50 protein-coding genes, 9 tRNA genes, 2 pseudogenes and 2 riboswitches (2 of these 63 only partly in view) are annotated in these 57,671 nt (G+C 31.9%); of the genes and pseudogenes, 50 read left to right on the forward strand and 11 right to left on the reverse strand.

The genetic code is table 11. From position 1 onward, the window contains the following. From DW1_RS02370 to DW1_RS02455, 19 genes and pseudogenes are all read left to right on the forward strand, one after another. On the forward strand, nt 1–276 hold the 3' portion of the coding sequence (locus DW1_RS02370; RefSeq protein WP_074349030.1) for a metallophosphoesterase family protein. 201 nt of this gene lie to the left of the window's left edge; only the last 276 of its 477 coding nucleotides appear in the window; its start codon lies beyond the left edge, outside the window; its stop codon occupies nt 274–276. A gap of 138 nt (nt 277–414) precedes the next feature. Beyond that, a tRNA-Gly gene (locus tag DW1_RS02375) sits at nt 415–488 on the forward strand. Nucleotides 489–553: 65 nt separating this feature from the next. Next, nucleotides 554–630 (forward strand) — tRNA-Arg (locus tag DW1_RS02380). Nucleotides 631–645: 15 nt separating this feature from the next. Further along, nucleotides 646–722, forward strand: a tRNA-His gene (locus DW1_RS02385). Between the two features lie 3 nt (nt 723–725). Next, nucleotides 726–801: transfer RNA gene (locus DW1_RS02390), tRNA-Lys, on the forward strand. A gap of 5 nt (nt 802–806) precedes the next feature. Further along, nucleotides 807–890, forward strand: a tRNA-Leu gene (locus DW1_RS02395). A gap of 77 nt (nt 891–967) precedes the next feature. Beyond that, a tRNA-Gly gene (locus DW1_RS02400) sits at nt 968–1,042 on the forward strand. Between the two features lie 23 nt (nt 1,043–1,065). Next, nucleotides 1,066–1,142 (forward strand) — tRNA-Arg (locus DW1_RS02405). 124 nt (nt 1,143–1,266) lie between these two features. Next, nucleotides 1,267–1,896, forward strand: coding sequence for a tyrosine-type recombinase/integrase (locus DW1_RS02410; protein ID WP_074349031.1), 630 nt, complete (start codon nt 1,267–1,269; stop codon nt 1,894–1,896). Nucleotides 1,897–2,014: 118 nt separating this feature from the next. Next, nucleotides 2,015–2,686 (forward strand): methionine ABC transporter permease, encoded by a 672-nt coding sequence (locus DW1_RS02420; RefSeq protein WP_074349032.1) that lies wholly within the window; start codon nt 2,015–2,017, stop codon nt 2,684–2,686. Between the two features lie 526 nt (nt 2,687–3,212). After that, the gene (locus DW1_RS02425; RefSeq protein ID WP_074349033.1) at nt 3,213–4,334 is read left to right on the forward strand and encodes a uroporphyrinogen decarboxylase family protein; all 1,122 of its coding nucleotides are present in this window, start codon (nt 3,213–3,215) and stop codon (nt 4,332–4,334) included. Between the two features lie 519 nt (nt 4,335–4,853). Beyond that, a pseudogene (locus DW1_RS15245) lies at nt 4,854–4,997 on the forward strand (uroporphyrinogen decarboxylase); the annotation flags it as partial. Nucleotides 4,998–5,018: 21 nt separating this feature from the next. After that, nucleotides 5,019–5,153, forward strand: a complete 135-nt coding sequence (locus DW1_RS15740; protein WP_242942420.1) for a uroporphyrinogen decarboxylase family protein — start codon at nt 5,019–5,021, stop codon at nt 5,151–5,153. A gap of 45 nt (nt 5,154–5,198) precedes the next feature. Continuing rightward, the gene (locus tag DW1_RS02430; protein WP_074349034.1) at nt 5,199–5,867 is read left to right on the forward strand and encodes a corrinoid protein; all 669 of its coding nucleotides are present in this window, start codon (nt 5,199–5,201) and stop codon (nt 5,865–5,867) included. 16 nt (nt 5,868–5,883) lie between these two features. Next, nucleotides 5,884–6,906: an MtaA/CmuA family methyltransferase gene (locus tag DW1_RS02435; RefSeq protein WP_074349121.1), complete on the forward strand. Its 1,023-nt coding sequence runs from the start codon at nt 5,884–5,886 to the stop codon at nt 6,904–6,906. A gap of 15 nt (nt 6,907–6,921) precedes the next feature. Continuing rightward, entirely contained in the window at nt 6,922–7,890 is a 969-nt protein-coding gene (locus DW1_RS02440) for a CobW family GTP-binding protein (protein ID WP_074349035.1), read from the forward strand. A gap of 50 nt (nt 7,891–7,940) precedes the next feature. Beyond that, nucleotides 7,941–9,665: an ASKHA domain-containing protein gene (locus DW1_RS02445; protein ID WP_074349036.1), complete on the forward strand. Its 1,725-nt coding sequence runs from the start codon at nt 7,941–7,943 to the stop codon at nt 9,663–9,665. Between the two features lie 13 nt (nt 9,666–9,678). Next, a complete protein-coding gene (locus DW1_RS02450; protein WP_074349037.1) occupies nt 9,679–10,542 on the forward strand; it encodes a uroporphyrinogen decarboxylase family protein in 864 nt (287 codons plus the stop codon). A 395-nt stretch (nt 10,543–10,937) separates the two neighbouring features. Next, nucleotides 10,938–12,281, forward strand: coding sequence for an MATE family efflux transporter (locus tag DW1_RS02455; RefSeq protein WP_074349038.1), 1,344 nt, complete (start codon nt 10,938–10,940; stop codon nt 12,279–12,281). Between the two features lie 60 nt (nt 12,282–12,341). Here DW1_RS02455 and DW1_RS02460 read toward each other — a convergent pair whose 3' ends face one another. Next, nucleotides 12,342–12,782, reverse strand: coding sequence for a GreA/GreB family elongation factor (locus DW1_RS02460; RefSeq protein WP_074349039.1), 441 nt, complete (start codon nt 12,780–12,782; stop codon nt 12,342–12,344). 238 nt (nt 12,783–13,020) lie between these two features. Here DW1_RS02460 and DW1_RS02465 point away from each other — a divergent pair, with 238 nt between their 5' ends. The 6 genes from DW1_RS02465 (at nt 13,021) to clpX (ending at nt 19,420) form a co-directional block, all read left to right on the forward strand. Next, nucleotides 13,021–15,366, forward strand: a complete 2,346-nt coding sequence (locus DW1_RS02465; RefSeq protein WP_074349040.1) for an ATP-dependent DNA helicase — start codon at nt 13,021–13,023, stop codon at nt 15,364–15,366. Between the two features lie 224 nt (nt 15,367–15,590). Beyond that, a tRNA-Leu gene (locus DW1_RS02470) sits at nt 15,591–15,674 on the forward strand. 151 nt (nt 15,675–15,825) lie between these two features. Then, nucleotides 15,826–15,909: transfer RNA gene (locus DW1_RS02475), tRNA-Leu, on the forward strand. A gap of 317 nt (nt 15,910–16,226) precedes the next feature. Next, a complete protein-coding gene (gene tig / locus DW1_RS02480; RefSeq protein WP_074349041.1) occupies nt 16,227–17,513 on the forward strand; it encodes a trigger factor in 1,287 nt (428 codons plus the stop codon). 25 nt (nt 17,514–17,538) lie between these two features. Further along, nucleotides 17,539–18,123, forward strand: coding sequence for an ATP-dependent Clp endopeptidase proteolytic subunit ClpP (gene clpP, locus DW1_RS02485; protein WP_074349042.1), 585 nt, complete (start codon nt 17,539–17,541; stop codon nt 18,121–18,123). Between the two features lie 22 nt (nt 18,124–18,145). Then, entirely contained in the window at nt 18,146–19,420 is a 1,275-nt protein-coding gene (gene clpX / locus DW1_RS02490; protein WP_074349043.1) for an ATP-dependent Clp protease ATP-binding subunit ClpX, read from the forward strand. Nucleotides 19,421–19,494: 74 nt separating this feature from the next. Here clpX and speB read toward each other — a convergent pair whose 3' ends face one another. Genes speB through speD form a run of 4 tightly spaced genes read right to left on the reverse strand, consistent with a single transcriptional unit; the run spans nt 19,495 to nt 23,501 of the window. Then, complete coding sequence (gene speB / locus DW1_RS02495; protein WP_074349044.1) at nt 19,495–20,352, reverse strand: agmatinase; 858 nt, start codon at nt 20,350–20,352, stop codon at nt 19,495–19,497. Then, nucleotides 20,339–21,193, reverse strand: coding sequence for a polyamine aminopropyltransferase (gene speE / locus DW1_RS02500; RefSeq protein ID WP_074349045.1), 855 nt, complete (start codon nt 21,191–21,193; stop codon nt 20,339–20,341). Before speE ends, speB begins: the two co-directional genes overlap by 14 nt. 13 nt (nt 21,194–21,206) lie before the next feature. After that, complete coding sequence (locus DW1_RS02505) at nt 21,207–22,661, reverse strand: aminotransferase class I/II-fold pyridoxal phosphate-dependent enzyme (protein WP_074349046.1); 1,455 nt, start codon at nt 22,659–22,661, stop codon at nt 21,207–21,209. A gap of 18 nt (nt 22,662–22,679) precedes the next feature. After that, complete coding sequence (gene speD / locus DW1_RS02510) at nt 22,680–23,501, reverse strand: adenosylmethionine decarboxylase (protein ID WP_074349047.1); 822 nt, start codon at nt 23,499–23,501, stop codon at nt 22,680–22,682. Nucleotides 23,502–23,895: 394 nt separating this feature from the next. Here speD and rbsK point away from each other — a divergent pair, with 394 nt between their 5' ends. From rbsK to yihA, 3 genes are all read left to right on the forward strand, one after another. Beyond that, nucleotides 23,896–24,792, forward strand: coding sequence for a ribokinase (gene rbsK, locus DW1_RS02515; RefSeq protein WP_074349048.1), 897 nt, complete (start codon nt 23,896–23,898; stop codon nt 24,790–24,792). A gap of 175 nt (nt 24,793–24,967) precedes the next feature. After that, on the forward strand, nt 24,968–27,322 hold the full coding sequence (lon, locus tag DW1_RS02520) for an endopeptidase La (protein WP_074349049.1): 2,355 nt from the start codon (nt 24,968–24,970) through the stop codon (nt 27,320–27,322). Next, nucleotides 27,312–27,944, forward strand: coding sequence for a ribosome biogenesis GTP-binding protein YihA/YsxC (gene yihA, locus DW1_RS02525; RefSeq protein WP_074349050.1), 633 nt, complete (start codon nt 27,312–27,314; stop codon nt 27,942–27,944). The genes lon and yihA overlap by 11 nt, the downstream gene beginning before the upstream one ends. Nucleotides 27,945–27,988: 44 nt before the next feature. Here yihA and DW1_RS02530 read toward each other — a convergent pair whose 3' ends face one another. The 3 genes from DW1_RS02530 to rd all read right to left on the reverse strand — a co-directional run bounded on the left by DW1_RS02530 (nt 27,989) and on the right by rd (nt 30,932). Beyond that, nucleotides 27,989–29,419: a hypothetical protein gene (locus DW1_RS02530; RefSeq protein ID WP_074349051.1), complete on the reverse strand. Its 1,431-nt coding sequence runs from the start codon at nt 29,417–29,419 to the stop codon at nt 27,989–27,991. 21 nt (nt 29,420–29,440) lie between these two features. Beyond that, a complete protein-coding gene (locus DW1_RS02535; RefSeq protein WP_074349052.1) occupies nt 29,441–30,610 on the reverse strand; it encodes an AAA family ATPase in 1,170 nt (389 codons plus the stop codon). Nucleotides 30,611–30,770: 160 nt separating this feature from the next. After that, complete coding sequence (gene rd, locus DW1_RS02540; protein WP_074349053.1) at nt 30,771–30,932, reverse strand: rubredoxin; 162 nt, start codon at nt 30,930–30,932, stop codon at nt 30,771–30,773. Between the two features lie 279 nt (nt 30,933–31,211). On the opposite strand from rd, the gene DW1_RS02545 reads away from it, so the two are divergent. The 4 genes from DW1_RS02545 to DW1_RS02560 all read left to right on the forward strand — a co-directional run bounded on the left by DW1_RS02545 (nt 31,212) and on the right by DW1_RS02560 (nt 36,973). Then, entirely contained in the window at nt 31,212–31,598 is a 387-nt protein-coding gene (locus tag DW1_RS02545; protein ID WP_074349054.1) for an ATP-binding protein, read from the forward strand. Nucleotides 31,599–31,807: 209 nt separating this feature from the next. Then, nucleotides 31,808–34,267 carry an ABC transporter substrate-binding protein gene (locus DW1_RS15875; protein WP_083605482.1) on the forward strand — a complete coding sequence of 820 codons (2,460 nt, stop codon included), beginning with the start codon at nt 31,808–31,810 and terminating at the stop codon, nt 34,265–34,267. Between the two features lie 193 nt (nt 34,268–34,460). After that, on the forward strand, nt 34,461–35,135 hold the full coding sequence (locus DW1_RS02555) for a CPBP family intramembrane glutamic endopeptidase (RefSeq protein ID WP_074349055.1): 675 nt from the start codon (nt 34,461–34,463) through the stop codon (nt 35,133–35,135). A gap of 38 nt (nt 35,136–35,173) precedes the next feature. After that, nucleotides 35,174–36,973 carry a MutS family DNA mismatch repair protein gene (locus DW1_RS02560; RefSeq protein ID WP_074349056.1) on the forward strand — a complete coding sequence of 600 codons (1,800 nt, stop codon included), beginning with the start codon at nt 35,174–35,176 and terminating at the stop codon, nt 36,971–36,973. 29 nt (nt 36,974–37,002) lie between these two features. Here the strand turns inward: DW1_RS02560 and DW1_RS02565 are convergent, their stop codons facing one another. Together DW1_RS02565 and DW1_RS02570 are read right to left on the reverse strand one after the other, a co-directional pair. After that, complete coding sequence (locus tag DW1_RS02565) at nt 37,003–37,548, reverse strand: DUF2087 domain-containing protein (RefSeq protein ID WP_074349057.1); 546 nt, start codon at nt 37,546–37,548, stop codon at nt 37,003–37,005. A 14-nt stretch (nt 37,549–37,562) separates the two neighbouring features. Then, complete coding sequence (locus DW1_RS02570; RefSeq protein ID WP_074349058.1) at nt 37,563–37,937, reverse strand: hypothetical protein; 375 nt, start codon at nt 37,935–37,937, stop codon at nt 37,563–37,565. Nucleotides 37,938–38,126: 189 nt separating this feature from the next. On the opposite strand from DW1_RS02570, the gene DW1_RS02575 reads away from it, so the two are divergent. The 3 genes from DW1_RS02575 to DW1_RS02585 all read left to right on the forward strand — a co-directional run bounded on the left by DW1_RS02575 (nt 38,127) and on the right by DW1_RS02585 (nt 41,947). Next, complete coding sequence (locus DW1_RS02575; protein ID WP_074349059.1) at nt 38,127–39,128, forward strand: aminopeptidase; 1,002 nt, start codon at nt 38,127–38,129, stop codon at nt 39,126–39,128. Between the two features lie 82 nt (nt 39,129–39,210). Further along, a complete protein-coding gene (locus DW1_RS02580) occupies nt 39,211–41,313 on the forward strand; it encodes a YcdB/YcdC domain-containing protein (RefSeq protein WP_074349060.1) in 2,103 nt (700 codons plus the stop codon). 331 nt (nt 41,314–41,644) lie between these two features. After that, nucleotides 41,645–41,947, forward strand: coding sequence for a hypothetical protein (locus DW1_RS02585; protein ID WP_143474341.1), 303 nt, complete (start codon nt 41,645–41,647; stop codon nt 41,945–41,947). A 69-nt stretch (nt 41,948–42,016) separates the two neighbouring features. Here the strand turns inward: DW1_RS02585 and DW1_RS15410 are convergent, their stop codons facing one another. After that, entirely contained in the window at nt 42,017–42,256 is a 240-nt protein-coding gene (locus DW1_RS15410; RefSeq protein ID WP_159433537.1) for a hypothetical protein, read from the reverse strand. Nucleotides 42,257–42,453: 197 nt separating this feature from the next. On the opposite strand from DW1_RS15410, the gene DW1_RS02590 reads away from it, so the two are divergent. The 15 genes and pseudogenes from DW1_RS02590 to cobS form a co-directional block, all read left to right on the forward strand. Then, nucleotides 42,454–44,286, forward strand: a complete 1,833-nt coding sequence (locus DW1_RS02590) for an LTA synthase family protein (RefSeq protein ID WP_074349062.1) — start codon at nt 42,454–42,456, stop codon at nt 44,284–44,286. Between the two features lie 203 nt (nt 44,287–44,489). Beyond that, nucleotides 44,490–44,572: riboswitch (NiCo riboswitch) on the forward strand. Nucleotides 44,573–44,631: 59 nt separating this feature from the next. After that, nucleotides 44,632–45,504, forward strand: coding sequence for a cation diffusion facilitator family transporter (locus DW1_RS02595; protein WP_074349063.1), 873 nt, complete (start codon nt 44,632–44,634; stop codon nt 45,502–45,504). 149 nt (nt 45,505–45,653) lie between these two features. Further along, nucleotides 45,654–46,199: an RNA polymerase sigma factor gene (locus DW1_RS02600; protein WP_074349064.1), complete on the forward strand. Its 546-nt coding sequence runs from the start codon at nt 45,654–45,656 to the stop codon at nt 46,197–46,199. Between the two features lie 2 nt (nt 46,200–46,201). After that, nucleotides 46,202–46,948 carry a hypothetical protein gene (locus DW1_RS02605; RefSeq protein WP_083605483.1) on the forward strand — a complete coding sequence of 249 codons (747 nt, stop codon included), beginning with the start codon at nt 46,202–46,204 and terminating at the stop codon, nt 46,946–46,948. Further along, nucleotides 46,949–47,824 (forward strand): ABC transporter ATP-binding protein, encoded by an 876-nt coding sequence (locus tag DW1_RS02610; protein ID WP_074349065.1) that lies wholly within the window; start codon nt 46,949–46,951, stop codon nt 47,822–47,824. Nucleotides 47,825–47,832: 8 nt separating this feature from the next. Next, complete coding sequence (locus DW1_RS02615; protein WP_074349066.1) at nt 47,833–49,092, forward strand: hypothetical protein; 1,260 nt, start codon at nt 47,833–47,835, stop codon at nt 49,090–49,092. Between the two features lie 13 nt (nt 49,093–49,105). Further along, the gene (locus DW1_RS02620) at nt 49,106–50,245 is read left to right on the forward strand and encodes a hypothetical protein (RefSeq protein WP_074349067.1); all 1,140 of its coding nucleotides are present in this window, start codon (nt 49,106–49,108) and stop codon (nt 50,243–50,245) included. A 54-nt stretch (nt 50,246–50,299) separates the two neighbouring features. Further along, on the forward strand, nt 50,300–50,797 hold the full coding sequence (locus tag DW1_RS02625; protein ID WP_074349068.1) for a hypothetical protein: 498 nt from the start codon (nt 50,300–50,302) through the stop codon (nt 50,795–50,797). Nucleotides 50,798–50,973: 176 nt separating this feature from the next. Next, a riboswitch (cobalamin riboswitch) is annotated at nt 50,974–51,158 on the forward strand. Between the two features lie 174 nt (nt 51,159–51,332). After that, a pseudogene (locus DW1_RS02630) lies at nt 51,333–52,196 on the forward strand (cobyric acid synthase); the annotation flags it as partial. A gap of 19 nt (nt 52,197–52,215) precedes the next feature. Then, nucleotides 52,216–53,175 (forward strand): adenosylcobinamide-phosphate synthase CbiB, encoded by a 960-nt coding sequence (gene cbiB / locus DW1_RS02635; RefSeq protein ID WP_083605484.1) that lies wholly within the window; start codon nt 52,216–52,218, stop codon nt 53,173–53,175. A gap of 25 nt (nt 53,176–53,200) precedes the next feature. After that, nucleotides 53,201–54,247, forward strand: a complete 1,047-nt coding sequence (cobD, locus tag DW1_RS02640; protein WP_074349070.1) for a threonine-phosphate decarboxylase CobD — start codon at nt 53,201–53,203, stop codon at nt 54,245–54,247. Between the two features lie 18 nt (nt 54,248–54,265). Then, complete coding sequence (locus tag DW1_RS02645) at nt 54,266–55,507, forward strand: helical backbone metal receptor (protein ID WP_074349071.1); 1,242 nt, start codon at nt 54,266–54,268, stop codon at nt 55,505–55,507. 24 nt (nt 55,508–55,531) lie between these two features. Next, nucleotides 55,532–56,575 carry a FecCD family ABC transporter permease gene (locus tag DW1_RS02650; RefSeq protein ID WP_074349072.1) on the forward strand — a complete coding sequence of 348 codons (1,044 nt, stop codon included), beginning with the start codon at nt 55,532–55,534 and terminating at the stop codon, nt 56,573–56,575. Between the two features lie 9 nt (nt 56,576–56,584). After that, the gene (gene cobU, locus DW1_RS02655; RefSeq protein ID WP_074349073.1) at nt 56,585–57,145 is read left to right on the forward strand and encodes a bifunctional adenosylcobinamide kinase/adenosylcobinamide-phosphate guanylyltransferase; all 561 of its coding nucleotides are present in this window, start codon (nt 56,585–56,587) and stop codon (nt 57,143–57,145) included. 54 nt (nt 57,146–57,199) lie between these two features. Next, nucleotides 57,200–57,671 carry the 5' portion of an adenosylcobinamide-GDP ribazoletransferase gene (gene cobS / locus DW1_RS02660; RefSeq protein WP_074349074.1) on the forward strand. 263 nt of this gene lie beyond the right edge of the window, so only the first 472 of its 735 coding nucleotides appear in the window; it begins with the start codon at nt 57,200–57,202; its stop codon lies off the right edge, out of view.

The raw sequence follows: 57,671 nt of genomic DNA on the forward strand, positions 1-57,671 counted from the left end.
AATATTATCGAAATAAAAGGTAAGAAAATTTTTGCTACTCATGGTGACTTATATAGAGTTAAGCAAGGATTAAATGATATTTATTATAGAGCTAAAGAGCTAGATGTGGATGTAGCCTTATTTGGTCATAGTCACACCTCGACCTTAGTAGAATACGATGGTGTTCTTTTTCTAAACCCAGGAAGCCCTACCCTACCTAGAGCAGGTACATCAAAGAGTATAGGAATACTATATATAGATGATAATGAAGTCAAGGGTGAAATAATTACAATATAGCTAATAAAATTATATATTAATAATGTTAGCTTAAAGTAATAAATATTCTAATAAAAAATGTCGAAAAAGCCTTGACGAAAGTACTTAAGGCTGGTATAATTTATTATTGTCAGTTGAAAAAATATTTGTACGCCCAACGCGGGTGTTGCTTAGTGGTAGAGCACCGGCTTCCCAAGCCGGTTGTGAGGGTTCGATTCCCTTCACCCGCTCCAACCTCAATATTTGTTCCATAGGACAACAGTTAAGAGTCCCCTGCAGGAGCAAGCTGCTTATAAACGTACCCATAGCTCAGCAGGATAGAGCAACGGCCTTCTAAGCCGTGTGTCCGGGGTTCGAATCCCTGTGGGTACGCCATTTAATAAAAATATGGTGGGTATAGCGCAGTTGGTTAGCGCGCCAGATTGTGGCTCTGGAGGCCATGGGTTCGAATCCCATTATCCACCCCATATGACCCATTAGCTCAGTCGGTAGAGCACCTGACTTTTAATCAGGGTGTCCCGCGTTCGAGTCGCGGATGGGTCACCAATCATGCGGGAGTGGCGGAACTGGCAGACGCGCTAGACTTAGGATCTAGTGTCATAGACGTGGGGGTTCAAGTCCTCTCTCCCGCACCAATAAAAAGGAAATTTGAGAACTGAAGTTTTCGAGCACTACAATCACATTTAATCAAAGATTTACGTAATTAAAGCATGCGGAAGTGGCTCAGTGGTAGAGCATCGCCTTGCCAAGGCGAGGGTCGCGAGTTCGAATCTCGTCTTCCGCTCCATTCTATTTTTTGACCATTTTTATGCGCTCTTAGCTCAGCTGGATAGAGTAGCTGACTTCGAATCAGTTGGTCGGGGGTTCGAATCCCTCAGGGCGCGCCATGAGTTGAAATTTCAACGTTTATAGAGATTAGACATAAGAAAGAAACATAAAATAGGTACTATGATTTTTAAGGAAATTTTCCTTGGTCATAGTACCTATTTTTTTATGCTTAGGAGGTGAAAAATGGTAAAAAAAATTGGTTTTAATAATAAAACTAACAAAGATATTGATAGTGCATTTAAAGATTTCATTAGGTATTGCAGAGTTAAAAATCTATCAGATGCGACATTAACTTACTACGAAAATACGTATAAAACATTTAGAGAATTTTACAAGGGTAAGTTAGAAGAAATAAAAGATAATGTAATAGATGATTATATCTTGTATCTAAGACAAAATACTAAAATGAACGACATATCAATTAATACAAGCATTAGAGGTATTAGAGTAATTTTATATTATTTCATGAAATTAGGTTATATAGACAAATTTAAAATAACTATATCTAAAGCAGAGAAGAAAATAAAAGAAACCTATACAGATGCAGAATTAGAATTACTATTAAAGAAACCTGATATCAAGGAATGTAACTTCGCAGATTATAGAACATGGGTAATAATCAATTTTCTTCTTGCGACAGGTGCTAGGGCTAATACAATATGTAACATTACTATTAAAGACTTAAATCTACAAGATAGCTATGTAGTTTATAGAAGCACTAAAAATAAAAGGCAGCAAATAGTACCACTAACAAATAGCGAAGAACCTCCAAATAGAGTTTTCTATTTTAGAAGGGAAATTAGAAAGATATAGGGATAAACATTTTGGTTATATTACAATTAATGTTAAAGAAGAAGATTTCGAAAAAGTTCAGCAATATTTAAATAACAATAACATTAAATGGAATTCTTATTGATCGTGAGGTGGAAATATGTTTGATTTTCTATCTGATTATCAAAAGAACTTTTGGAAGATGATTATGATACCAGCATTTAGTTCCACTATTCAAATAGTACTAATTACTACTATATTATCTACAATACTAGGTTTTATTATAGCTGTTATATTAGTAATAACAAATAAAGATGGTTTACATCCAAATAAATTTATTTATCAAGTGCTATCTTTTGTTGTAAACGTAGTTCGTTCATTTCCATTTGTTATTTTGATGATATTTTTACTTCCATTTACAAAATCTTTAGTAGGTACTTCTTTTGGGGTAAAAGCTGCTGTAGTACCTTTAACTGTTTCTGCTACAGCGTTTATTGCAAGACTAATAGAAAGTGCTATGCAAGAAGTTGATAAAGATTTAATTGAAGCTATGCAGTCTTTTGGTATTTCAGATAAGCATATTATTTTTGGTGTTATTGTGTCAGAAGCAACACCAGCTATTATTTCTGGGGTTATAATTGCCACTATTGCTATTTTGGGTTCTACGGCTATGGCAGGGACCATGGGTGCTGGTGGTATTGGATCTGTTGCTATTACATACGGATATCAGAGTTTTAATAAAAAGGTAATGTATATGACAGCCTTTATTCTTGTTATAATGGTTCAGGGTATTCAGACAATTGGAAACTGGCTGTATAAGAAAATGAAATAGTCTGTATAAGATTGTAATTCTAACTATATTTGCCGAAGATTTGTATAGCTAGCTTTCTTTTAAAGCTAGTCTTTAAGTCACCGAGTAAGCTCATAAAGAAATTAAGAAGTCATTAGAATTTTTCAAACTGTATATTTGATGCTGTAGATGCTGTTTTAGAAGTAGCTGATAATTATGGATAATATTCTGTTAATACAAGGCTTGTAGGTTTTTCTACTGGCCTCTTTTATTGTGTCTCATTAAAATCCTTGGTTCTACTAGGGATTCTAAAGAACTTTAACATAGAATGGATGCTTTAACAGTAGCCTAAAAATAAAGCAGTTGGTGAGTCATTATCGGCAGAAAGGGAGTTACATGAGCTGAGAAGTTCATATTAGAATTTATAAATTTTATTAATATTGACTATATTTACTATTAACATATTTGATTTGATTAAAAGCACTGTTGTGATAAAATTTTGACGAGAGTAAAGTAAAATGTGTTTGTCTAAAATGTAACAGAAATGAGAGTAGGGGGAGGTCTTAGTATGGACTACAGTGAACTAAAGCTTAGGATGAAGGATGCAAAATCAGAAATGACACCATCAGAGAGGTCAAAAAGATATTTTGCTGGTGAAGAAGTGGATCATATTCCATATGGCTTGATTTCAATTTATGAAGCTTTGTCTGAAATCTATGGATATACGACTAGGAAAATAAATACTGATTTTAATGTTTTCGCTGAGATTATAGAAAGAGCAAGGGATGATTATGGTTTAGAAGGAGTTAATTTAGGTTTGAGACTTAGAGGCATGGGAGCTGCTATGGGTTCAACTCTTTTCCATCCAGAACATGGGATTGATCGTATAGAAGAACATATTTTACAGAGCTATGATGATTGGGATAAACTTGATAAGGCTGATCCATATAATAACAGAATTCTAACACCGATGTTAGAAAAAGCAGCTAAAATAAGAGAGAAATTTCCCGAGATACCAATAAATACGGGTGTTGCAGGTCCGTTATCTACAACTATTGCAATTCGTCCAATTGAAAAAGTTCTTAGAGATACAAGAAAGAACCCAGAGAGACTAAAAGAATTAATTGCCCTAGCTGTAGACAATTCTTTAAGATGGGTAGAGGTCTTTACAAAGGAATTTGGACCAGGTACAGTGTCTATATCAGACCCTGTTACTTGTACAGATATCTTAAGCCTAAGCCAATTTGAAGAGTTTTCTTTTCCAGAATTAAAACGATTAGTTTCAGGTCTTAAAGAGATTACAGGCTTGAAACCTTCTTTGCATATCTGCGGGCATACTAAAGGAATATGGGAAAAACTAAAGGAGTTAGAAATATCTTCTTTTAGTGTAGACAATTGTGAAGATATTGCAGAAGCCTGTGAAGTACTAGGAGGTACCTTTGCCATTGTAGGAAATGTGCCGCCAGTGGATATTTTAAAGAACGGTAGTATAGATGATGTAATAGAAAGCGTGAAGGAATGTATCCAAAAGAGTGCTACTTCACCGAAAGGATATATACTTTCTAGTGGATGTCAAGTAGCAATGGGAACACCAAAGGAAAACTTAGAAGCGTATGTTTATGCAGCTAGGAAATATGGAAAGGGTGCAAAGATAGGTGAAATGCCAAGAGGCATATTAGAAGAAGACTAGATAATAGTAAAATTCCTAAAATGATAGATTAAGAGTTTTACTAATGAATTAGCTATCCTTTATATTAGAGAAGGAATTATATTAGATTTTCTGTTTGATTATCAAAAGAACTTTTGGAAGATGATTATGATACCAGCATTTAGTACCACTAATTGTAATGGCTGTATAAGAAAATGAAATAGTCTATATGTAAGATTATAATTTAAACTAGCTATATAAAGGGAAATTACACCCTAGTAGGTATAGCTAGTTTTTCTATAAAATCTATCTTTATTCTAAACCATTTTTCAATTTGACATCTTCTAATATTAATTTTAGAATTTTTAAATCGTCATCTTAGAATCTCTTAGGATTCCTAGTATTGGAACAACTTGGTGGTAAAAGTAGACAGATATATACTTAATAAAAAATATCTATACCTTAATAATTTTGTATTAATAAAATTAATTAGAAGCCTAGTAGTAACTAATATACAATATATATGCATGTGATATTTTTGTCAATTAAAATGGGGAAATTATGCATAAATTAGACCAGATGATGCCAAATGAGAGATTGCAAGCTTTTATGACAGGTAAGGAAATGGATAGAATACTAGTTATGCCAATATTAGTATCAATTACCCATAGAGTAGTAGGGATGACACATAAAGAGAAGTTCAGCAGAAAATGAGGTAGCTGCAACATGTATATATCCTGTGCTTCGGGCTGTGATATTACACAAAATGTTCCTGTTGAAAACATAGATGCATTTATGGAAGCAGCTCGTAAGTATGGAAAATATCCATTAGATAAAGAGTTGTTAGGAATAGAAAACTAGTATAAAATAATTGGGTTTAAATATATTATACGAGGAGGAATAAGTGTGAGCAAATCAAAAGAAGAACTGTTAAAACAGTTATCAGATTGTGTTTTTGAAATGGAAGATGAAGAGGTTATAAGTGTAGCACAGGAATATCTAGATGCTGGATATGACCCACTAGAGGGTATTACAGAAGGATTAGTCGATGGAATGAATAGAGCTGGAAAAATGTATGAAGAAGAAGAGTATTTTATTACAGACTTATTAATTTGTTCTGATGCTATGTACAATGGATTAGATATATTAAAGCCTCATTTGCCTCAAAAGAAACTTGAGGGAACAAAAACATATAAATGTGTTATTGGAGTTGTTGAAGGTGACACTCATGATATAGGGAAGAACTTAGTAAAAATCATGTTAGAAACTGCTGGTTTTGAAATGTATGATTTAGGACGAGATGTACCTTTAAAAAATTTCATAGATAAAGCAAAAGAAGTAGATGCAGACCTTATTTGTCTATCAACTTTAATGACAACTACTATGCCTGGGATGAAAAGGGTTGTTGAAATGCTAAAAGAAGAGAAAATGTATGAAAAAACAAAAGTAATGATAGGTGGAGGACCTGTTTCCCAGACATACTGTGAAAAAATCGATGCTAGTGGCTATTCACCTAATGCAGTTGAAGCTGTTAAACTAGCAAAACTATTAGTTGGTATGGGTATTCCGGTGTAAATGATAGGAGGTTTTGATATTGAATTCAAGAGAAAGACTTCTTTCTGCATTGAAGGGAAATAAGGTGGATAGAGTTCCTTGTATTTGCCCTGGCGGAATGATGAACATGATTATAACTGAATTAATGGAAAAGACAGGAATCATATGGCCAGATGCTCATACAGATGCTAATAAAATGGCAGAGCTTGCAAGGGCTGTATATGAATATGGGATGTTTGAAAACTATGGCGTCCCATTTTGTATGACTATTGAAGTAGAGAGTATGGGCTCAGGTATTGACATGGGCTCTAAAATTTTTGAACCTCATGTTGTTGATTATGTAATTAATTCAGTGTCAGATTATAAGGAGTTAAAAGCTTTAGATATAAATAGTGGGAGAGCTAAGGTAACAACAGATGCGATTTCAATTTTAAAAAGTAGAGGCGATGGTGTTCCTATAATTGGTAATCTTTCAGGTCCTATTAGTGTAGCCTCATCACTTATGGATCCAGTTCCATACTATAAGGAATTAAGAAGAAAAAGAGAAGATGCTCATGAGTTTATGAAATTTGTAACAAATCAAATTATTGAATTTGGTAAAGCTCAAGTAAAAGCAGGAGCAGATGTAATTGCCATATCTGATCCAAGTGGAACTGGAGAAATATTAGGTCCAAAATATTTTGAAGAGTATGCTGTTAAATATATTAATATGCTAATAGATGGTATTAGGGAAGTTGATGAAAATTTCCCTATAATTGTTCATATATGTGGTCAGATGCGTAGTGTATATTCTGAAATAAGAGAATTAAAAGCAGATGCTTTTAGTTTCGATGCAATTGTTAGCATAAAAGAAATAAGAGAGCATATGAGAGATAAGATTTTAATGGGCAATATAAGTTCTTTTGCTCTTGAATCTACTGATGAAGAAAAGATTAAGAAAATGACTGAAAATGCAATTAATAGTGGTATAAATATTGTTTCACCTGCTTGTGGTCTTGGAACCCAATCATCAATGAAAAATATCCAAGCTATACTGAAAACTGTTAAAGCTGAAAGTTAACAGGAAGGAGGAAATATGACTGTAAAAATAGACATTATCTCTGGCTTTTTAGGAGCTGGGAAAACAACTATGATTAAAAAGTTATTAGATGAAGATGTGTTAGGAGGCAGAATCGCCATAATAGAAAATGAGTTTGGAGAAATTAGTATAGATTCTAATAGGCTGGAAGAATCAGGCGTTGAGATAAAATCTATTTCATCTGGATGTATATGCTGTACACTTTCAGGAGATTTTCAATTGGCAATTAAAGAGCTTATAAAAGAACATAAGCCTAATAGAATCATAATTGAGCCAACAGGTTTAGGAAAGTTATCAGATATAATATCTACAATTAATATGACTAAAAAAACTGAAGATATTGAAGTAGATATGGCTATGACAATCGTAGATGTTTTAGAATTTGAAGATTTTATTGAAGTTTTTGGGGACTTTTTTAAAGATCAAATCCAATATGCAAATGCTATTGCTCTTAGCAAAGCTCAGTTGACTGATGAATCCAGAGTTAATAATGTAATAAATTCTATTAGAGATATAAATACAGATGCTGCCATAATTGCATTCCCATGGAATGAGTTGGAAGCTAAGGATATTCTAGATGCAGCAAAATTAAATAAAAGAAATAAGCATATTTATGCACTAGATAACTGTGATGACGAGCACAATCATGCATATCATGACCATGTTCATGATCATAATCATGAAGAATATTCAGTTAATGCTTCATTTGATTATTGTTCTTTTGAAACTATGAAAACATATAGTGAAGAAGAGCTAGTATCTGTTTTAAATTCCCTAAGCAACTCAAAACATGGTAAAGTTTTGAGAGCTAAAGGCTCTCTTTTAAATGATGATAAGAAGTGGGTTGACTTTGATTTTACACCTAGCAATTATGAAGTGAAAGTAGGAAAGATAAAGACTATAGGTCAAGTCACAGTTATTGGAATTGATTTAAATAAAGATTCCATTAGAAACTTATTTAATTAAATTTCTAGAATAGTAGTGAATTCTATTTTAGAAGCGGAAGGAAGTATGCAATGCCTAAAGTAAATTTTGTAAAAGATAAAATATGTATTGAAGTTAAGGAAAATACACTTTTATTAGATGCTATTAGGAAAGCCAAACTAAGTATTGAAACTCCATGTAATGGTATGGGGTTTTGCGGTAAATGTAAGGTAATCGCTAAAGGACACCTGTCTGAACCAACTGATAGAGAAAGAAGGATTATAGATGAAGAAAAGTGCGAAAGACTATCATGTATGGCAAAGATTTTGGGTGATGTAGAAGTAGAACTAATTGAAAAGCAAAAAGTATTAAAGACAATTAACAAGGGTTTTAGTATTGATGTAGAAGTTGATAGTCCTGTTAAATTAGTAAGACTTCCAAAAGTGAACAAATCAAGTTTTGTCCCTTATGTTGATTATATAGGATATAGAGTTAGCTCAGCAGAACTATATAAAAAGATTGCAGCTATAGAAGAAGGTAATTATGAGGAGATTTGGGGTGTAGCTTTTGAAGATAAGCTACTAGATATAACTACTTACAAGAAGACTGTGTTAGGTTTAGCTGTGGATATTGGAACTACAGGTGTTTCTTATTATTTAGTTGATTTATCCAATGGACAAATAGTTAGAAACCTATCCTCTTTAAATCCTCAGACACAATATGGCGGGGATGTACTAACAAGGATTACATATTGCATGGAAAATCCATCAGGAGCTGCCAAGCTTCAGGAATTAATAGTAGATGAAATAAACCATACAATTAAGAAGATTGTTGAGAATCTATATAGTATAGATGATATTTATCACATTGCCATTGCAGCAAATACTACAATGATGCATTTATTATTAGGGATTAATCCTGAAATATTGGCTAAAGCACCATATAGAGCTGTGTTTTTAAGTTGTGAAGCTACTAAAGCAAGGGATATATGGATTAAGGCTAATAGTGAGGCTTTACTCACTATAATTCCATCTGCTTCATCATATGTAGGTGGGGATATAGTATCAGGCATTATGGCATCAGATTTTCAAGACAATAAAGAGGCTGTGTTCATAGATATAGGCACAAATGGCGAGTTGGCAGCTTTAAAGGATGGAAAGATAATATGCACATCTACAGCAGCAGGCCCAGCATTAGAAGGTATGAATATCGAATGTGGATGCCGTGCAGAAGAAGGAGCTATAGAAAAATTTGATATTGATGAAGACTATAATATTAATTACTCAACAATAGGAAATGCCAAAGCAATAGGAATCTGTGGTAGTGGTCTTATAGACATAGCTGGGGCATTGGTAAAAAGAGATATTGTAATGAAATCTGGCAGGTGGAATAAGAACTTTAATTCTAAATTGGCTGAAAGATTAGTAGATAAAAAGTTTTATATAACTGATGATATATTTATTTCTCAAAAGGACATAAGACAAATTCAGCTAGCTAAAGGGGCTGTAGCTGCTGGTGTAATTATGATGTTAGATGAGATAGGACTGACAATTGAAGACATACCATTAGTTTACATAGCTGGAGCTTTTGGCTATCATATTAATCCAGACAATATAATGGAGATAGGACTGATACCTAAAGGGTTTAATGGAGATATAAAGTTTTTAGGGAATACTTCACTAGAAGGTGCAAGGCTTGTCTTGATTAACAGGGATTGTTATAGAAAAGTATATGATATTAAGAGGGATATGGAAGTGTTGGAACTGTCTCTAAAAGAAAATTTTCAAGATATTTTTATTGGTCAGCTAAATTTCTAGAAAAGGTGATAAAATGACATCTAAAAATTTATTAAAGTGTATTGGTGAGAAGGTAGATTCAATACCTGACAGTATTTTGGAGGATTTAGGTTTGTCTTTTGAAGAGATAAATAATGATGCCTCTAAAATGGCTATCCTGTCAAAATCCCTTAAAAGATATAAGAATTCCTCGCATTGTAAAATACCTTTTTGCCATACTGTAGAAGCTGAAGCCTTTGGTTCTTCAGTGGTCTTTGACCATAAATATGGTAATAGAATTGGAGGATATGCAATTAAGGATATCAATTCAATAGATGATTTAAAAGAATTTGATTTAAGTAGAGGAAGAATTGCTGAGGTTTTAAAAGCTATTAGTTTATTGAAGAAAGATGGAGAAAATGTAGTCCTTGATATAACAGGACCTGTTACACTTGGAACAGGTATTATAGATAGCAATGTATTTTTTAGGGCTACTAGAAAGGATATAGGCAAGGCTAATAAGTTGTTTGAATTAATCGAAAATAGTACTGTGGAGTATATACTAGAATCCATAAAAAATGGAGTTGACATAATTTCCTATTCAGATCCAGCTGGTTCTTTAGATATAGTTGGACCAAAGTTTTTTAAAGACTTTGCAGGTAAAACTATATACAGTATTTTGAAAAGAGTTGAAGGCAAATTAGGAGACTCAGTTATTCATCTTTGTATCAAAACATCCAAATCTCTTGAATTATCTGGTTTTTTAGAGGTTGAAGAGACTAAAGTAGAAGGACAAAGTTATTATGAAATAATTAAAAATGCTAAAAAAGAAAATAAAGATATAGAATTTTTAGGACACTGGTGTTTGAAGTCTAAAGCAAATAAAAATGAGATAATCTGTTGTAAACTCATACCCTAGCCTGATTTGTTTAAGAGTTTATTAGCAATAGTAATGATTAATTACTATATTTTATCTATTTTCAACATATTATATTGATAGATTTCTATAATATACTTAAATAATGATAAAAACTAGAGATATCCTGCATAGATTGAAGAAGTCGATGCAGGATATACTTTGTTTATTAGGCTCTTTATTATTTCTTTTATATATTTTATTGGCTGATCTCTAAGCTAAGGACTGAAATTATATACCATATTAAGAAATATAGTAAAGCAGTTTAGCATAGCAACATCAAGTATATTCTAAGACGATAATTGTTAATTAATTTATACTGTTTTTTAATAAAATAATGAGGTATAATGTTATCTAGTATTTGTATTGTATAACATAAAGGGTTTGGTGAAATGATTATGGAAAGATTAGACAATAGAGATATTAGGAATCAGATTTTTAAGCTAGCTATTCCAGCAATTTTAGAAATGACACTTCATACTCTTGTATGGACAGCTGATACTGCTATGGTAGGAAGACTTAATCCTGCTTCAATATCCGCAGTTAATTTAGGTTCACAGATAATGTTTACTATAAGTAATATTTTTGGTGCTCTTGGAATAGGTGCTACAGCATTGGTATCTAGACAAATAGGGGCTAAAAATAGAGATGAGGCTGAAAATATAGCAGCTCAAGCAATTGGAATAGGACTTATAATCAGTATTATAATAGGATTTAGTGGAATCTTATCAGCAAATGCAGTGTTTAATCTAATAGTAGATGACCCTGAGGTCATAGTACTAGGAAGTAATTATCTTAGGATAGTTTTTGTTGGGGCATTGTTTTTAATACCACAATTTATCGCCAATTCTATATTAAGAGGAGCTGGAAATACAGTTATTCCTTTAGTATCAGCAGCTTTTGCAAATGCATTTAATATTATTGGTGACTATGTGCTAATCTTTGGGAAGTTTGGATTTCCCGAGCTTGGAGTAAATGGAGCAGCTATTGCAACAGGAGTCGCTCAAATATTAGGAGCTTCTATTACATTTTTTTTCTTGATTAGAGGAAAATCTGGTATTAAGCTTCATATCAGTAAGGTATTTAAGTTAAATAGAAATGTAACCAAAAATATTGTAAACCTAAGTGTACCTGCTACGCTTGAAACATTTATGAATGAAGGAAGTAGACTGTTATCTTCATTCTGGATAGCACAATTAGGGACTATTTCTTTTGCTGCACATTCACTTGCCAATGCAGCAGAATCGATTTCGTATATGCCTGGTTATGGCTTTGCTGTAGCTGCCACTACTATGGTTGGACAAAGCTTAGGAGCTAAGAATATAAAGAGGGCTGAGGTCAGTACGAAGAAAATTATAATGTATTCAGTATGGTTAATGGGATTAGTAGCTTTAGCTTTTGCCCTTATACCTTTTGGAATTATGAGACTTTTCAGTAATGACCTTGGAACAGTGGAACTAGCATCTAGATGCTTGCGAGTAGGTGCGGTTGAACAGATTCCTATAGCAATAGGTATGACTGTTTCAGGTGCTTTAAAAGGAGCAGGAGATACAAAGGGACCTTTTAAAATATCTTTAGTTACAAATCTAGCAGTAAGACTGCCTTTAATATTCATTATTGTATTTGTTTTAAAATTGAATGTTGTATTTGTATGGTGGGCAACAGGAATACAGTTTATAGTTGAAGCAACATTAATGGTAATTAGATACAGGCGAGGTAGATGGAAATCTATAAATGTATAAGAAAAAGAAAAAGAGCTTTTTACTTGACATAGGTCAGTTTGCTAAGCTCTTTTTGTTTTTTTAATCTAATTCAATTGACTTTATTTCATACTCAATATTCTCCATAGGAGTTTCTACTAAAACATGATCCCCTACTTTTTTCAGTAAGAGCGCTTTTCCAATTGGTGAAAGATATGAAGCATAATCTCCATCTAATGGATTTGTAGTCAAGAAAGGAGAAACAATTTTAAACCTTTCTACTTCATTACTGTTGATATCCTCCACTTCAACGATGCTATCGATTATTACAAAAGGACAATTGGTGCTCTTTTTATTAGACTTTTTCATTTTTTTCACATACTTATATATCTGTGAAATATAATCTGCTATTAGGGTTTCGAACTCTAACCTCTCGGCAGACATTTCATAGTAGTACTCTTCAATGACTTCGCTTTTTTCTTCTTCAATTTGAACTAAATGCTCTATAAGTTTTTCATATATTGTTTTTACTTCTATGGACATGTAATATCCCCCCTATCCCCATATACATTAAATGGCAAATGTTTCCATATACAACAAGCCATTCCGTAGAAATACGGAATGGCTCATATATAATCATATCATAGCTGTTAATCATTGTCAACAATGACTGACATTACCACTTAATAACAAAGATTTAATAATGATTATAAATATTGCAAAGAAAGCTATTTTCTAATACTATTATAGCTAGAGAATTATAGATAGTAGGTTGGTAACCATGAAATTAAAGCAGAAAATAAAGGTGTCTGTTCGTAATCTAGTAGAATTCATTCTAAGAACTGGAGATATAGACTCAGGATTTGTAGGTAGTAGCAACAACAGGGCATTAGAAGGGACTAGGATACATAAGAAGGTGCAAAGCACCAGTGGAGAAAACTACGATTCTGAGGTTATTCTTAAATATGACATAGAATATGAAGAATACATCTTAAGCCTAGAAGGTAGAGCAGACGGTATTATTATAGAAAATGGACTTGTTACAATAGATGAAATAAAAAGCACTGCAGCACCTATTGAAAAAATAGATGAAGATTACAATCCTCTTCATTGGGCACAGGCAAAATGCTATGCCTTTATTTATGCTGAGGAAAAAGAGCTACAATATATAAATGTCCAGTTAACATATTATCAAATAGACACAGATGAAATTAAGCGTATAGTTAAGGAATTTAGCTTTGAAGAGCTAAAGAGCTTTTTCTTTGACTTGATTCAGAAGTATTTTATATGGACAGAAATGCAGCATAAGTGGAATATTAAAAGAAATGCTTCTATAAAAGAATTATCCTTTCCTCATGAAAAGTATAGAAAGGGACAGAGGGAATTAGCAGTTGCTGCATATAAGACAATAGTAAATGAGAAAAAACTATATGCCCAAGCCCCTACTGGAATAGGTAAGACCATATCTACAGCATTTCCTGCTATTAAGGCTATGGGAGAAGGACACACATCTAAAATATTTTATCTAACAGCTAAAACCATAACCCGAACTGTGGCTGGAGAGGCATTTTCACTAATGAGAGAAAATGGATTAGATGTTAAGACTGTAGTACTTACTGCTAAAGATAAAATATGCTTTAAAGAAAAAGCAACCTGCAGCCCAGAAGCATGTGAATATGCTAAAGGCCATTATGACAGAGTAAATGATGCCATAATGGATATTTTAAAGAATGAGGATGAACTAAATAGAGAAACTATTGAAAAATATGCACTAAGGCACTGTGTATGTCCTTTTGAATTTTCATTAGACTTAACTTTATGGGCGGATGCAGTTATTTGTGACTATAATTATGTATTTGATCCTAGTGTAAGCTTAAAAAGGTTTTTTGCAGAAAAGGGAGGAGACTATGTATTTCTAATTGACGAAGCCCATAATCTAGTAGATAGAGCTAGAGAAATGTATTCAGCAGAGCTTTTTAAGAAGCCCTTTCTGGACTTTAAAAGAGAAGTTAAGACTACTTACCCTAAACTATCTAAAGCTCTAAACAAAATCAATCAATATATGCTTGAGCAAAAAAAGAAGTGCGATTCCAATGGTTATTATATTAAAGAAGAGTTAGATGGGGATATATACTATTACCTTAAAAAATTCATTGCAGAATGTGAAGAATACTTATTAAGACAAAAAAATGCTGAAAGATACGAAGAACATTTAAGCCTATATTTTGATGCTTTGGCTTTTACAAGAATATGCGAGTTGTATGACGATAAATATATTACCTATGTAGAAAACTCTAATAAAGATGTAAGACTAAAGCTCTATTGTCTAGATCCATCACATTTATTAAAGGAAACATTAAAAAAAGGCAAGGCAGCTATATTTTTCTCTGCTACATTGATTCCAATGGATTATCATAAGAACATATTAGGCGGGGAAGAGGATGATTATACTATTTATTTAAATTCTCCTTTTTCTATAGAAAACAGGCAAATTCTTGTGGCAGATAGGATTTCAACCAAGTATAGAGATAGAGAAAGAAGTTATTCAGATATTGTGGAGTATATTAACTCTGTATTAAATGTCAAGAAGGGAAATTATCTAATCTTCTTTCCATCCTATCAATATATGAATAAGGTTTATGAATTATTCAAAGAAAAGTATCCAGAGTATGAAACCTACATTCAAGAGCCTAATATGACTGAAGAAGAGAGAGAAGATTTTTTGGAACTATTTGAAATAGATAATGAGAAAAATGTCTTAGGTTTTTGTGTTCTTGGAGGAATATTCTCAGAAGGAATCGATCTTAAGCATGATAGACTAATAGGGGTTATAATAGTTGGAGTAGGGCTACCACAGATTTGCTTAGAAAGAGATATCATTAAAGATTATTTTAACAAGGTAAATAAGCTAGGCTACGAATACTCATACATGTACCCTGGCATGACTAAGGTCCTTCAGGCAGCAGGGCGATTAATTCGTACAGAAGAGGATAGGGGAGTTATTCTGCTATTAGATGAAAGATTTGTATACTCAAATTATCAAAGATTATTTCCTAAAGAATGGTTTCCTCATGAAAGAGTAAATAAAGATAATATAGAAAAGTATCTCAGTAAGTTCTGGGGGTAGCAGGAAGAGAGCTAGAATTATGAGAGATTCTTTGTTATAAAATTTTTAGAGGTATTTTTTGTGTTTTCCTTTGAGTTTCCTGTACTATATATCTTTGATTGATATGGAAGTGTAAAAATTCCCTTATATTACATCATATTACCTCCAAAAAAAATTTTAAAAACTTATTGACTTTATTTCTGTACGTGATATAATATTCTTTGTCGTTAATAAAAACAATCTATGCGGGAGTGGCGGAACTGGCAGACGCGCTAGACTTAGGATCTAGTGTCATAGACGTGGGGGTTCAAGTCCTCTCTCCCGCACCATAATAGCCAATGTAAATGTCAGTGATTTTTTAGCGAATGCAAATGTAAAAGAACTTTTCTCAATAAGATTCACAATAAATTTCTTAAAAATCTATTGACTTTATTTTTAAATGCATGATATAATAATCAAGTCAGTAAGAAAAATAACTATGCGGGAGTGGCGGAACTGGCAGACGCGCTAGACTTAGGATCTAGTGTCATAGACGTGGGGGTTCAAGTCCTCTCTCCCGCACCATAATAGCCAATGGTATATTCCATTGGTTTTTTCTTATATTTTTTTAAAAAATGTATGGTACAATTGGACATGGGAAGAATTTATGATATAATATAGTGGTTAATCATAAGGAAGTCATACGAATGGTTAAATTACACTGGTTGTAGCCTTATAATTGAAACGACATTAAGATTATTTGCAGTATATAGGAATTCTTCAAATTTATTTATTCACACCATACATAGGCACGGACTTTCGGAAATATCTCATCAGTATGTCAGTGATTTAAATACGTGTGAATTAGAGAGACTAATATAAAGGTTTAAGGAGGAAAGTTAATGAGTTCATCAGTAGTAAAAAAAGAAAATAATGTTGTTACATTAAAAATCGAGGTAGATGCAGAAACATTTGAGAAAGGTGTTCAACAGGCTTATCAAAAAAACAAGCACAGATTTAATATTCCAGGATTTAGAAAAGGAAAAGCTCCTAGAAAGATAATTGAAATGAACTATGGAGAAGGAATTTTCTATGAAGATGCAATAAACATTGTATTTCCAGAAGCATATGATAAAGCTATAGAAGAACACAAACTTGACCCAGTAGATAGACCAACTGTAGACGTTGAAGATATTGAAAAAGGAAAAGCAGTAGTGTTTACAGCTGATGTTACAGTTATGCCAGAAGTTAAGCTTGGTGAGTACAAGGGTATAGAAGTAGAAAAATCAGAGTATAATGTTACAGAAGAAGAAGTAGAAGCAGAGCTAAAAACAATGCGAGAGAGAAATGCTAGAATTGTAGATGCTGGTGACAGACCAGTAAAACAAGGGGATATATTAACTATTGACTATTCAGGATTTGTAGGAGAAGAGCAATTTGAAGGTGGTACAGCACAAAACCAAACTCTTGAAATCGGTTCTGGCAGATTTATCCCTGGATTCGAAGATCAACTTGTGGGAAAAAATAAAGAAGAGGAAGTTGAAGTAAAGGTTACTTTTCCAGAAGAATATCATGCAGAGAATTTAGCAGGTAAAGATGCTATATTCAAAGTTATAATACATGAAATAAAAGAAAAAGAATTACCAGCTTTAGATGATGAATTTGCTAAAGATGTAAGTGAATTTGATACGCTAGATGAATTAAAAGCTGATATAATGAATAGACTAAAAAAACAAGCTGAACAAAGAGAAAAGGCTGAAAATGAAAATAAGGTAGTAGAAAAAGTAGCAGAATTATGTGAAGTAGATATTCCAGAAGTAATGATTGATAGACAAATAGACGATGACATAAATGATTTTGCATACAGACTAAGATACCAAGGTTTAGAGTTTGAAAAATACTTAGAATTAACTGGTACACAAATAGAAGATTTAAGAGAGCAGTTTAAGCCAAATGCTGAGAAATTTGTTAAAGCAGATTTAGTGCTTGCAGCTATTTCAGAGAAAGAGGGAATTGAAGCTACAGAAGAAGAACTAAATAAGGAACTTGAAGATTTTGCTAAGAGCTATAACCAGGATGCTGACAAATTTAAAGCTAGCTTAAAGGCTAACGATTTAGAGTATATTAAAAAGGGTATAATTAAGAGAAAGACAGTTGAATTTTTAGTAAGGGAAGCTAAACTGTCTTAATTAGAGTAATTAGGGAGGAGATAACATGGCTTTAGTTCCAATGGTTGTTGAGCAAACAAACAGAGGGGAAAGATCATACGATATTTATTCAAGGCTTTTAAAAGAAAGAATAATATTCATAAGCGATGAAATTAATGATGTTACAGCAAGCCTTGTAGTAGCACAACTTTTGTTTTTAGAAGCAGAAGATCCAGATAAGGATATTCAGCTTTATATAAATAGCCCTGGTGGTTCCATTACTTCAGGCTTTGCAATATATGATACTATGCAATATATAAAGCCAGATGTTTCTACTATTTGCATTGGAATGGCAGCTAGTATGGGTGCATTTTTATTAGCAGCAGGAGCCAAAGGCAAAAGATATGCACTACCAAATGCGGAGGTTATGATACACCAGCCTTTAGGTGGCACTAGGGGGCAGGCTGAAGATATTAAAATTCATGCTGAGAGAATATTAAAATCAAGGGATCAAATAAATAAGATATTAAGTGATAGGACTGGTCAACCTCTAGAGAAAATTGCAAGGGATACAGACAGAGATAATTTTATGTCTGCTGAGCAAGCTAAAGAATATGGTATAATAGATGAAGTAATAGAATTTAGGAAATAAAGTTAGTTAGGAGAGGTGAACCATGCCAAAATATGAAGAAAAGCAGCTTAAGTGTTCATTTTGTGGTAAATCTCAAGAACAGGTAAGAAGACTTGTTGCAGGACCTAATGTGTATATATGCGATGAGTGTATTGAGTTATGTCAAGAAATAATTGACGAGGAATTTGAAGATACTTTCGAACTTGAGATGAAAGAACTACCAAAACCAGTAGATATTAAAAAGGTTTTGGATGAGTATGTAATTAAACAAGATAGAGCAAAGAGAGCTTTAGCTGTTGCAGTATATAATCATTACAAGAGAATAAATAGAAAAGTAACATCTGATGATATAGACCTACAAAAAAGTAACATAGTTATGATAGGACCTACAGGTTCAGGAAAGACACTATTAGCGCAGACACTAGCGAAAATATTAAATGTTCCTTTTGCTATTGCGGATGCAACGTCTCTTACTGAAGCAGGGTATGTAGGCGAAGATGTTGAGAACATATTGCTAAAGCTTATTCAAGCTGCTGATTACGATATAGAGAGAGCAGAAAAAGGTATAGTATATATTGATGAGATTGACAAGATAGCTAGAAAATCAGAAAATCCATCTATTACTAGGGATGTAAGTGGTGAAGGAGTTCAGCAGGCCTTGCTAAAGATACTTGAAGGGACAGTGGCAAGTGTTCCTCCACAAGGCGGAAGAAAACATCCTCATCAAGAGTTTATTCAAATAGACACTACAAATATTCTATTTATAGTTGGTGGAGCTTTTGATGGACTGGAAAATATTATCCAGAAAAGAATAGGTAAAAAGGCAATGGGCTTTGGTGCTGATATACAAAGTAAAGAGATTAAGGATGTAGGAGAAGTACTAAAACACTTACAGCCTGAAGACTTGCTTAAGTTTGGACTGATACCAGAGTTTGTTGGTAGACTTCCAGTAATGGTTACTTTAAATCTCTTAGATAAGGAAGCTCTTATAGAGATATTAACTAAACCTAAGAATGCTCTAGTCAAACAATATAAGGAGCTATTTATCATGGATGGTGTAGAGTTAGAAATAGACCATGAAGCCTTAGAAGTAGTAGCAGAAAAGGCCATTGAAAGAAAATCTGGAGCAAGAGGTCTTAGGGGAATACTAGAAGAGGTAATGCTTGATATAATGTATGATATACCTTCTAGAGAAGATATAGAAAAATGTATCATCACAAAAGATACTATACTAAATAAAACAGAACCTACTCTACTTCTTTCTGATAAGAGAAAAAAGAAGAAAACTAAAAAATCTAATAAAGAAGAAACAGCATAAAAAATGTCGAGGAAATCATTCCTCGACATTTTTGTCATCCTGAGCCTTGGCAAAGGATCTCAAGAAGTAGATATTTATTTATGCACTACTAATAACAACTCTCTCAGCGTCTTTATAGCCACAGCAGTTGAAGAACCACTTGGGTCATAGTGAGGAGATAGTTCATTAATATCTGCACCTACTATATTTAATTCAGACATTTTTAAGATACAGTCTAAAAGAGTTTTGAAATCTACTCCACCTGGCTCAGGAGTTCCTGTTCCAGGGAAAACAGAAGGGTCTAATACATCTAGGTCAATGGTTACATAAACTGGTTTTCCTTTAGTTTGCTCTATAATATAATCTATTGTATCACAATTATATCTGCATTGATGCAAATGTTCCTTAGCCCATTCAAATTCAGATCTATCACCAGAACGTATACCCATCTGGAATATCTTCCCATCTCCTACAAGATCCCAAACTCTTCTCATTACAGTTGCATGAGATAATTCCCTACCGAAAAACTCATGACGTAAGTCAGTATGAGCATCAAAATGGATAACATGTAAATCAGGATATTTTTCTACCAAAGCTCTTACTGTTCCCAAGGTAACTAAATGTTCTCCACCTATCATAACAGGTATCTTTTCATCAGATAGAACATCCCTAGTGAAATCTGAGATTATATCTAATATTAACTCGGGACCTCCATATGGAAGTACTAAATCTCCATAATCACATACTGCTATTTCAGTTAAGTCCTTATCCTGATATGGACTATAAGATTCAAAGCCTAGAACACTTTCTGCTCTCATTACCTTAGCTGCAAATCTAGTTCCAGGTCTATATGAAGTAGTTCCATCATAAGGAGCACCGAAAACAACTATATTTGCTTCATCATACGTTTTATCACAGCCAATTAGATTTTGAACATTTTTATTTGTTTTCATAGTCAATCATTTCCTTTACGTAGTTTGGCAATGCAAAAGAACCCTTATGTAGCTCTGTGTTGTAGTATTTTGTTTTAATGCCTAGAGAATTCCATCTATCAGCATCTAGGTCAGCCACAGGGTCTACCTTCTTTGAAGCAAATCCAAAAAGCCAGTGACCAGATGGATATGTTGGTATATGAGCCTGATAAACCCTACATATAGGGAAAAGCTCTCTTATTCTCTTATGTGCTCTTTTCATTGAGTTAGCATATTCCTTATAATATGGGCTTTCATGCTGGTTTACTAAGATACCTTCATCATTTAACGCCTTATAGCAATTCCCATAGAATTCTTTAGTAAATAACCCTTCTCCAGGACCAATTGGATCTGTAGAATCTACAATAATAAGGTCATATTCATTTTCCTTAGAGCGTACAAATTTTAGTCCATCTTCAAAATACAATGTGACTCTCGGATCATCAAGTTTAGCAGCAGTTTGAGGCATATGTTCCTTACAAACCTCTACTACCATTTTATCTATTTCAACCATATCTATTTTTTCGATTGAGTCATAACGAGTGAGCTCTCTAACTGTTCCGCCGTCGCCTGCACCTATTACAAGTACCCTTTTGATATCAGGCTTTACTGCCATAGGTACATGGACAATCATATCGTGATAGATGAATTCATCTTTTTCCGTTGCCATCATCAAACCATCAAGAGTGAGAAATCTACCAAATTCATCAGAGTCAAATATATCTATTTGTTGAAATGGACTTTCAGCGCTGTATATTTGCTTCTTTACCTTTATTGAAAACCTAACACTATCTGTATGCTCTTCTGTATACCATAATTCCATCAATTACACCTCCCTAAATATCTAAAACATTTATATAACCTAGTTTCATATCTTCCATTCCTGTTACGAGACAGCCTTTTTCTTTTGAGTATAAAATATAATCTACAGATTCCCTTGTTATCATCTCTCCGGGTGCCAATATCGGTATTCCAGGTGGATAGCACATAATAGATTCACCACTGATTTCACCAATGCTTTCTGATAGCTTTACCTTCTTCTTATTAGCATAGAATGCTGTTTTAGGAGAAATCTTTACCACTGGTGTAATATACTCATGTTCAATCATATTAGATTTATCTTTTTTATTAGTTCTCTTTATTTCTGCAAGAGCAGATACTAATCTTTCAATAGCAAAATAACTATCACCTACTGAGATAATAGCAAGGAAATTAGCTAAATCTCCAAACTCTAGCTGTATAGAATAGTCATCACGTAACATATCGTATACTTCGATGCCAGCAAGGCCTATGTTTAACGTATTTACACTAAGCTTAGTTTTATCAAAGGCATAGGTACTATCACCATTTATGATTTCCTCTGAAAATGCATAATATCCACCAACTGAATTTATCTCTTTTCTAGCATATTCTGAAAGCTCTAATACCCTTGCAAATATTTCCTTACCGTTTAAGGCTAGGTTTTTTCTAGCAATATCTAAAGAGGATAGTAAAAGGTAAGAAGCACTTGTAGTTTGAGTTAGGTTTATAATGGTCCTAATATAGCCAGGATTTATTCTTTCTGTATTTGCTAACAGCAAAGAACTTTGGGTTAGGGAGCCTCCAGTTTTATGAACGCTTACAGCAGCCATATCTGCACCTAAATGCATAGCAGCAGGTGGAAGATTTTCGCCAAAGTAAAAATGTGTTCCATGTGCTTCATCTGCTAGCACAAGCATATTATGTTTATGAGCAAGCTCAATTATACTCTTTAAGTCTGAGCAAATACCATAATATGTTGGATTGTTGACAAAAACTGCTTTAGCATCTGGATTTTCAATTATTGCTTTTTCTACATCCTTAACAGACATGCCTAGTGGAATACCTAATTCTTTATTGATTCCAGGGCTCACATACACAGGTATAGCACCATTAAGTATTACAGCATTAATGGCACTTTTATGAACATTCCTAGGCATTATAATTTTTTCACCTTCTTTGCAAGCACTCATTATCATGGTCTGTACTGCTGAAGATGTGCCATTTACCATAAAAAATGCTTTATCACATTTAAAAGCATCTGCAGCTAGCTCTTCTGCCTCTTTAATAACAGATGTGGGGTGAGTTAGATTGTCTAATGGCTTCATTGAGTTAACATCTACAGAAAGACATTTATCTCCTAAAAAGTTTTTAAGCATAGTATTACCTTTTCCTTGTTTATGACCTGGAACATCAAAGGAGACAATTTTCGTATTCCTGTAGTCAATTAGAGCATCATGTATTGGTGCAGCTTCATGTTTAATTTTGTCCATTTTATCACCCCTAAAAAATTATCTGTAAATATTCATTCCGTAATATATTTCAATCATTTCACGAGAAATTTTATCTCTGATTTCGCGACGTTCATTAGGTGAAAGTTCACGAACATCTTTATTAAACAGATAATCGCTTAAGTTTATTTCGCTTAGCATCATCTTAGTGTGAAATATATTTGATTGATAAACATTAACATCAATTGCATCATATTTATTTAAAGTTTCTTTATCTATATAATTTTGTATAGAATTAATATCATGATCTATATAATATTTATTTCCTTCCACGTCTCTTGTGAAGCCTCTAACTCTGTAGTCAATAGTTATGACGTCAGAATCAAAGCTTGATATAAGATAATTTAAAGCGTTTAAAGGAGAAATTGTACCACAGGTAGAGACATCTATATCAACTCTGAATGTGGTAATTTCGTTATCAGGGTGAAACTCTGGGTAGGTATGTACAGTCACATGACTCTTATCTAAGTGCCCTACAACACTATCTCTTAAAGCAACACAATTTAAATTTCCTTTATTACAGCTTGGGTCAATTACGTGAACTGGAATAGCCTCCTCAGTTATGAGAATAGTAACACTAGCTCCCTGAGGTTCATAATCCTGTTTTGAAATATTAAGCACATGCGCCCCTATAATTTCAGTTACATCACATAAAATTTTAGTAAGGCGGTCAGAATTGTACTGTTCATCAATATAAGCAATATAATCCTGCTTATCCTTTTCCGTCTTTGCATAACAAACATCATAGATATTAAAACTAAGTGTTTTTGTAAGATTATTAAAACCATAAAGTGTTATTTTATTCTCTTTCAACCCTACCATCAGCAACCTTTCTTTAATATATTTATCAAAATCGAGATAATTATATATAATATTATCCGAATATGCAAGCAAATATTGTGATAAAATCAAGAAGTAAACTAGGCGTTTTATACTAATTTCATAATTGGCTTGTTTGTGTATAATATACATACCCATATAATATATTTTTTTCATAAATATATTATTATTACTTAATAGAATCCTAGGCTTATTATTTGGATAAGTGAATTTATTAATACAATTAAATTTATTTTATGACTCAACCAAACTTTTCGAAAGCTACTATATTAAATAAAGTGCAATGGCTCAGTAACCTAGAAAAGAGGAAAAAACTTAATACTGTCGAATCTGTAAAATTATCTGTACAATTATTCCATATAGGAGTGGATAAAGAATGACCATAAAACCTAAAATCTTAGTTGTAGGAAGTATAAATATGGATTTAGTAACTATTGCAAAAAGAACACCAACCATAGGTGAGACCATAATTGGAGAAGATTTCAAAATGATACCTGGTGGGAAGGGAGCAAACCAAGCTGTTGCAGCTGCTAGAATGGGGGCAGAGGTAGCATTTATAGGCACTGTAGGTGAGGATATTTATGGAGAGAGGCTTATAGAGACATTGGGAAATGAAGGCATAGATATAAGTGGAATTGCTAAGGTTAAAAATTTACCTACAGGTATAGCAAGTATTATAGTAGATGGGAAAGCAAATAATTCCATAATAGTTGTACCAGGAGCTAATTTAATGGTTCAAGTTGAAAATCTATATGCAAATATGGAACTAATAGATTGGTGTGATATTATAGTATTACAACTAGAAATCCCTTTAGAGACCGTAATAGAATGTATAATAGAAGGTAAAAAAAGGGGCAAGACAATAATATTCAATCCTGCACCAGTACAAAGCTTTGATAAAAGCATCTTCAAATATATAGATTATTTAATAGTAAACGAAATAGAAGCAAAGCAGATTGCAGAAACAGACGAAGAGGATTATTCAAAGCTAGTGGAAAAGTTAATTGAAATAGGATTTAAAAATGTTTTAATAACTATAGGGGAAAAAGGTGTGTTGTTTAACGAAGAGGATGAAATAAAGCATATACCTGCTCTAAAGGTCAATGCCATAGATACAACAGCAGCGGGAGATTCATTTGTTGGGACTTTTGTTACATCTCTGGGAAGTGGAGCAAATAAAAATAATGCTGTTCAAAATGCTGTAAGAGCAGCGGCTATTACAGTCACCAGAGTTGGTGCTCAAAGCTCGCTGCCATATAAGGATGAGATATAAAATTTTTAGAATACAGCATATATATGTGAGAGTAAAAGGTTAGAATAATAAAACAAGGTTGACTACAGACCAATATTTAGGGTAACATTTATATTAGCTTTAATAATAAAGACTAATGGAAGTAACTATTAATAGATAGCTATAGGCAAACATTGGAACAGAAGGAGTTGAGCACATGGGAAAAGATAATTATAAAGTAGAAAAAAGAACTATACCATTGATACCCCTAAGGGGGCTAGCAATATTTCCATATATGGTCGTTCACTTTGATGTAGGTAGGGATAAGTCAGTAAATGCTTTAGAAGAATCAATGGTTAATGATTCACTAATATTTTTAACGGCTCAAAAAGAAGCTGAAGTAGATATACCAGGACCTAATGATTTCTATCATGTTGGAACGGTTTGCAAGATAAAGCAGTTATTAAAGCTTCCGGGAGATAATATAAGAGTGCTAGTAGAGGGGATTAACAGAGCAAGAGTTACTGATGTTATTATGGAAGAGCCGTATTTCCAAGTAGAGATAGAAGAACTAATCTATGATGAAGAAATTATCAAAGACAAAAAAATAGAAGCTCTTATGAGAATGGTAATTAATTCATTTGAAGACTATATAAGTATTGGAAACAGAGTGTCCACAGAGGCTCTAGTAAATGTGTCAAAAATAGAGGAACCAGGTAGACTAGCAGATGTAATTACATCCTATATTTTTTTAACGCTTGAAAATAAGCAAAAAATACTAGAAGCATTCCATCCATATAAACGTTTGGAAACATTGCAGGTTATTTTAAGGGAAGAAATAGAAATATTAAAGCTAGAGGAAAAGATAAGCCAAAGAGTAAAAAAACAGATAAATAAAGTCCAAAAGGAATATTACCTAAGAGAGCAGCTAAAGGCTATACAGTACGAACTTGGAGAAGATGATGAGCTTATAGAAGAAGTTGATAGATATAGGGAGAAAATTGAAGAGCTGAAAATGCCTGAAGAAGTGAAGGAAAAGGCTCTTAAAGAGGTTGATAGACTACTTAAAATGTCATCTTCATCTGCCGAATCAGGTGTTATCAGAACTTATCTCGATTGGATTGTGGAATTGCCTTGGGATAAGGAAACTAAGGATAGAATAGATATTAAGAAATCAAGAGAAATATTAGATGCAGACCACTATGGACTTGAGGATGTTAAAGAAAGAATATTAGAGTACTTAGCAGTTAGAAAGCTAGCCAAGGGAATAAAAGGTCCTATACTTTGCCTAGTAGGACCTCCAGGAGTAGGTAAAACATCTATTGCTAAGTCTATTGCAAGTTCTCTTAATAGAAAATTTGTTAGAATGTCCTTAGGTGGAGTAAGAGATGAAGCAGAAATAAGAGGCCATAGAAGGACTTATGTAGGTGCTATTCCAGGTAGAATAATATCATCTATAAAAAAGGTTGGTTCAAAAAATCCTGTATTCCTTTTTGATGAGATAGATAAATTAAGCAGCGATTTTAGAGGAGATCCAGCTTCAGCACTACTTGAAGTATTAGATCCAGAACAAAACAGTACATTTACAGACCATTTTCTAGAAGCCCCATTTGATCTTTCAAAGGTGATGTTCATAACTACAGCTAATACTACTGCTTCCATACCCGGACCACTTTTAGACAGAATGGAAGTAATTAGGATATCAGGATATACAGAGGAGGAAAAGCTTCAGATTGCTCTTAGATATTTACTACCTAAGCAAATGAAAGAGCATGGTTTAAAGAAGGAAAATATTCATATATCTGAAAATACCATAAGAGATATAATAAATAAATATACAGGAGAATCTGGAGTAAGAAACCTTGAAAGGAATATAGCCAGTTTATGTAGAAAGGCTGCTAAAAAGATAGTAGAAGATAAAGTAAAGACAGTGAGAATCAATAGTGGAAACTTAGAAAAATATCTAGGAATTCCAAGATATAGGCATGAAAAGGCTCAGGAGGAGCATCAAGTAGGTATAGCTACAGGCTTAGCTTGGACTGCAGTAGGAGGAGAGACTCTATCAATAGAAGTTACACCAATGCCTGGAACTGGAAAGTTTCAGCTTACAGGCCAGCTAGGCGATGTAATGAAGGAATCAGCTATGGCTGGAATCAGCTATATAAGGTCAAAGACTCAGGAATTTAATATAGATGAAAATTTCTATAAAGATAAGGATATTCACATACATGTACCAGAGGGAGCTATTCCAAAAGATGGTCCTTCTGCAGGTATTACCATAGCAACAGCTGTTATTTCTGCCCTTTCTAATGTGCCAGTAAACAGGAATGTCGCCATGACTGGAGAGATTACACTAAGAGGAAGAGTACTTCCTATAGGCGGAGTAAAGGAAAAGGTACTAGCAGCCAATAGAGCAGGCATTAAAAAGGTACTTCTACCAATAGACAATAAAAAAGACGCAGAAGAAATTCCAGATAAGGTTAGGAGAAAAATGGAGTTCGTATTTGTTAAATCTATGGATGAAGTTCTAAGCCATGCCTTAGTCAAAGAGGATGATAATAATGAAAATTAGAAAAGTAGAATTAGAGTCAGTAGCAGCAAAGCCTATTCAATATCCAGAAGAAGGGCTGACGGAAATTGCACTGGCAGGTAGATCAAATGTAGGAAAATCTTCTTTAATAAATACTCTGATTAATAGAAACAATTTTGCCAGAACTAGTGGTCAGCCAGGAAAGACTCAAACTATAAACTTCTACAATATAAATGGTGAGTTTAGAATAGTAGATTTGCCAGGATATGGATATGCAAAGGTATCTATGACTGAAAGACAAAGATGGGCAGATATGATAGAGAAATATCTGACTACTAGGGAAAGTCTTAAGGAAGTAGTACTTCTTATAGACATAAGACACGAGCCTGGAGAACACGACAAGATGATGTATGATTGGATAAAATCCTTTGGATACAAAGGCTACATTATAGCCACGAAGGCAGACAAAATATCAAAGGGGCAATGGCAAAAACACACAAGTATAATCAAGAAAAGTCTTGAAGTGGCGAGTACAGATTTAATCATACCTTTTTCAGCAGCTAAGAAATTGAATGTTGATAAGGTGTGGGGGACTATAGAGAGTATCTTGGAGCTACATGAAGAGAGTATAGATGAAGATGATATACAGCCTGAGGAAGAGTAATTTCCTCAGGTTTTCTTTATTTTTTCTTTATTATTAAGTCAGATTCAAATCGCAAACAAGGTATTATTAGCCTCTTCAATTTCTTCATCAGTCAGAGCACTTAAAAGTATTTGAATATCGTTAAGTTCATTTAAACCTTCTTCAATTTCATCTGCTACATTTACAGTTATCATTCTAAATTCTTTTTTTTCTTTTACCAGCTTAAATCTTTCAACAAATTCTGGATCGATATATGCCTTTCCATCGGTTATAAAGACTATATCTGCATATTTATATCTAGCGCTGCTTATAAGCTCAATAGATTTTTCCAAGGGCTCTATGAAGTTGGTCCCACTTCCATAGAAGAAGGTAGCTAGTTCATATAGCTTACTAGGTTCTATTCTATGCTTTGTGAATTCAAGGACTTTATAGACCTTATTAGAGAACATAACTGCAACAAATTCCCTTTTTTGCTTAATGGCTATATCTAAAAGTGATATGGCCACAGACTTTGACCAAACCTCACGTTCACCTTCCATAGACCCAGATGTATCTATACAGCATATAATAGGACCTTTAGACTTCGCCCGGTTATTTTTATATTTATAAGACAGCAATTCTTTTTGGCTAAGCTTTTTATAGAAGCTTCTTTTAGTACTTTCCTTAGCTAGAAATAGTTTTTCAGAAGGTAAGACCTTGTGTATTTCATCTCCTAGCTCAACTCCACAAACCTCTAGACCCTCCTCTTTTACCTTTTTCCTTTGAAGTTCAGAGGCAGATTCTTTGAACCTACCAGCCATTTCAGAAATATCCTTTACTTTCCTTAATGTTCTTAGCTTTGCACTGACTTCAATTTTTTCTTCATAAGAGGTAGGGGTCAACCTGTTGTCATCAAAGCCCCATGTAGCTATAGTTTTAAACGTAGCTAAAAAACTCTTTAAAGTTTCAGAAACACTGGTGTAAATCAAGTTATAATCTGAAATATATTTATCTATTTCATGAATATTGTTTGAGATTTTATTTTTTATAGTTTCTAAGGAACTTGTATTTTTTATTGTTAAACTTTTTTCCTTTCTATATTCCTCAATATATTTTTCATGATTTTCTAACTTAATACCAAAAGGCTTATTATTTATAGAAAGTTCCTTAAAGCTTTTTATAAGCTCCTGGCTTAATAAATCTGTAGCTAATATGGATTTGAAGAAGTTCAAAGTACAGATTTCCTTTAAGTCCTCAAACTCATCTATTTCATATAGCTTTTTAATTATAATATAGTTTAACCAATATACAGGACTTATTCTTTCCATAGGTTCTAATTCAATATTCTTCTTAAACAAAGACAGGTACATATCTTCGCTTAGTTTTTCAGATGTACTAATTGTCTTTTTAAAGTTTTCCATATTTTCAATGATTCTAGGTGAGTTCTGAAATATATTATTATATATATCTAAATCTAATTCGAAAAAGTCCACAGCATTACAGAGTAAAGTATCCATTTTTACACCCTCTTAAAGCTTCTATGCACCAAACATCAGCATGTCATCATCATCAATTTGTTTAGATAATGTATCTAAATAATTTTTAATCTCTTTTTCCAGCATAGACAACTTATTCTTAGTATCTTTCTCCACTAGTTCAGGTTGTTTTAAGAGTCTATTAGCTTTTTCATAAAGGTATTCAAGAGAATTTTTTATTTCAATAATTATCCTAGTATCATTCATGCTTCCAGTGGATGAGACTAGTTCCTTGTACTGCTTTTTAATACTGTTGTATTCTTTTTGATAAGGAGATACTATTTTCTCCTTTAGGATTTCATCTATTTTTTCAATATCGTCTAAATTACTCCAGAGAACATCTCTAAGAGATTTAAGGTCAGTTAATATGACTTCATATCTTTTGTCCAATAGTGCAGTTGCTCTTAAAACATTTAGGCATTCATTTTGTCTTCTGTCAGATATTACAATTCCATTTTGATAAAGAAGATTTATTAGCGAAATATATTCTTTTAAAATAGAGTCAGGTATTTTTACCTCTCCTAAAGCTTCTTTTAGTAACCTTAACTCATCCAAGGATATAGTAGTATATTTATCAGTTTTATTATTTTTGTTTAAGAAGTTATTAAACATCTTCATTTTGTTTTGTATGTCTCCTATATAATCAACATACATTCTAAACATCATTCTGTCATATAGCGCCATTAATGAATCCTCTTCAGGAAACTCGTTTGATGCTGCAAATAATGTTATTAAAGGTACATCAACTGCTTGTCCATCATTGTAGAATAGCTTTTCATTTATAATTGGTAGCAATATATTTAAGGTTGGCTCATTACATTTAAATACTTCATCAAGAAAGGCTATTTCTGATTCAGGCAGTTTACCTTTAGTTACTCTTAAAAATCTATCGTTTTCCATTTCCTTAATACTAAATGGACCTAATATTTCTGCTGGGTCAGAACTTCTGTTTAGTAGCCAAGAAAAATATCTAGCATTTTCAATTCTACAGCACAGCGCATTAGTCATGGCGCTTTTAGCAGTCCCAGGGGGGCCTATTAATAAGACAGCCTGTCCAGTTATTAAAGCCTTAATGCTGTTTTCTACAACTCTCTCTCTTTCCACAAATATATCATTTAATTCCTTAGAAATATTATTTAATTTATCAATTGCAGCTTCTACCTGCATATTCATTTGCATTCCCTCCTAATCACATAGAATATGTTATACTACATATCTATATTTTTCAACATTTTTTCTGTTACCTTATTGCTTTATTTTATTATATATAAATAAAAAAACAACTGAGAAAGAATATTCCTTCTCAGTTGTTTATGTACTTATGTAGTTTAAATTATTCTTCTATTTCAAAATCATCTTTTCCTGCTCCACATACTGGACATACCCAGTCATCTGGCAACTCTGCAAATGGAGTTCCTGGAGCTATTCCATTGTCTGGATCCCCCTCAGCTGGATCATAAACATATCCACATGGTATACATACATATTTGTCCATAATAATTCCCCTTTCATATATGTTTATTGTACAATTTAATGATACCCAAAAAAGAGATTTCTAAACCTAATAGGTTTTATATATTATATACTTTTTTCACAAAGATTTATACAATTTTTTGATTAAAATTTCAAATAAAATAAAAATTATGGTATAATAATAACGGCTATTCTTTAAACTATACACTAATAGAGAACTTATACTGATTAAAGAAACTTTTTTGGGGTAAAATCATTATAGATACAGTATTTCATTATATATAGATAGAAGGGATCTACCTTGAATTTTAGAATAAGACAGACAATTAAAAGCGATTTATTTAATATTAAACTAACAATGGAAGATATATTAAAAGACCTATGCAAAATAATTGAGGACGAGTCCCTATTATTTGATATTAGGCTTATATTAAATGAACTTGTAGTAAACAGTGCATTACATGGAAATAATTGTGATTCTGATAAGTTTATTAAGTTGCTTTTAGAAATACGTGATAAAAGAATTAGAATTGAGGTAGTTGATGAAGGCTGTGGATTTATATATGATAAAAACGATTATAATCCTTTAGAGCTCAAATGCTGCGGAAGAGGTCTTGTTATAGTGGATGGGCTTAGTGATGAATTTTATGTTGATAAAAATAAGGTAGTCTCAATAAAGTATATATAAACTCTCCTAATATGGGGAGTTTATTTTTTTATAATCTAACTAGATTTTTTGAATGTTTATAGAAAATTAAAGAATCTCAGAAAATTTATGGTGAAATAAAGTAGGGTTTGATGTTGAAAATCTTGCATTTATGTAGCAACTAGTATAAACTAGAATAAATAGTTAAAAACTGGGGTAATAGGAAGATTATAAGGTTTGGGGGGATATTATTGATTAGTACTTGGAAAAACATTTTGAAGAAAAACAAGGAAGAAAATGTAATTAGACTAGTTACGAATGAAGAAAAAAACAAAGTATCTTCAAAGCTTAGCTTTATTAAGCAAAATGAAGTAAATTTACTTAAAAGACTAGGCATAAGAATAGAAAATTCCAGTAGTCAAGTAGAGAATCTAGTCAATATTATTGAAGCAATTTCTAAAAGAGTAGAGGAACAGACAAAGGCAATTTCGGAGGTAGTATCTGAAATCAGTAATTATTCAGCTATGGCTGAGGAGCTAAATGCTAGCTCCAGTATGTCATATCAAACTGCTCAGGACACCTTAGGGGTGGTAGAAGAGGGTAGCATTGCCGTACATAACACAATTGAAGCAATGAAGGAAATAAATGAATCTACATCTTCCGTAATGGAAGAGATAAACGGACTTAAAGGCAGTACTGCTCAAATAGATAATATTTTAAATATAATAAAAGATATAGCCAGCCAAACTAACTTATTAGCCTTAAATGCTGCAATAGAAGCCGCTAGAGCAGGGGATGCAGGTAGAGGGTTTGCTGTTGTAGCAAATGAAGTCAAAGAATTAGCCAATAGAAGTGCAAAGTCAGCAAATGAAATATCTGAAATTATTAATGACATAAATACTAACGTAAATAAAACCATTAACGCAATAGAAAAAAGTAATGAAAAAATAATTGAGGGTTCAAATATTGCAGAGAAAACTAATTCCGCGTTTATCAAGATTGAAGAAGCAATTAAGATAATGATTGAAACCATAGGAGAAATAAATAGGGCAATAACAGTTCAGACTACTAGTCTTGAAGCCATAGTTCTTTCTACGGATGAAATGTCTAAAATTTCTGACAAAGCCATGTCTATGGTAGAGAGTGCCCTTATGAATACTCAATCAACAAAAGCTGCATTAGAAGCATTAGGAAGAGTTTCTGATTTACTTAATAATATAACAATGGAATTACTAAGTGAAACAGTACATACGGAAAAAGAGAAAATAATTTTAAGATGCAATTTTGGTGAAATAGCTACACTAGATCCAGCAGTGGGAAATGCTGTAGAAACTATTAGATTCCTAAATAATATACATGCTAGCCTACTGGCTACTAGTGATTCAGGGGATGTACTACCACTTCTAGCAAAAAATTGGCATGTAGAGGATGACAACTTAACCTGGATATTTAATCTAAGAAATGATGCAACCTTCCATAATGGAAAAAGAGTTCGTGCTAAGGATGTAAAATTTTCATTAGAGAGAATGCTTTCTCCAAAATTAAAATCTCCAAATACTTGGTTTATAGATTATATAGAAGGTGCTAAGGAGTTTATGGCTGGACAAGCTAGGGAGGTAAGTGGAATAAAAATTATAAATGATTATTGTATATCTATTAAATTGACTATACCATTTAATGGTTTTCTATTATCTATATCTCAATATTGTTGTGCAATAATGGATTCAGAGGAACTAGAAAAAGGTAACTTAGTAGGTTGTGGTCCTTATAAACTAGTAGAGACTAAGGGTAATCTATATAGATTAGAGGCATTTGAAAATTATTTAGGAGGAAGACCGTATTGTGATGTGTTAGAGATAACAAGTGAAGATAAAGATGCTATTAATAACTTCATTGATGGAAAATATGATCTTTATCTTGTGAAGAATAAAAAGGACCTTGAAGCCATTAAGAATACCCCGTACTATAAAAACTTCAAAACTACAGAATTATTATCTATATTTTATTTAGGCTTTAAAACTAAAAATACAGACTCCCCTTATACACAGAAAAGGGTAAGACAGGCTATCAATCATGCAATTAATAAGAGAAGATTAGTTAATGAAATGCTAGGTGGACTTGCAGCTGAGGCAAAATGCGTTATTCCAAAAGGTTTAGTCCCTACTGACCATGTGAGAGGCTATGATTATAATCCTCAAAAAGCAAAAGAAATTCTTAGGAGAGAAAAAGTAGATTTAAGTAGACCTTTTATTATCCTTTGTGGTGAAACAATTAATCCTACTCTGAAGTTTATTGAAGAGGACTTGGAGGTCATAGGTATAACTTGCCAATATAAACAAGTATCCAATAAAGAGTTCTCTCAATCAGTGAATCTCCAAAAAGGATATGATGCTTTTATTTACGGTTGGGTAGCAGATGCCATGGAACCATCTTCATTTATTGAGCCTTTATTTGCACCAGATAGTTCTTCTAATTATACTGGATATGAAAATCTTGAGATGATGAAGCTTCTTGAAATGGCAAAATACACTGTCAATCCTATTAAAAGATTAGAGTTATACATGGAAATCCAAAGCATATTATTTGAAGATGCGCCTTGTGTTCCCCTATACCATTCTCATAATGGAATCTGCACGAAAGACGGTATCATTAGCAATAGACTATCACCTTTAGGAATGCTAAAATATGATAATATAATAAAAGAAAAGTAAGCTATAGAGCTATTTCTTTATATTATTTAAATAATGACGACCGATTATTGATAAAATGTCTATTAAACATATGGGCTCCTAACTAATATTGGTTAGGAGCTTTTTGAACTTCAAATTAGTATTGTTGAAGATTAGCGTAATAGCTGATAATATTAATTTAAAAAGGATTTGAAATCTAAAAAGAAGGTGAATTATGAAAGATAAAAGCAGGAACTTTATAATTGCATCATCTACATTAGCTTGCATTATACTATATTTTATAGAACAAGTATTAGTAATGAGTTATTTAGTTAAAACTCTAAGTAAAATAGCTTTTTTTATAGCAATCCCATATGTTTATAGCTTCTCAATCAACAGGACATCATCATCGAACCGAATAAAGCTAAACAAAAAAGAATTATATATAGGAACTGGACTAGGCATATTATGCTTCGTAGTCCTCATGTTAGCATATTTAATTCTAAGGGATGTTATAGATTTAAATACTATAGCCAATGAACTACAAACCAAATCAAAGGTAAACCCAACTAATTTCCTTTTTGTAGCCTCTTATATAACATTTATTAACTCTTTTCTAGAAGAATTTTTCTTTAGAGGCTTTGTTTTCTTGAACTTACTCGTACTTGGATATAAAAAGTTGGCATATATATTTTCATCAGTTTTATTTGCAATATATCATATAGGTATTTTCAAGAACTGGTTTAATCCGTGGCTTATAGCACTAGCCATATTTGGGCTTGTTTCAGTAGGAGTTATCTTTAACTACATAGATTCAAAATCAAGGAGCTTCATCAATTCGTGGATAGTACACATACTAGCTGATGCGGCCATAATGTTAATAGGAATGAGGATGTTTGGGATTATTTAGTTTTATAGACTCAATAATATAAGAATAGGATGATGGTTATGATTAAAGATAAGTTTAATATAAGAATACAAGAACATAGTGAAAATATAGAGAAGCATAATAAAATATCTAACTTACTTAGCACCGCTAGAATTATTACTTTTTTATTAGCTATATATTTTATATACACATCTATTAAAGCTGGTTTTTCTAAAATCTATATAATATTAGGAAGTATTTTATTTATATTATTTATCTGCTTGATAATATATCACAATACAATAAAAGAGAAACTAAGGTTTTCAAAGGGAATTGTAGATATAAATAATAGATATATAGCTAGAGTAGATGGGAGCTGGATTGATTTCAATGATACAGGAGAAAAATTTATAGATCGACAACATAGGTATTCTTTTGATTTAGACGTAGTAGGTAAAGGTTCTTTATTTCAGCTTATTAACATAACTAATACTTGGAATGGAAGAAAAAAGCTAGCTCATACCTTATTACAGGCTAGATATGATAAAAATGAAATAATTGAAAGACAAGAAGCTGTTAAAGAACTAAGTGAAAAATTAGATTTTTGTCAAAAGGTAGAATACATATCAGGTAAGTATAGTGAAAAGCTGCAAAACCCTGAAAAACTAATAAAGTATGCAGAAAGCAAAGAAACACTATTAAACTCAAAGAGGTTAAGGAATCTGGTACGCTTTCTTCCCATAATTTCTACACCCTTATTTTTTGCAATTCTTATATTTAAAATTGACAAACTATATGTACTGGCTATGTCCTTGATTGCTTTACATTACATATTATGGCTTCTAGGTTTTTCTAAAAATATTATGATTTTAAGTTCGGTAGGAAGTTTTAATTATAACCTTGAAACCTATAAAAATATTTTAGAGCAAATAGAAAAAGAAGATTTTAAATCTAAAAAGCTAAACAACATAAAAAAGATTTTATTTGAAGGGAAAAATTCATCGATATTAGCTATAAAGGAAATAGATAAGATTACACAAAGAATTAATTTGAAACATAGCCATCTAATATACTTTTTGTTAAATGGGTTATTGTTGTGGGATTATGAGTGTGTTTTTTCACTAGAGGATTGGAGAGATAAATATGGAGCGGAGGTGAAAAAGTGGATAGAGGCCATAGGTAAGGTAGAATGTCTCATGAGTCTTAGTGTTCCACTACAGATAGATGAAAGTGTGACTTTTCCAAGCATAGATGATTCTAGACTAAGTGTTAGAGCCATATCTCTAGGCCACCCACTTATAGCTAGTAAGGATAGGGTACTAAATGATGTAGAGCTAGATGACAGTATTTTTGTAATCACTGGCTCAAATATGTCTGGGAAGACTACTTTCTTAAGAACCCTAGGCATTAATTTAGTATTAGCATATAGTGGTGCACCTGTATATGCTTCTGAAATGACCTGTGCAATAATGGACATATTTACATGTATGAGAGTGACAGATGATTTGAAGAATGGTATATCAACTTTTTATGCAGAGCTTCTTAGAATTAAAGAAATCATTGCCCATGCTGAAAAAAATAATAATTTAATTTTCTTTATAGATGAGATTTTTAGGGGGACTAATTCTGCTGACAGAATACTAGGAGCAAAAAATGTCCTTGCAAATCTTAATGAAATAGGAGCAATTGGAGCCATAACAACCCATGATTTAGAACTATGTCAGCTAGATAAATATGATAGAATAAAGAACTATAATTTTTCTGAACACTATAAAAATAATAAAATTTACTTTGATTATAAGCTTAGAGAAGGAAAGTCTACTACAACAAATGCCAAGTATTTAATGAAGCTGGTAGGTATAAGCATACTAGAAGATTAGGGGAGGAAGAGTTCTCCCCTTTTTGTATATCATTCCGATTTTCTTCTATATATGCCGTCCTTTCTTTCCATAAGTCCGAAGCCTACTAAATCCCTTCTTATTGTGCAAAAATCATCATGAAAATCAGCAATAATCAGATTGACTTCTTTTTCTGTATAATTTCTATCTTTTTCAAAGCTTTCTACAATTTTTTCTAATATGATCTGTTTCTTTTTATTCTGTACTGGTATTCCTTTTAACTTGCCATATTGAAAGAATGATTTTAAAACCCCGTCCCTGTACTTTTCTTCTCTTTGATTTAATACATCTTCTTCATTTCTATTATCCTTTACCAAATCTTTTAGCTTCTTTGAAAATAAATCTTCATTTAGACTATAGATTGTATAGTATTGTTCTTTTTTTGAAGAGACTATACCTGCTTCCATCAATTTTTTAAGATGAAAGGATACAGTTGATGTAGAGAGATTGAGTCTTTCTGCTAACAGCTCAACATACATAGGCTCTATCATTAGACTATTTATTATATTCAATCTTGAACTATCAGATAGGCATTTAAATATTTTTATGGAGTCCAACTACATCACCTCTTTTACTTAGCTTCTATTTGCTTATAGTATTTAACAAATTTTGATTTTAGTTCCTCTGCTTCTTGGATCTTAATGTCTTCAATTATTGCTTCCTGCTCTTTTCCAAATTCTTTAGCCTTAATTTTATTTATATGCCAAGGATTAGTTATTTTATCAAAAAAACTTAAGTATTTTTCTCTTAAAGCATCACAGTTATTAGTCATACTGATATTAAACATCTTGGAAAAGATGTCAACTATATTGAGTCTTATTTTTTCCAAGTTAGCCTCATCTACTCGGTCATTTTTTGATAAATCTTCAATAGAAAGGCTTATATTGCTTTGCTTGTTTTTTAGGTAATCTAGATAAGATTCTATTAACCAATTTATATCCTTCATACTTTCCCTCCTAAATATGTATAGTTGCTTTTCATTGATATTCTATATCAAAAATAATATTACTTCAATAACTATGCAGATAAATTTCAAAAATTATTTCTATAACTATAAAAATAGATTGCCTTTGTAAAAATTATATGTTAATATTATTTCGATATATATCAAAATAAAAAATCAGGAGGTATTAGCATGGAGTTTATTAACTTAATCCCCAATATTTGTGAGGGGCTTCCTTTTGAAAAGGGAGATTTAGTTTTACTGAATTTTTGGGGAGATAATGAAGACATAGAGATTTTAGAACTAATTTCAGAAACTTTAAGTAAAAAGGGAGTAATTTCATTTAGACAACAATGTTCAAAAAGGTTTTTAGAAAAGGTAATTCTTAATTTTGCCAGAAACAATAATCATATTTCTAAAGAATATTTTGAATTTCTATCTTCTTTTAAGAATATTGTAGATATATTCATGTACCCTCCAAGTCTTCCAGAAGGAATATTAGAAGAAGAGATACCTATGTTTAGGAAAAATATAGGAGAGTTATTTAATGCATTAGTTAGCAATAAGAAATACTACATTCAGCTGAATATACCTACAGAAGCTAATGCTTCTACAGCAGGTATTGAATACGAGATATATAGACATTTACTATTAAATGCTTTAGCTGTAGACTATAAGGAATTGAAAGAAGCATGTAGAGATAAAATTGAGAGGATTAAGGAGGCAAAAAGTATAGAGATATTTACTGGAGAAGAATACTCATTGAAACTAGATATCAGTGGGAGGCATTGGTATGCAGATGATGGATGTGGTGACTTTCCATCAGGTGAGGTCTATATTGCACCTATAGAAAGTGGAAGTAATGGTGAACTATTTGTTCCACAAATCATTTTCAATGGGCAAATATATAAAAATGTACATATGACTTTTATAGAAGGAAGACTTGTTAAATGCTCAGCAGAGCCACTTGAAAAGTTTTTATTTTCCTTACCTGATAATCATAGGATTCTATGTGAGTTTGGTATTGGACTTAATCCAAGAATTAAAGAATTAACTGGGCATAGTTTATTTGATGAAAAGGCTCTAGGAACTTATCACATAGCATTAGGAATGAATAATTTATTTGGAGGAAGAAATGAATGTCGGTTCCATATGGACTTTGTCTTTAGTAGCGAAAAAGTTATTTTTAAGTAAATATGCTCTCTTTCATAAGGAACTTTCCATTCTATTAATACGTCTTAAAGTATAATTAATAGAATATATAGGAGGGTTTAGTGTGAAAAGGAGTTTGAGTCTAATTTTGACATTATTGATGGTACTCACGTTTGCAATTCCAGCCAGTGGTCTTGAAGGGTATGATAAGGAGTTGGAAAATGCAATTGTAAAGGCAAAATCTGTGTTCAATATTACTGATGAATTCGATAAGTTTGAATATCATATTAACAGTTACTCATCAAATCTAGAGTTTTATTTGAGATGGTATGATAGTACTGAAAAGACGGGTGGAATAGAGGTAACTATTGACACTGACGGAATGATAAAGAGTTACTATAAGTACAACTACAATGTAGAAAGAAATGAAAATGCTCTTCCTAATATTAGTAAGGAAGAAGGGCTAGATATTGCAAATAATTTCTTAAAGAAAGTAGTTCCTGAGCTAGTAGATAAAGTAATGTATGTAGAAAGCAATGAACCATTAAATGTATACGACAGGGTGTACTATTTTAACTATTATAGAATAGAGAATGGGATTCCTTTTTATCAAAACAATGTTTATGTAAATGTAGATAATATGACTGGAGAAGTACAAAGCTTTAATTGCTATTGGGATAAGAATATTAAGTTTGACAGTAAGGATGGAATAATAGGACTAAAAGATGCCCAAAAAGCCTATGCCGATAAAATAGGGTTAAAACTAGTATATAAGCTTGATTACAGTGATAGACAAGTGACTCCTTATGTAGTTTATACAAGTCTATATAGCGAAAAATCCATAGATGCAAAAACTGGAGAGGCAGTAAGCTTCAATGACTATATAAGATATGGGGATGAGATAGCTACTAAAGAAATGGCTGCAGATAATTCAGTAAGTGGAGCAACCCTTACTCCTGAAGAGCTAGAAGCAATTTCAAAGGCTAAGGACATAATCAGCAAGGAAGAAGCAGAAAAAACGGCAAGACAAATTCTTCAAGTGAGTGATGAATATAAAATAAGCAACATAAATCTATATTCTGTATGGAATGAGAAGGATAGCTTTATATGGAATATGTATTTTACTAATAAAGATGAAAGCAGTATTAGCATATCCATAGATGCAAAAAATAAAGAGCTTATAAGCTTTTATAAATATATTCCTTATGAAGAAAAAGCAGAGGTAAAATACAATAGAGAGCAATTACAAAAGAAGGCAGAAGAATTTATTAAGAAGGTGCAAAAAGATAAATTTAACTCAGTTGAGTTAATGGATATAAGTGAGCCAATAATTAGACCTTTATCAGAAGAAATGCCAAGACAACAGTATTTTACATTTACTAGAAAAGTAGGAGATGCTTATTTCCAAGGAAATGGCTTCAATTTAAATGTAAATGCAATAACAGGAGAAATTATAAGCTATGACTACAACTGGTATAAAGGTCAACTTCCATCAACAGCAAAAGCTATAGGATTAGATAAAGCATATGAAATTTTATTTGGTAGAATAGGCATAGAACTTCAGTATGTAAAAGACAACCATGTAGCATATGACGAGCAAGAAAAAGAACAGAATGCTAAGCTAGTTTATACTATTAAAAATGATAAACCGTTGAATATAGATGCTTTTAACGGAGACCTTCTATATGGATTAAATAGACCATATAAGGATAGCACAGTTTCTCAATATACTGATATTGAAGATAGCTATGCAAAGATCCAAATAGAGACACTTGCAAAGTATGGAATAGGATTCGCAGGAGACAAATTTAATCCTAAAGCAAACATTAAACAAAAGGAATTCTTATACTTGCTATTAAAGGCTAAAAGCTATTACTATGATATCTCTGATCAAGACAAGGGTTTTGTTGAAAAGCTATATAAGTATATGATTAATGAAAAAATAGTAAAAGAAAATGAAAAATCACCTGAGTCCATAGTTACAAAGGAAGAGGCGGCAAAATATATAGTAAGAGCACTTGGATATGAAAAGGTAGCAAATATAGAAGGTATTTACAAGTTAAGCTTTAAAGATGTAAATAAGGTATCGTCAGAGTTTATGGGATATGTGGCTATAGCAACAGGCTTAGGAATAATAGAATCAGAAGGAAATAACTTAAATCCTTCAGCCAATATGACGAGAGAGCAGGCAGCAGTTATGATTTATAATTTACTAAATATAAAGTAGATTAGAGACAGAGAGTTGTTAAGTTAAATATAATGAGTTGAGTAAATCGAATTGTGGGTTGAGGTCTTAAAATATATTTTTTGTTCTGGTCTCTTAGTTTAGTTTGAGACTAGAATTAAGAAATAGGGGGAGAGAAGGTGAAAAAGTTATTTTTTTAAATAATAGTGTTGCTATTGCTAGCAATTCTATTTGTTAGTAATTATAGGGAAAAGGAACGTTTAAGGAATTAATATTAGAAAAGTATGTTGCAAAAGAATTTGATAAAATAGTTATTCATGATAAAGATGCTGTGGGAAAAGCAGATAAAAATATAGATAAAATTAATCAATTTATGTCCAATTTCAATGAATATAACCTTAGCAAACGTAATAAATATGATGAAAACAAGGATGTTCCGCATTATATTATTTCACTATACAATCATGATACTGGAGAATATATGCAGATTATGCCATTAGATAAGGACATTATGCAAGTTACTATGAATACTCTTTTGATAATTGAAGACAAGGAAAACAAGATTACTAATTATAAACATTCAAAAACACGTGGCATATATAAAATCACAAATAAGTGTATAGACTTTGATTATTTAAGTGATTTATATAATTCTCTTAGTGAAACCTATGACTAAATCATTTGAATAGAAATAAAATAAGATGCAGGATAAGGAAGGAAGCTACCTTATCCTGCATCTTATTAATTAAACTTGTATCCAGCCGCCATCAGTATGAACAGCTTTAATGTAGTTAACGTCAGTATGTGTGACAAAACGTATATTTTCATCTGGATATTCTATGAACCCCATTTCAATTTTAATCAAATCATATTGGCTATTTTCACTAAACCACTCATGAATTGTAAGCAAATCAAAGGATGAAATTTTTACATTACTGGATATTGATGACGATAGGTAGCTTATTCCAAAATTATAATGTGTCATTTATATTTATATAATTTTCTAGTATAATGTAATAAAAAGCATTAAAATAACTTTTAAACACAAATTCATCTTTTGTCACCATAATAGTAAAAAATGTATAATAAGTTGGAGTTAGAGGAACTTCCGACCTCGCTCAATAAGGCATAGAAGCTTAATTTATACACAATAGTAGTATACTTAGTTTGGGGGATAAACTTATGATTAAAAATATTTTTCAGTTCAAAAACAAGTACCTAGAAAAGATATTTACTGTATTTGTTTTGTTAGGATTAAGTTTTTTAATAATGTCCATTACCTTTGTTTTTTCTAGTTCAAAATGGAATATGCCAATGTTTTTGAGCTATTTTAATAGTGCGAAGCTTATGCTTATGAATTTCATTCCAATTTTTATATTTATGACATTTGTATACCTGCTATCCAATAGATTGTGGGTAGGATTTCTTTCAACCTGGGCATTATTTGTTACAATGTCTATCGTAAACAAGTTCAAGCTTACCTTTAGAGATGACCCATTTACTTTTTTGGATATTACACTAATCAAAGAATCTATGGAGATGAAAACTAAATACGAGATACATTTGACACGAAATATGATAATACTATTTATTGGATTGATTATGATTACAGTAATTCTAAAAATACTTATGAATTACAAAATCAGTTCTAGAAAAATAAGATGGTCTCTTTTAGGCTGTATCTGCGTATTGAGTATAATTATTTTTGGGAAACCTTATTTTGATTATGAAACCTATGCTAGTGTAGGGGACAAGTCTCTTATAAATATATGGTCAGAGTCTCAGCAATACCAATCAAAAGGCTTTATATATCCATTTATCTATAGTATAAAAAATGCTAGAGATGTAAAGCTTGAAGGTTATGATGAGGCCAAAGCCAAAGAACAATTAAGCAAGTATAGCTATGAAGATATTCCTGAGGATAGAAAAGTTAATGTCATAGCTATTATGCTTGAGGCATATAATGACTTTTCAAAATTTGATGATGTAGAGTTTGGAATTGATCCTTATAAAAATTTTCATGAACTTCAAAAGGAGTCCTTACATGGAACTTTAGTAACTAATATTTTTGCAGGTGGAACGGTTGATACAGAAAGAGCTTTTTTGACTGGGTTTAGTACTCACCCTAGATACTTGAAGAATACTAATTCATTTGTAAGATACTTTAAGGAACAAGGATACAGAACAGAAGCAATGCACCCTATTTATGGATGGTTTTATAATAGACGTAATATAAATGAATTTTTAGGATTTGATTCCTTTGATTACTATGAAAATAAGTACCAAGCCTTACAGGAAGCTTTTTATGAGGACATGGAGTTTTTTGACTTTATAATAGAAGGATATGAGAATAGCAAGAAGAACAATCAGCCATACTTTAATTTTACTGTAACCTATCAGAATCATGGTCCTTATTCTAATGAAAAATACTCAGAAGACCAATACTTAGCTAAGAAGAGTCATTATGATGAAGAAAACTATAACATTGTAAATAACTATCTTTCAGGCATATATAAGACCGACTTTGCTATGAAAAAGCTTGTAGATTATTTTAGAAATGAAGATGAGCCAACAGTAGTTATATTTTTCGGAGATCACAATCCATGGCTTGGAGAATCTTCCTTAGGCTATAGTATGCTAGATATAAGCCTAGATATGTCAAGTGAAGAAGGATTTTTAAATTATTTTGAAACACCTTACATAATTTGGGGGAATGATGCTGCAAAGGAAGTTCTAAATAAGGACTTTACAGGTCAAGGCAATGTCATAAGCCCTATGTTCCTAATGCCAGAAATATTCCAATATTTCCAATGGGAAGGCAATGAATATATGCAGTTTCTAACAGAGTTTAAGGCTAGTGTTGATGTAATTAATAAAGTATATTTTAAAGAAAATGGAAAATATACACCGGAACTATCTCCTGAGGCTCAAAAAAGATATGATGATTTTAGGAATTTAGAATATTACTATAGCCGTAACTTTTTTCAGAACAAGTCCAAAAATGATTCAAATTAGTCAGAATTAGTTCATGAAGTTTACTAACTTAGAAAAGTATATTTTAGATTATCTCCCTCAGACTTAGGTCTGAGGGATTTTTATATCTAATCCTAATGACATAAATATATTGACTTAGAAATAATTTGCCAGGTTTAGTCATAGGAACCTTTTAAAGCAGTTAGCATAGAATATTAATAGAAATGCTATAAAAACCCCTTAAAAAAATAGATATATGATCAGGCCATGCATAAAAGCATGTGCCGGGCCTTAATTGGCAGCAGGAATAAAAACCTGTGGGACTATAAATGTATAGTTTCACAGGTTTTTATAGTATAGGGGGTTTGCTATAAAGGGGGAAGTTGTGTGAGTAGTGACTTTAAAAAAGTAAAGCAGATACTATTAATAATTCTATTTACTAATTTACTAGTTGCAGTACTAAAGATTATTATGGGAAATATTATTAATAGCACTAGTATGACTGCAGACGGATTTCATTCATTAACAGATGGCTCTTCTAATATTATCGGATTAATAGGAATACATTTTGCTTCTAAACCTGTAGATGAAGAACATCCCTATGGGCACAAAAAATTTGAAATACTTGCAGGATTATTTATTTCAGTTATGTTATTTTTAATTGGAGCTAAAGTAGTTTTAGAGGCTATTAATAGACTATTTAATCCTGTTATGCTAAAAATAACCTTAGAAAGCCTTCTAGTCATTTTATTAACCTTATTCATAAATGTTATTGTATGTTTTTTTGAATACAGAAGAGGTAAAAAGTTAAATAGTCAGATTTTGATTTCTGATTCTATGCATACTAGAAGTGATGTATATATATCACTTGGAGTTTTAATTTCTATTATATGTATTAAGTTAGGTTTGCCATCAGTAATTGATCCAATTGTATCATTTGTAGTAGCAGGGTTTATCTTTCATACTGCCTATGAAATTTTCATATATAACAGTGGCATTTTAGTAGATAAGGCAGTAGTTGATACAGAAACCATAAGAAATATTGTATTGAGCTTTGAAGAGGTTAAGGATATTCACAAAATAAGAAGCAGAGGTATTGAAAACGACCTTCATATTGATATGCATATTATGATAGAACCCAATATAAGTGTAGAAGCTTCACATCAGCTAATTCACAGCATAGAAGAAAAAATAAGACAGGATATTAACAGCAATATACAGCTCATTGCACATCTTGAGCCTTATAAGAATAATCATTGACAGGATTTTAAGCCATGTTAACCTAATATTGGTAGCGTGGCTTTTTAATTTACAAAAAAATTTAAAATAAATAAAACTATTTATAAATTTATTACGGATATAATAATAGACAAGCATAGATTATAAAGCATAAGAGTAGATGGTGAAATATGGACAGAGAGAAGAAATTAATAAAACGTATTAAGAAAAATTCAGATAAGACTGCTGCTAGTGAACTTGTAGCTATTTATTATAAAGAAGTATATGCCTATGTATATAAGCAGATCATGGATAAAGAATTATCTATGGATTTAACTCAGGAAATTTTTATAAGCATATTAAAATCCATATATAGTTTTGATGAAAAAAAAGCTTCTTTCAGAACTTGGATATATAAAATAGCTACTTATCGTCTAATAGATTATTATCGTTCTAAAAATTACAAGTACAACAGCAGGATAGTTCCTATTGATGATGTTGAGCTATACCATGATGAAGACATTGAGATTGCAGCAGAAAACAAAGAAGAGCTAGAAAGGATAATTTGCTTAGTAGATAGTCTAGATATTAGCTTACAGCAGATATTTAGACTAAAGATATTTGCAGATTATACATTTTTAGAGATATCAAATATATTAGGGATACCAGAGTCTACAGTTAAGACTAGGTATTATTCAACCCTTAAAAAAATTAGAGAAAGTTTAAAGGAGGGATAGCAGTGAAAGTGAATATGCCAAATGAAAAGGAGATAAAGTCTGAAATAGACTTTATTGTAACACAGGGCTTGGGGAAAAGAGAATCGTTTTATTCCTGTTTAAAAAATATGTACAGGCAAATTGGAATTAGATACTTATTTCGTGATGAGCTAGAGATTATATTTACTATATTATTAGTATCTTCTATTCTGTTTTCAGTAATTATAGATAGGAATATATACTTTTCAGAAAATATTAAAGCTATATATGCTTATCTGTTTACAGTATCTCCAATATTATATCTGTCAATGTCTATTTTAAATCTTATAATTGCAAAACAGAATAAAACTTACGAAGTAGAAATGACATGTAAATATAACATATATCAAATATCAGCTTTTAGAATGCTTGTATTTAGTATTATATGTATTTTATTTAACTCTTTCTTTGTATATGCGGCCACTTGTTTTTATGAAGATATAAATTATCTAAAGGCTTTTGTAATTTCAATAGCATCATTATTTTTATTTTCTACAATTTTCTTATTTGCATTAGCTAAAGTTAAAAACAGATCAATAAAGTACTTTATTACATTAGGCTGGATAGGGTTCAATTTAATTCTATTTATTTTAAAAGTAGATTTTTATATTCAGCTACTAAATAAAGTATCTATATATACATGGACTATAGTAGCTATTGGTTCTTTAATTATATATGTAAAAAATCTTAAAACACTTATTGTATTTAGGAATATGGAGGGGATTATATAAATGCTAATAGTGAACAATGTAAGCAAAAGTTATGGTAAGTTTTCAGTTCTAGAAGACATAAACATTGAATTTACAAATGGTGTATATGGTTTATTGGCACCAAATGGAGCAGGTAAGACTACTTTAATTAAGATGTTGACTAGCTTGCTTTTTCCAACTGAAGGACAGATACTCTATAATGGTACAGATATATTTTCCTTAGGAGATGATTATAGGGATATATTAGGTTATTTGCCTCAAGAGTTTGGTTATTATAAAAATTACAGTCCTAGAAAGTTTCTTCAATATTTATCTGCATTGAAAGGGTTAGATAAGAACAATGCAAAAAAGAAAATAGATGAGCTTTTAGAATTAGTTGGTCTAGAAAATGTAAGAGGCAAAAAGATGAAAAAATTCTCAGGAGGGATGATTCAGAGAGTTGGTATAGCTCAAGCCATGCTTAATGACCCTAAAATTCTCATACTAGATGAACCTACAGCTGGACTAGACCCTAAGGAGAGAGTTCGATTTAGAAATCTACTAGCAGAATTGGCTAGGGATAGAATAGTTATTCTTTCTACTCATATTGTTTCTGATATAGAATCAATAGCTAATGAAATTATCATGATAAAAGACAAAAGGGTTTTATATAAAGACAGTTTGAACAATATATGCAAGATTCTTGAAGGTAAAGTTTATGAAACCGAAGTTGCCTTTGACAAAGTTTCAAACTTCAGAAATAAGTACTTTTCTTTATCAGAGAGACAGGAAGGCGATAAGATGAAAATCAGATTTATATCAGAATACAAGTCAGAAGATTTTTGGACTTCTGTAAATCCAAGCATAGAAGATGTATTCTTGTATGTCTATAAAGATGAAGTCATTAAGGAGGAGTAAGCACAATAATGGACATAAAAATAAATGAATTTAAAAAGGTAATAACTTCTCCTGTTATAATAGGACTTTTGGTTTTATTTATAATTTTTAATTCCATTAAAATATTTGAAAATTCATACTTCAAAGACGAGCTAAAAGTATTAAATAAGATAGTGGATAGGGTTGGTTATAAAATAGACGACGAAATGATAAATAGATTTAAAGAATACTATGATGAACAGCTAGAAGAATTAAATAAAATCACAAAAGAAAAAAATTCAAAAGAATATAGTAGTATATCTGAATTTTATGCTGATCATAGGTATGGTATTGAAGAGACTTATGACAAAGAAGAAGTAGAATTTATTAAAGATTTCAGGATAATGGAAGCCTATTACTATAAGATTCAGGAAATAGATGAGTTTTATTCAAGTATTGATATTATGGAAAGAGCTGAAAATGAAATACTCAAATATGGGCTTAGTGGCAAGGCTGCAGATATAGTAAGGAAGCAGTATAAGGCTCTTAATGAAAGATTTCATCAGCTAGTCAGTAATAATGAGCATAAGAATCTATTTTTCATAGGAAAAGCTTATCAAATGCACTCTTTACTATTTAGAAACATATTAAAGACTATTATATTTGAAATAATCATATTAGTAGTTCTTATTACAGCATACTTAGTGAACTACGAATTTGATAACAGTACAGAAAATATAGTCTATTCAACAAAAAAAGGCAGGAATTTAGTTTTAGACAAGCTGCAGATAACCATGGCTTCAAGTATAATAGTAGCCACTATTATTTTGATTACTGGATTAGGTTTATATTTTATAGTTTTCGATTATTCAGGACTTTGGAATGTTCCTATAAGTAGTTATTATAACAGAGACTATAATTTTCCCTACTTGTCCTGGTGGAATATGTCCTTTGTACAGTATTTATTTTTTAGTGTAGGACTTGTTTACTTAATTGCATTGCTTTTTAATGGCATTGCCTTTATAATTGCAAGGTCTATAAAAAATACCTATTTTGCATTCTTTGTCTTTGCAATAATATTTGGACTATTTTTAATTGTTCCAGGGATGGCTCCTAGAGACAGTATTACTATTTTTATAGGAGGCTTTACACCTTTTTTCTTAATTATAAATCCCCATATGTGGTTTATGGAAAGTGGAGCTTTTACAACTTTTAAGTATTATGAATTGGCTACAGTAGCTATATGGTCATTAGCATTATTGGCTCTCGGGGCATTATCAATTAATAGATTTAAAAGACAGGATATATAGTGAGGTGAACAAAGTGGACATTATCTTAAATGAATTAAAAAAGATATTTAATATAAAATCTGTTATTTTACTAGTGTTGATAAATATAGTCATGTATTTTTTATTTATTGAATTTGAAATAACTTATTTTCCAAATGGCAGACCTGCCTTAAATATTTATAATATGTTTGTAGAAATGGAAAGTAGTTATGGTGAATTTATGGATGAAGAGGAATTTGAGGATTTCAAACTAAAATATGAAGAGGCAATAAAAGAAGCAGATGAGTATATTCAGTCTAGAGAAGATTTCAAGAGAGCAGGCATAAATAGTTATGAAGACTTTGCAAATATGGATCATGAAAACGAGGATTTGTATGAGCTTTATCGTGATGTAGTTTTCAAAAAGAAAATAGACGTATTTTGGGAGCTGCCTTGGAGGGAAGAGTATATTAGCTACTATAAAAATAAAGAAGAACTTATGATGGCACAGGCAAAAAATGAAAAACAAGAATTAAGAATTAAAGAAATATTAGAAAAAGACTTAGAGACTTCTGTCTTTAATGATGTTATATTTTATAACTATAATGAATTAATAAAGTCTGTAGCTAAAACTATATTGTTAAGTGTAATGTTTTTGATAACACCAATATACTTAAGAGATAATAAAGACAAAGTAAATTATCTTCAATACACATCTAAAACAGGAAGAAGTATATTTAAAAAGAAGATAATTGCAGGACTATTGGCATCTTTCATATTAGTGACTTTACAGTTTATATGTTTTTTCATAATGTATTCTACAAATAATACATCTATGTTTTTTAACTGTAATATAAATTCCATATACAATACTATTACCTCTTGGTATGACTTAACATTCATTCAATATATAGCTCTTACAGTAATAGGGACTTACATATTAGCTTTTGTATTTACATTGATACCTATGCTGGTTTCAAGTATTAGTAAAAACTACATAACTGCAATAGCTATTCAATTGCCTATAGCCTTATTTGCTTTCACTATACTGTTAAGATATTTGATTCATTATATGACAAATATCTGGTATTCAAAATATTTTACTGGGATACTATATATGATATTAATTTTTATTAGCACTATATCTATAATAATAAGGTGGAAAAGAGAGAAAAAAGCTGATATTCTATATTAGAAAATGGGGTTGCAATTTGTCAAGTTTGGGTGGTAAAAGGAGGTAGATGATACTTTGAGTATAGTGCATTTATTAGCTTATGATTTTTCTTTGCCAGAGATAGATATGAGAGTTTTTAAAGAAAAGATTGCTGGTAAATCAACAATTGGATTTGTACAAGGTTTTTCAGTGTCAAATTGTTATTGGTCAAAGGATGATATAGAAGTATCCAATTTTATTACTGGACAGTATTTGTATGATGTGGATTTAACAGAAGAAGATTCGTGTATAGAGAATTTTAAGAATTACTTGTTTAGATATATGAAGCCTAATAGTGAGATAGAGTTATGGAGTATCTGGCTTGGAGGAGATGATTCAAAACACTATACAATAATGCCAAGATTAAACAATGTGCCTTCAGAAGATGTGTCAATGGTTAATGATGAGATAGGTTATTTTGCTGAACATTATTTCAAACCTGTTAAAAGGGGAATAGAATTATCTTTGCTGAGTAAAAAGGATATTTTATTTGTACTAGAAAATACAGGAGTTTGCCTTATTATTAAGAATTAAAGAGTGCTTGTAGATATGAACTTTTAAGAGGAATTGCAAGATTATTACTTATTAGCATACTAGGTGAAAAATCCTTAAATAAGGGAAATTATATACAACATAAAGAAGTTATCAAAAATGTAACAAGATATTTTATTGACAAAAATTTATTTTTGAAATATACTAAGTTCGATAAGACAATTAAATAGTTTCAGGGTGCTTCTTTAAAAAGGAGTTAAAAGGGAAAGAGGTGTAAATCCTCTACAGCCCCCGCTACTGTAAACAGGGATGAAATCTTCTATAATCCACTAGGAAACTGGGAAGGAGAAGAGAGTAAAGTGAACTGTAAGTCAGGAAACCTGCCATGAAACGAGGTAACAACTGTTCCGGAGGGGAGCATGTGAATTTCATTATATGAACTTAACACATAGGGCGCCCTATGTGTATTTTTTTATGACCTAACCCGATTATTTCGGATGCTTTTATATTCCTCCCCTTTGAAATAGTTTTGTATTTAACTTAACTAGGGGAGGTGATTTTTTTGACAAAAAATATAATGCTTCAAGGAACTGCTTCATCAGTTGGCAAAAGCATATTGACTGCAATATTGTGCAGGATTCTGAAGCAGGATGGATACAGTGTAGCCCCATTTAAATCTCAGAACATGTCTTCAAAGTCAATTTTAATAGAAGATAACAAAGAAATATCCATAGCTCAGGCTATTCAGGCAGAAGCTGCAATGATAGAGCCTAACGAGAGCATGAATCCTATACTATTAAAGCCAATGAGTGATATTGGAAGTTTAGTAGTATTGAATGGATTGCCTTATAAAGTTATGACTGCATCAGAATATCATAAAATGAAGCTAGAGCTTAAGTGGGCAATAAAAGAGGCTTACAATAAACTGGCTCAACGCTTTGACATAATTGTTATTGAAGGTGCTGGCAGCCCTGCTGAAATCAATTTAAGAGATAACGATATTGTAAACATGGGTTTAGCAGAGTTAGTGGATGCTCCAGTAATTCTCATTGGAGACATCGACAGAGGTGGTGTTTTTGCATCTATATATGGAACTCTTATGCTTATGCCAGAAAGAGAAAGAAATAGGGTAAAGGGCTTTATAATAAATAAGTTTAGAGGGGATGTAGAATTATTAAAGCCTGGAATTAAAATGATTGAAGAGCTAGTAGATAAGCCATGTTTTGGAGTAGTTCCTTATATGCAGGTAGATTTAGAAGAGGAAGACAGTCTAATTGTAAAAAATGATTATAAAGAGTGGCAGAATCCCACTATGTCTATGGATATGAAACAAGAAGAGCCTAGCTTGAATCTTCAACGAGAGTATAGAGAACTAAGAAATAGAGAGTTTGAAAGACTTGCACATATAGTTAGAAATAGCATTGATATAGATAAGATTAAAGAAATAATGAGGTTATAAAATGTTAAATAGTATTATCCTAATTACCTCAGTAATTTTAGATTTTATATTAGGAGATCCACCTAATTGGCCACATCCTATAAGGTTTATAGGAATAGTTATAAAAAAGTACGAAAAGGTTGTGAGAAATGTAAAGTGGTTGGATCTAAAAATAGGTGGATTTGTACTAACTGCATCTACAATAGTTACAGTTTTAGCATTGTCTAGTCTTATTTTATACATGGCAGGATTAGTACATCCATTTCTGAGAACAGCTCTAGAAATATACCTTATATACACATTATTAGCTGCAAAATGTCTAGCAGTAGAAGCTATGAAAGTATATAAGGTTTTAGAATCAAATGACATAACTAAAGGAAGACAATTACTTTCCTATCTAGTTGGTAGAGATACTAGTCAGCTAAACAAGGAAGATATAGTAAGAGGTACTGTTGAAACTGTAGCTGAAAACACAATAGATGGGGTGCTTGCTCCACTCTTTTACTTAGGAATAGGCTTTTGTTTTAATATTCCAGTTCAAATTATTCTCTTGTATAAAACAATAAACACCCTAGACTCTATGGTAGGCTATATACAGGAACCTTATACTAAGATAGGCTTTGCATCTGCCAAACTTGATGATATAGCTAACTTTGTACCAGCTAGAATTGGAAGTGTATTTATGGTACTAGCTGGAGCACTACTAGGATATAAGGGCAAGAAGGGAATTCAAATACTAGCAAGAGATAGAAAAAATCACAAAAGCCCAAACTGTGGATATCCAGAATCAGCAGTGGCAGGGTTGTTGGAAGTACAGCTTGGCGGTACAAATATATATTTTGGACAAAGAGTATATAAGCCTACTATAGGAGATGCCCATAAAAGCCTTGAACCAGTACATATAAAAGATACCATAAAGATAATGTATGGTTCAGAGATTATTATGGTGCTCTTTATGATAGTCATATTTAATATTATCTAAACACATAAATAAGGAGAAATTCTTAATGAATAAACACGGTGGATATTATGGAGATGATTATGAAGAAATAGCAGATTTTAGTGTTAATATAAATCCACTAGGAGTACCAGAAAAGCTAATTGAAGCACTTAAAGAAGAACTTGAAAAAATGAAAAGATATCCTGAAATAGATGGCATAAGCGGAAAAGAAGTTTTAGGTCAATACTTAGGAATTCATAGTGAAAACATTATACTTGGAAATGGGGCAACGGAGCTTATTTATTTATATGCTAGGAGCCTAAGGCCAGAAAAGGTACTCATTGTGGAGCCCACATTTAATGAGTATAGTAAAGCTTTTAAAGTTGCTGGGAGCAATATATATAACTACTATACTGATGAAGAAGAGAACTTCAAGATACAAGTTGAAAAGCTTATTTCTAAAATAGACGATATAAATCCAAATGTATTAGTTATCTGTAATCCAAACAATCCAACAGGAGTGTTTACAGATACAGATAAACTGCTCCTTATACTCCATAAGCTTAATGAAATAAATGCATATTTATTTGTAGATGAGTCTTTTATAGATTTTGCTGATAAAGATTCACTCATACCTCTGGTAGAGAAATATAACATATTTATACTTAGATCAATGACTAAGATTTTTGCAGTACCAGGATTAAGAATAGGCTACGGTATAGGGAAAAGGGATACCATATTTCAGTTAAATCAGCTAAAAGAGCCGTGGACAATAAATAGTCTTGCTCTTAGGAGTATACCAGTGCTTCTAGAAGACAGTGATTATTTAAAAAAGACTCAAGGCTGGTATCATGAGGAAAAACAATTTTTATATAATGAATTAAAAAATATACCCAATATCAAGGTAATTGAAAGTGAAACAAACTTTTTTCTAATTAAGCTTTTAAAAGGTGATGCAAATTCCCTAAGGAAGTATTTATTAAATAAGAAAATCTACATTAGAAGCTGTGATGATTTTCAAGGATTATCAAATAAATATATTAGGATAGCTGTGAGAATAAGAAGAGAAAATTCCAAACTCATAAAAGAGCTAAAGCAATATATGAAAGACTAGGAACAGGAGGTTAATACAATGAAAAAAGTATCTAAGTTATTGTTGATTTCAATCTTAATAACTGCTCTATTTTCAAGCTCAGTATTTGCTTCAGCTACTACTTTAAAGATTGATGGTAGTACAAAAACCTTAACTACACAACTAAAGGAAGGAAGGAATTTTGTAGCAGGCAGTAGCTTGAAAAGTCTTGGATTAGACTATGCTTTAAATCAAAACACTGCAATATTAAAGAATAAAGAAGTAGAGTTTAAATTCACATTAAACACAAACAAAGTTAAAGTAAATAATACAGACTTCACACTAGATTCAAAGTCATATAAAAATGGACAAGAAGCATATTTGCCACTTAGATTCATACTTGAAACATTAGGCTATGATGTTACTTGGGATAAAAGCACTAATGGATTAAAAGCTACTAAGCAAAGTAAAATAACATATCCAGTGACAATAGAAAACAATGGGGTTAAATATACAGTATCAAAAGAACCAAGCACTATAGTATCCTTAGCTCCAGATGTGACAGAGACATTATTTGCCATAGGTGCAGGAGACAAAATAAAGGGAAGAACTCAATACTGTAACTATCCGGCAGGGGTTTCAGCTATAAAGAATGTAGGTAGCATGACTGAACCAAGTATAGAAACTATAGTAGACATAAATCCAGAACTTATAATAGCAGCTACTCACTATAAGGAAGAAGTACTTAAAAAGATACAAACAGCTAAGATAGGAATAGTAGCTAAAGATTCACCAAATACATTAGAAGAGATGTATGCAGATATATTGAAATTAGGAGCTATAGTAAACAGAAACTATGAAGCTAGGGCCTTAGCTTCAAGCATGAAGTCAAAGGTAGAGACAGTAAATATGTATACCAATAATATTAAGAATAAACCAACAGCTTATTATGTTGTCGGAACAGGTCAGCATGGAGAATATACAGCAGGCAAGGATACCTTTGTAGCAGAATTAATTAGAGTAGCAGGCGGAATAAATGCAGCAGATGATGTTACAGGCTGGAAGTATAGTTTAGAAAAGCTTATAGATAAAAACCCAGATATTATATTCGGTTCAGAATGGGATATTGATACTATGACTACAAGCCCTAACTATAAAGGATTAAAGGCTATTAAAAACAAAAATTTTAAAGCAGTAAGTGTGGATTTATTTAGCAGACCTTCAGCAAGAGCAACAGATGAAGGACTGAAGCTCTTAGTTGAAATGTTCCATAAAGACATAGCTAAAAAGTTAAGCTTCTAAATACTTTAAGGTATGTGATATTTCATGAGGAAAAATAACAACAGGATAAAGATTTTAATACTATTAGTTATATTAGTTTTTTTAATGCTGTTTTCCATAACCCTTGGTTCAGTAAAGATACCTTTAAATGAAACAGTGAGAATAGTACTTAGCAAGATTAGATATCTAGATTCTATAATTGATATTAGCAATGTTAAAGAATCAAATATATTCATTGTGTTAAGTATAAGGCTTCCTAGGATATTACTTGCTACTTTAGTCGGGAGTGTTTTAGCAGTTGTAGGCAGCTCTTATCAGGCCATATTTAAAAATCCAATGGCTGACCCTTATGTTATGGGTGTATCATCTGGGGCTGCCTTTGGAGCAACCGTTGGGATATTGTTAAAGCTTAATGTAGGTCTCCTTGGTTTTGGTGCTACTTCAATACTAGCCTTTGCTGGTGCATTAATTACTACATTTGTAGTTTATAATTTAGCTAGAATAGGAAATAAAATATCCACTACATCAATACTTCTTGCAGGTATTGTAATGAACGCTATTTTATCTTCTGGAATATCTATAATGATGATATTCAATCATGATGAGCTAGCAAGAATAGTGAATTGGACTATGGGAAGCTTTAATAGTGCTAGCTGGGAGCAAATAGGAGTAATAATCATTCCCATAGCTTTAGGGCTCGTATTTCTAATATCTCTTTCAAGAGAAATGAATGCTATAGTTTTGGGAGAAGAAGATGCTCAGAATATAGGAGTAAATGTAGAGCGAGTTAAGAAAGTCATATTAATTACTGCATCTTTGTTAGCAGCATGTGTTGTATCAGTAAGCGGGATAATAGGCTTTGTTGGTATAATAGTACCACATCTATTTAGGATAATCTTTGGTTCAGACCATAAAGTGATTTTACCTGTATCAGCTATTGGTGGAGGTATATTTCTACTAGTTAGCGATACTCTTGCAAGAACTATAGTGCCTGGAGTTGAAATACCTGTGGGGGTGATTACATCATTATTTGGTGGACCATTTTTCTTGTATCTGTTAAAAAAATCTAAAAGTAGGAAGTTAATATGAGGTGGTTAAATGGCTGAAATTATTGTAATTACAGGTGGAGCTAGAAGTGGTAAAAGCAGCCTAGCAGAGACAAAGGCTAAAGAACTTGGATGCAAGGTAGTGTATATTGCTACTGCCATAGCCTTTGATGAAGGGATGAAAGATAGAATATCTAAGCATAAAGCTTCAAGACCAAATACCTGGACTACTATTGAAATGTATAAGAATTTTAGTGAATTAGAGAAAAATCAAGACTTCATCGAAGCCGACTTGATTCTTCTGGATTGTATGACTTTAATGGTATCTAATATTCTTTTGGATAGTGGTATAGACTTTGACAAATGCTCTATGGATGAAATAGAACTTATAGAAAAGAATATTTTAAATGAAGTAATAGGGCTACTTGAAATAGTTGCTAAACTCGGAAAGAAGCTTATTATAGTAACTAATGAAGTAGGAATGGGATTGGTACCTTCATATAGACTAGGAAACATATTTAGAGATATTGCTGGTAGAGTGAATCAGTATTTGGCAAAGCAAGCTAATGAGGTATACATTACAGTGTCAGGCATCCCTATAAAGATTAAATAGGGACAAGTAAGGACTGAGAGTTTCACAGTATAAAAAAATATAACGAGGTTTATTATGAAAAGCATATTATTGATGATAACCTTTTTTACAAGGATACCAGTAACATATAACTATGAATACAATGAAGAGGATTTTATTAGAGGAATTAAATTTCTCCCCCTTATTGGCTTGATAGTAGGGGCTATCATGTATATTCCTGTATTTCTTCAGAACGTTATTCATGGTCCTATAATAGCCTTATTAACGTGGGTTATTTATATAGGCATAACAGGTGGTCTTCATATAGATGGACTAGCAGATACTTTTGATGGATTATTTAGCAACCGAGATAAAAAAAAGATTCTAGAAATAATGAGGGACAGTAGAATAGGCACTTTTGGGGTTCTAGGAATATTACTCTTGATAATATGGAATCTAGTATTTACAAGTTACATAGACCTAGGGTTCATTATTTTAGTTCCTGTAGTAGGACGGAGCGCAGCTATTTTGTCAGCGTCAATTAGTCAATATGCTAGAGAAGGACAGG

The sequence above is a fragment of the Proteiniborus sp. DW1 genome, assembly GCF_900095305.1.
Classification (GTDB): Bacteria; Bacillota; Clostridia; order Tissierellales; family Proteiniboraceae; genus Proteiniborus.

Coding starts and splice junctions, on each gene's coding strand:
- DW1_RS02410 (WP_074349031.1), top strand. CDS start 1,267: ATGGTAAAAAAAATTGGTTTTAATAATAAAACTAACAAAGATATTGAT.
- DW1_RS02420 (WP_074349032.1), top strand. CDS start 2,015: ATGTTTGATTTTCTATCTGATTATCAAAAGAACTTTTGGAAGATGATT.
- DW1_RS02425 (WP_074349033.1), top strand. CDS start 3,213: ATGGACTACAGTGAACTAAAGCTTAGGATGAAGGATGCAAAATCAGAA.
- DW1_RS15740 (WP_242942420.1), top strand. CDS start 5,019: ATGTATATATCCTGTGCTTCGGGCTGTGATATTACACAAAATGTTCCT.
- DW1_RS02440 (WP_074349035.1), top strand. CDS start 6,922: ATGACTGTAAAAATAGACATTATCTCTGGCTTTTTAGGAGCTGGGAAA.
- DW1_RS02445 (WP_074349036.1), top strand. CDS start 7,941: ATGCCTAAAGTAAATTTTGTAAAAGATAAAATATGTATTGAAGTTAAG.
- DW1_RS02450 (WP_074349037.1), top strand. CDS start 9,679: ATGACATCTAAAAATTTATTAAAGTGTATTGGTGAGAAGGTAGATTCA.
- DW1_RS02455 (WP_074349038.1), top strand. CDS start 10,938: ATGGAAAGATTAGACAATAGAGATATTAGGAATCAGATTTTTAAGCTA.
- DW1_RS02460 (WP_074349039.1), bottom strand. CDS start 12,782: ATGTCCATAGAAGTAAAAACAATATATGAAAAACTTATAGAGCATTTA.
- DW1_RS02465 (WP_074349040.1), top strand. CDS start 13,021: ATGAAATTAAAGCAGAAAATAAAGGTGTCTGTTCGTAATCTAGTAGAA.
- tig (WP_074349041.1), top strand. CDS start 16,227: ATGAGTTCATCAGTAGTAAAAAAAGAAAATAATGTTGTTACATTAAAA.
- clpP (WP_074349042.1), top strand. CDS start 17,539: ATGGCTTTAGTTCCAATGGTTGTTGAGCAAACAAACAGAGGGGAAAGA.
- clpX (WP_074349043.1), top strand. CDS start 18,146: ATGCCAAAATATGAAGAAAAGCAGCTTAAGTGTTCATTTTGTGGTAAA.
- speB (WP_074349044.1), bottom strand. CDS start 20,352: ATGAAAACAAATAAAAATGTTCAAAATCTAATTGGCTGTGATAAAACG.
- speE (WP_074349045.1), bottom strand. CDS start 21,193: ATGGAATTATGGTATACAGAAGAGCATACAGATAGTGTTAGGTTTTCA.
- DW1_RS02505 (WP_074349046.1), bottom strand. CDS start 22,661: ATGGACAAAATTAAACATGAAGCTGCACCAATACATGATGCTCTAATT.
- speD (WP_074349047.1), bottom strand. CDS start 23,501: ATGGTAGGGTTGAAAGAGAATAAAATAACACTTTATGGTTTTAATAAT.
- rbsK (WP_074349048.1), top strand. CDS start 23,896: ATGACCATAAAACCTAAAATCTTAGTTGTAGGAAGTATAAATATGGAT.
- lon (WP_074349049.1), top strand. CDS start 24,968: ATGGGAAAAGATAATTATAAAGTAGAAAAAAGAACTATACCATTGATA.
- yihA (WP_074349050.1), top strand. CDS start 27,312: ATGAAAATTAGAAAAGTAGAATTAGAGTCAGTAGCAGCAAAGCCTATT.
- DW1_RS02530 (WP_074349051.1), bottom strand. CDS start 29,419: ATGGATACTTTACTCTGTAATGCTGTGGACTTTTTCGAATTAGATTTA.
- DW1_RS02535 (WP_074349052.1), bottom strand. CDS start 30,610: ATGAATATGCAGGTAGAAGCTGCAATTGATAAATTAAATAATATTTCT.
- rd (WP_074349053.1), bottom strand. CDS start 30,932: ATGGACAAATATGTATGTATACCATGTGGATATGTTTATGATCCAGCT.
- DW1_RS02555 (WP_074349055.1), top strand. CDS start 34,461: ATGAAAGATAAAAGCAGGAACTTTATAATTGCATCATCTACATTAGCT.
- DW1_RS02560 (WP_074349056.1), top strand. CDS start 35,174: ATGATTAAAGATAAGTTTAATATAAGAATACAAGAACATAGTGAAAAT.
- DW1_RS02570 (WP_074349058.1), bottom strand. CDS start 37,937: ATGAAGGATATAAATTGGTTAATAGAATCTTATCTAGATTACCTAAAA.
- DW1_RS02575 (WP_074349059.1), top strand. CDS start 38,127: ATGGAGTTTATTAACTTAATCCCCAATATTTGTGAGGGGCTTCCTTTT.
- DW1_RS02585 (WP_143474341.1), top strand. CDS start 41,645: ATGTCCAATTTCAATGAATATAACCTTAGCAAACGTAATAAATATGAT.
- DW1_RS15410 (WP_159433537.1), bottom strand. CDS start 42,256: ATGACACATTATAATTTTGGAATAAGCTACCTATCGTCATCAATATCC.
- DW1_RS02590 (WP_074349062.1), top strand. CDS start 42,454: ATGATTAAAAATATTTTTCAGTTCAAAAACAAGTACCTAGAAAAGATA.
- DW1_RS02600 (WP_074349064.1), top strand. CDS start 45,654: ATGGACAGAGAGAAGAAATTAATAAAACGTATTAAGAAAAATTCAGAT.
- DW1_RS02610 (WP_074349065.1), top strand. CDS start 46,949: ATGCTAATAGTGAACAATGTAAGCAAAAGTTATGGTAAGTTTTCAGTT.
- DW1_RS02615 (WP_074349066.1), top strand. CDS start 47,833: ATGGACATAAAAATAAATGAATTTAAAAAGGTAATAACTTCTCCTGTT.
- cbiB (WP_083605484.1), top strand. CDS start 52,216: ATGTTAAATAGTATTATCCTAATTACCTCAGTAATTTTAGATTTTATA.
- cobD (WP_074349070.1), top strand. CDS start 53,201: ATGAATAAACACGGTGGATATTATGGAGATGATTATGAAGAAATAGCA.
- DW1_RS02645 (WP_074349071.1), top strand. CDS start 54,266: ATGAAAAAAGTATCTAAGTTATTGTTGATTTCAATCTTAATAACTGCT.
- DW1_RS02650 (WP_074349072.1), top strand. CDS start 55,532: ATGAGGAAAAATAACAACAGGATAAAGATTTTAATACTATTAGTTATA.
- cobU (WP_074349073.1), top strand. CDS start 56,585: ATGGCTGAAATTATTGTAATTACAGGTGGAGCTAGAAGTGGTAAAAGC.